This window comes from Chryseobacterium sp. ZHDP1, from assembly GCF_018603435.1.
Lineage (GTDB): Bacteria > Bacteroidota > Bacteroidia > Flavobacteriales > Weeksellaceae > Chryseobacterium > Chryseobacterium indicum.
In genome coordinates this window covers 3,460,292-3,517,962 of record NZ_CP075682.1, presented here as the reverse complement: position 1 = coordinate 3,517,962, position 57,671 = coordinate 3,460,292, and the positions used below count along the sequence as shown (strand labels likewise).

Here is a 57,671-nt window from a genome sequence, read left to right as displayed (position 1 = left end):
TTACATTAAGTCCTAAACTATAAACTCTTGCAGGAGTATATCTGTTAGTTGTTGTCCCATTAAATGACTGTACAGGCTCTAAACCTTTACGAGCCGTTTTGGACCAAATATTTTCACCGCTAATAAATAATTTTAAACCTCTGATCCCGTATTGAGAAATATCTTCGGTATTGAAAGTGTAGGCAAGAGAAGCGGAGCGTAATGAAATAAAATCTGATTTCACCAACCATCTTGAAGAAGCGGCATTGCTGCTTACATAAGTTGAAGCGTCCATTCGTGGAACATTAGTAACTTGTCCCGGTGTTGTCCATCTTTCTAAAATATCAGTACTTAAAGCTCCTCCCTGTGTATAAGCAGACATTAAAGCTGCATAATTAGAATCATATGTTTTACCACCTATCTGATATGTAAACATCGTATTAAGTGATAAATTTTTATACCTTAATGTTGTTCCAAAGCTTCCATATAATTTAGGAATCGCTGATCCTGAATAATCATATTTTGCCTTTGCATAGTTTGTAGTTACCAAAACTCCATTTACAGTTCTTATATCAGTAGCTGGCGTATTTGCGTAAGCATCGTCTACTAAAAACAATGGCGAACCATCACTCGAATCAACACCATACCATTGTCTTAACCAATAATCATAAATAGAATGCCCTACCATCAGTTTTTTAGTTCCACTTATAATTTGTGTCTGCCCGTCAGGCAATCTCGTCAATTCATTTTTTATTGTTGATGCATTTACTGTTAAATCCCATCCGAAATCAGTTTTCTTAACTACAGCTAAATTTAGGGTTGCTTCAATACCTTTATTGAACATATCACCAACATTTGTATATACAGAGCTACCTGGTATACCTGCCGATACAGCTGTAGGAACAGCAAAAATCAAATCTGTTGTTGATCTCTTATAATATTCCACACTTCCTGAAATACGATTATTTAAGAAGGCAAAATCAACTCCAATATCAAATTGTTTATTTGTCTCCCATGTGATATTTGGATCTGAGACTAATCCTAATAAAATACCCGCTTCTGTAGCGTTATTATATCCTAAATTATATAAACTTTGATAAGCATAAAATGACAATGCTGAATTAGTAAAATTCTGATCATTTCCAACTTCCCCATAAGATCCACGAATTTTAAAATCATTTACAAATTTTACATTCTCCAAAAATGACTCTTTATTCACTCTCCATCCTGCTCCTACTGACCAGAAAGTTCCCCATCTTTGATCTGGTGCAAAACGTGAAGAACCATCTCTTCTAATTGATCCGGAAAGTAAGTATTTTTCTGAGAAATCATAGTTTAATCTTGCAAAATAACTCTCTTTTCTATAATTATCTGTCTGAGATGTCAGAGATGTTGGGGTAATAAAATTCACTAACTCATCATTATCAGAAGCGACTTGTCCCTGCTTATATCCATATAAGTACTCATAGATATATTTAATTGATTCATGCCCACCTGTTAAGTCAAAATTATGATTACCTAAACTCTTTTTATAATTGACAATCTGATTAAAAGTGATAGTTTGGTTTGTGACAGAAGTTCTGGATGCTGCACCAGCAGGAGCTGCATCTCCGATAATTTTGTTGGTATAAGTAGTATTCTTAAAATTTCTTATATCATAAGCAACGTTCATTGTCGCTGTTAAACCTTTTGCTAATTTAAATTCAGCATAAGAACGGGAATTTGCTAAAAATGTTTTAGAAAAATCTCTGTTTAAAAGAGTTTCCTGAATAACATGCCTTCCTGAAGCCGCATCAGCTCCTCTTACAGCAGCAATATCATATACCTTCTGCCCATTTGAATCATATAAAGTATTACCGTTAGCATCATGAGCATATGGACTATAAATTGGACCCATAGTTCTGGTCCAGCTGAACGGATTGATATATGAAGAGTTATTACTAGCGCCGTCTACTGCATTATTACCAAAACTTGATGCCGCAGACAAGTTAATTCCAACTTTTAACCAATCTCTCATTTGAGAATCAATATTTAGTCGCGATGTAAGTCTCTCATAATCAGATTTAATAATATAACCCGTCTCATTGAGATAACCAATAGAGGCAAAATATGTTGTTTTATCGGTACCTCCGCTGTAATTTAGATCATAACTCTGTCTGAAACCTTTTTTAACTAAATCTTTTTGCCAATCTAAATCAGAATATTTTAGAGATGCATTCGGATTCAATACCCCATCAACAACCAACTGATTATCAGCCACATTATAAACATTGTTTTTTAATACTGTGATCAGATTATTCGTAGCATAAGCATTAGCTGTAGCAATAGTTGCTGTTGGATTTGACGTTCTATATCCGTTTCTTAATGATTCCCAAACCAAAGGATAGTACTGAGAAGCATTAACTCGATCATATTCGGGAATTGCTCTTTCAGTAATACCCGTCAAAGCCGTAAAGTTAATAACATCCCTTCCTCTCTTACCTTTTTTTGTAGTAATTAGAACTACACCATTAGCCGCACTTGAACCATATAGTGATGTTGAAGCCGCATCTTTAAGAATCGTCATAGATTCTATATCATTAGGATTTAGAAAACCTATACCTGTTGGATAAGGTGATCCGTCAACAACATATAAGGGCTCGTTAGAAAGATTTACTGAACTAAATCCTCTAATTCTTACTGCAGGAGCACTTCCTGGTTGACCTGTAGATGTACTTACTTGTATCCCAGGACCTGCCCCGTCTATTGCCTGAGCAATATTCGTAATGCTTCGCTGCTCTAATTTCTTTGCACTAATTAGCGTATTAGATCCAACAACAGTTTCCTTTTTTTGCTTTCCATAAGCAACTACTACTACTTCTTCTATCTCTTTTGTAGATATAGTATCTTTCCTCTTCTGTTGAGCCGACACTACTTCCCCCAAAAAGAAAATAGCTCCAATAGTAAGCACTTTTAATTTCACATTCATATTAACAGTTTTTAATATTTTAACAAAAGCAAATATGTTAATAAATTTTAACATTAACAAATTTTTAACTTTTTATATTTTACATCATCTAAAAAAATCTCAACAAAATAATATGCCCTACATAGATGATTAAAATATTTTACATTCTATTCACTTAGGTTTATATTAAGTTTATAAATAGAGAAACATTTAACAATTAAAAAAAATTAATACAGAAATTATTTAGAATAATTATAAATTAAAAAAAATAATCCGACTTGTTCAAGTCGGATTATTGCCTCATATAGATAAAATATTATGTTATTTTAACTTTTTCTTCACAGCAACCTCTTCATAAACTTCAAGAATGTCACCTTGTTCAATATCATTGTAGCCTTTCAGGTTCAATCCACATTCGTAACCTTTTGTTACTTCTTTTACATCGTCTTTGAAACGTTTTAGACTTTCAAGTTCACCATCGAATTTCACGATGCCATCTCTAAGTAGGCGCACTTTTGACTGTCTTGTAACTTTTCCGGTAAGAACCATACAACCTGCAATGGTTCCCACTTTAGAAATTTTGAAGACTTCACGAATCTCAACATTACCGATAACCTGCTCCTGAATTTCAGGAGAAAGCATCCCTTCCATTGCTTCTTTTACCTCATCAATCGCTTTATAGATTACAGAATAGGTTCTGATCTCAATTTCTTCACGGTCCGCAAGATCTTTAGCATTTGCTCCGGCTCTTACATTGAATCCGATAATAATTGCATCAGATGCTGCTGCTAAATTGATATCCGATTCTGTGATCTGTCCGACACCAGAGTGAAGGATTTTCACGCTGATCTCTTCAGTTGATAATCTCTGTAACTGATCAGACAATGCTTCTACTGAACCATCTACGTCACCTTTAAGGATAATATTCAATTCCTTGAATTCTCCTAATGCAATACGTCTACCCAATTCTTCAAGCGTTGTATGTTTTTTGGTTCTGATGGAAAGCTCTCTCTGAAGCTGCTCTCTCTTGTTGGCAATTGCTTTACCTTCACTTTCATCTGCATAAACACGGAATTTATCACCCGCTGTAGGCGCTCCGTCCAGACCTAAAATAGTTGCCGGGATTGAAGGACCTGCTTCTGAAAGATTTTTACCTCTTTCGTCAAGCAAAGCTTTTACTTTACCGTGGTTTTTACCAGCTACCACATAATCACCAACTCTTAACGTTCCGGTTTGCACCAACATGGTTGCTACATAACCTCTACCTTTATCCAAAGATGCTTCGATAACAACTCCGTTAGCGGAACGATCAGGATTTGCCTTTAATTCAAGTAATTCAGCCTGTAATAAAACTTTTTCAAGCAATACATCGACATTGTTACCAAATTTAGCTGAAATTTCCTGCGCCTGAACATTTCCACCCCACTCTTCTACCAAAATATTCATTCCGGAAAGCTGCTGACGGATGTTATCAGGATTCGCATTCGGTTTATCAACCTTATTGATTGCGATAATCATTGGAACTCCTGCTGCCTGTGCGTGAGAGATTGCTTCTTTTGTCTGAGGCATTACATCATCATCCGCAGCAATTACGATAATTGCAATATCGGTAACCTGTGCACCTCTAGCTCTCATCGCGGTAAAGGCTTCGTGACCCGGTGTATCTAAGAATGTAATTCTTTGTCCGTTTTCCAGTTTCACGTTATAAGCACCGATGTGCTGAGTAATTCCTCCTGATTCACCAGCGATTACATTGGTTTTTCTGATGTAATCCAGTAATGAAGTCTTACCGTGGTCTACGTGACCCATTACCGTTACAATCGGAGCTCTTGGAAGAAGATCTTCTTCGTTATCAATTTCATCTTCAGAATCTGAATCTTCAAGATCTGCATCAGAGAATTCTATTTTATAACCAAATTCATCAGCTACCAATAATAATGTATCTGCTTCAAGTCTCTGGTTCATGGTAACCATTACACCTAATGAGAAACAGGCAGAAATTACTTCTGTAGGAGACACATTCATTAAACTTGCCAATTCACCAACCGTGATGAATTCGGTTACTTTTAATGTTCTGTCTGCTGCATCAATTTCCTGTTGACGTTCGTCCTGCTCTCTACGGAAGTTTCTTTTATCTTTTCTGTGTTTGGCAGATTTAGATTTACCTCCTTTATTGGTTAATTTTTCAAGGGTTTCCTTGATCTGGTTTTTAACTTGTTCGTCTGTTAATTCAACAGGCATTGTTCTTTGACCCGGTCTGTTACCTCCTTGTCCGCCTCTGTTGAATCCACCTCTGTTTCCACCTTGTCCACCCTGACCTTGAGGACGGTTTCCTTGTCCGCCCTGGTTATTTCCAAAACGGTTTCCACCTTGACCTCCCTGTCCTTGAGGACGGTTTCCTTGTCCACCCTGACCTTGAGGACGGTTTCCTTGTCCGCCCTGGTTATTTCCAAAACGGTTTCCACCTTGACCTCCCTGTCCTTGTGGACGGTTTCCTTGTCCCTGATTGTTTCCTCCTTGTTGGTTATTGTTTCCACCCTGCTGATTTCCTCCGCCCGGTTTCTCAATTCTCTTTCTTTTCTTTTTAGCTCCAGCTCCAGGTTTAGGTGCAAACTGAGTTAAATCGATTTTTTCTCCAACAATTTTAGGACCGTCAAGTTTTTGATAAACGGTTTCAATTTTTTGTGGTTCCTGAGATTCCTCTTCTGCTTTTGCAGGTTCAGTCGTTTTTTCTTCAGCTGGTTTTGCAACCGGTTTTTCAGCAACAACAGGCTGCGGAGTTTCTTTTACAGGTTCCGCAGGTTTAACCACAGGTTTTTCTTCTTCTTTCTTCTCCTCCGCTTTTGGTTTATCTTTTTTCACAGGTCTGTTTCTGGATTCGATCTGGGAAAGATCTATTTTATCCAAAACTTTAAATTCCTGCTTTTCAGGAGTTGCCTTTACTTCAGGAGCAGGTGCAACTTCTTCTTTTTTCTCTTCCACCACAGGCTGCGGTTTTGGAGCCGGAACTTCTTCAACTTCAGGCTTTTTAGGCTCTAAATCTATTTTACCTAAAATTTTAGTTTCCGGTTTGTTAGCTTTAGCTCTTATTACTTCAGGGGTTTTCTTTTCTTCAATTTCCAGCTTTTCTTCCGGAACTTTCGTGATCACCACCTCATGGGAAGCTTTACGTTGCTCGCCGTCCTTGGCAAACTCAGCCTCCAATGCAGAATATGCCGCTTCTTCTAATTGAGCGTTAGGATTGCTTTCAACCTCAATGCCCTTTGACTGTAAAAATTCTACTAATCTGGACATCGAAATATTGAATTCCTTAACCGCTTTATTTAATCTAATTTTTGGCATCTATATTATTTACTATTTTTTTTAATTCTTAAAATTAAAGTATTTCTTTTTTACTGTTTATTAAAATTTATTTACAAATCTTAATCTTCGAATTCTTCTCTAAGAATACGCTTCACTTCTTCAATCGTTTCCTCTTCAAGGTCGACCATATTCAGCAAGCTTACAGTTTCTTTATCTAAAACTGATTTTGCAGTAGTAAGACCTACTTTTTTAAACTCATCCAAAATCCACTGCTCGATATCATCGTTAAACTCTGTAAGTTCAACATCATCATCTTCGCTGGACTCTCTGTGTACATCAATCTCATAACCTGTCAACCAAGAAGCAAGTCTGATATTCTGACCCTGTTTTCCGATTACTTTAGAAATCTCTTCAACCGGAGTGTATACTAAAGCGTATTCCTGCTCCTCGTTGATATCAATTTTATTAATGGTAACGTTTCCTAAAGCTCTCTTCACCAAAATCTCAGGGTTTTTAGACCACTGAATAACATCGATGTTCTCATTTCTCAACTCTCTTACCACGCCGTGAATTCTGGATCCTTTCACTCCCACACAAGCTCCCACCGGATCTATTCTGTCGTCGTAAGCATCTACTGCAATCTTCGCCTTTTCTCCAGGAATTCTCACTACTTTTTTAAGAATAATAGTTCCGTCCTGAATTTCAGGGATTTCCAGCTCTAATAGTTTTTCTAAGAATTTAGGTGCAGTTCTGGAAATAATAATCTGCGGTTTTGAACCTTTGAAATCTACTGTTTCAACAATAGCTCTGATATTCTCACCCTTTTTAAAGAAATCGGATGGAATCTGGTTTTCTTTAGGCAAAATGAATTCGTTCCCCTCATCATCCAGCAAGATCACGTGCTTATGACGGATATGGTGGATCTCTCCTACTACAATTTCCCCGATTCTGTCTTTAAACTGCTCGTACAACATCGCATTGTTGTGCTCCTGCAATTTTGTAGCCAAGATCTGCTTTAAGGTAAGAATATTTCTTCTTCCCAACTGTGCAACTGGAATTTCCATCGTAAAATCTTCTCCCACTTCAAAAGTAGGGTCGATTTTCTTAGCTTCAGAAATCTCAATTTCCAGATCATCATCTTCAGACATTTCGTCTTCCACGATGGTTTTATTTAAAAATATCTGAAAATCTCCTTTATCAGGGTTTACAATCACATCAAAATGATCATCCGAATCATATCTTTTTCTCAAAAGTGTCTTCAGAGAATCTTCAATAATTGCCATAAGATCAATCTTACTGATCCCTTTTTCGTCTTTAAAATCACCGAAGGATTCAATCAACGCTATATTGTCCATTTATTCTTTTTTCTTTTAAAATTTAATTGTTACTAATGCTTTTTTAATCTCAGAGTACGGAATTTCTTTTTCCTCCTCCACATCCACTTTTCCTTTACCGATGTCTTTCGGTTTGCGGTAACGCAGGATCAGTGTGATCTTTTCTTCATCTACTTTTGCCAGTTCGCCTTCCGTTTTGGTAGAGTCATTCAGTAAAACTTCAATTTCTCTTCCGATATTTTTTGCAAACTGTCTTGGAGTTGCCAAAGGCTCGCTCAATCCTGCAGACATTACCTGCAGGCTGAAATCATGTTCTTCGCGATCCATATTAAATTCTATCGCGCGACTTGCATCAAGGCAGTCCTGTAAAGAAACACCATTGTCACCATCCAAAATCACTGTGATGTCATCCCCCGCAGAAATTTTCAGATCAATAAGAAACAGATCTTTTCTAGTCTCGAGGAATTCATGTAATAATTCTTCAATTCTTTTTCTAAACTCCATAAAATATATAAAATCCTGATGTACGGTACGAAAAAAGGCTTTCTTGCGAAGGCCTTCCCATTTTTTCCGTAAATCCACTGCAAATATACGAATTTTTATTAAAAAAGCAAAACATCTTATTATCAACAGGATATGTATTGCTCATTTACTGGAAATTAAAGACGGGCGTGATGGTATTTTTAGTATTTTTGTGGTTGAATTTTTTAAAAACATACATTTTGAATATTACTATTGTAGGAACAGGTTATGTAGGACTGGTTACAGGAACCACTCTGGCAGAGCTTGGCAATTCAGTATACTGTGTAGATATTGATGAAAAAAAAGTAGAAGGTATGAAAAACGGCGTAGTTCCCATCTATGAGCCGAATCTTGAAGAAATGTTCCTGAGAAATATACAGGCTGAAAGATTATTTTTCACAACCAATTTAAAAGAAGCTCTGGATAAGAGTGAAGTTATTTATTTAGCCTTACCGACTCCTCCCGGAGAAGACGGTTCCGCCGATCTTTCCTATGTACTGAAAGTGGCGAACGATATTGGCGAAATGATGACGGAATACAAAGTTATTGTTAATAAAAGTACCGTTCCCGTAGGAACAGCCGATAAAGTCCGTGAAGTTATCGCTTCAAAAACCCAGATTACTTTTGATGTGGTTTCCAATCCTGAATTTTTAAGGGAAGGTTTCGCCGTGGAAGATTCCATGAATCCTGCAAGGGTTGTTGTAGGAGCAAGCTCCGAAAAAGCACAGGAAATTATGGCTAAAATTTACCAGCCATTTACCAACACCGGAGTTCCTATTATTTTTATGGATGAAAAATCTTCTGAACTTACAAAATATGCAGCCAATTCATTCTTGGCAGTAAAAATTACTTTCATGAATGAAATTGCCAATTACTGTGAAAAAGTAGGCGCTGATGTAGACAAAGTAAGACTTGGAATGGGAAGCGACGACAGAATCGGTCATCGATTTTTGTTTCCGGGAATCGGATACGGCGGAAGCTGTTTCCCAAAAGATGTGAAAGCATTAATAAAATCCGGAAAGCAGGAAGATTTTAATTTTCAGATTTTAGAAGCGACAGAAAATGTAAATATTGCCCAAAAAGTAATCCTTGTTTCGGAGATTGAAAAGTATTTCGGAGGAAATATCGAAGGAAAAACAATCGCAATGTGGGGATTAGCCTTCAAAGCGAATACCGATGATATTCGTGAGGCTTCTTCATTAGATAATATTGCTTTGCTTTTAGAAAAGGGGGCAAAAATTGTTGCTTATGATCTGGTTGCCGAAAATAATGTTCAGAAATTATTAGGAAATAAAATCCAATACGCAAAAAACATGTACGAAGCTCTTGACAATGCAGATGCTTTGTTTATTGCAACAGAATGGCCGGAATTCAAAAACCCGAATTTCGAACTGATGGCAAAGAGAATGAACAATAAGGCAATTTTCGACGGAAGAAATATGTATCCGCTGGAAATTCCTGAGCAGAATGGTTTTTATTATAAAAGTATAGGACGTAAAACAGTTTTAAATTAATCAAATGAAAAATATAATCATTACGGGAGGAGCTGGCTTTATCGGTTCGCACGTGGTAAGAGAGTTTGTAAAAAACAATCCTGAAACAACGATCATCAACCTTGATGCACTTACGTATGCAGGAAATCTTGAAAACCTGAAAGACATCGAAAACGAACCCAATTATGTTTTCGAAAAAGCCGATATTACAAAACCTGAAGAATTAAGAAAAGTTTTCGAAAAATACAATCCGGATGCAGTAGTGCATTTAGCTGCGGAAAGTCACGTAGACCGAAGCATTACAGATCCGATGGCATTCATTAATACCAACGTGAACGGAACTGCCAATCTTCTGAATCTTTGTAAGGAATTCTGGACGTTAAATCCGGACCATACGCATGGAAGATTCCCGGATGAGAAGAGAACGAATCTTTTCTACCATGTTTCTACAGACGAAGTATATGGAAGTTTAGGCGAAACAGGTTTTTTCTTAGAAACTACAGCATATGATCCACAGTCTCCGTATTCGGCTTCAAAAGCAGCTTCAGACCATTTGGTGAGAGCTTACGGAAATACATACGGAATGCCGTTTATTATTTCGAACTGTTCAAATAATTACGGCCCGAATCATTTTCCGGAAAAACTGATTCCTCTATGTATTTCAAATATCATCAATGAAAAACCTTTGCCTATTTACGGTGACGGGAAATATACAAGAGACTGGCTTTTTGTCATCGATCACGCTAAAGGAATCCACCAGATTTTCAATGAAGCCAAAACAGGAGAAACATACAACATCGGAGGTTTCAACGAATGGCAGAATATTGATTTGGTAAGAGAATTAATCAAGCAAATGGATGCTAAATTAGGCAGAGAAGAAGGCTACTCTGAAAAATTAATTACTTTTGTAAAAGACAGACCGGGACACGATAAAAGATATGCTATTGACGCAACAAAACTGAATAAAGATCTTGGCTGGAAGCCATCGGTAACATTTGAAGAAGGCTTGGCAAAAACCATTGACTGGTATCTTGAGAATAAAGAATGGCTGGAACACGTAACGAGTGGAGATTATCAGAAATATTACGAAAAACAGTATCATTAAAAATTAAACACAGATTAAAAGATGAAAGGTATCATTTTAGCCGGAGGTTCCGGAACCAGACTTTACCCTCTTACCATCGCTGTCAGCAAGCAGTTAATGCCTGTTTACGACAAACCGATGATTTATTATCCTCTTTCTACATTGCTATTAGCAGGAATTAAAGATATTTTAATTATTACAACGCCTCACGATCAGGAAGGATTTGTTAAATTATTGGGAGACGGATCTCAGATCGGATGCAATATAGAATATGTGGTTCAGCCAAGTCCGGATGGTCTTGCGCAGGCTTTTATTTTGGGAGATCGGTTTATAGGAAATGACGCCGCTGCGTTGGTTTTAGGGGACAATATTTTTTACGGCTCAGAAATGGGAACTTTGCTTAAAAACAAGACCAATCCGGATGGAGGTGTCGTTTTCGCGTATCACGTTTCAGACCCTGAAAGATATGGCGTTGTAGAATTTGACGATAACCTTAAAGCCGTTTCAATTGAAGAAAAACCTTTAAAACCAAAATCAAATTACGCCGTTCCCGGATTATACTTTTACGATAACGAAGTGGTTGAAATTGCTAAAAACATTCAGCCTTCCGCGAGAGGAGAACTGGAAATTACTGATGTAAACAATGTATATCTTCAAAAAGGAAAACTGGAAGTAGGTGTTCTCGACAGAGGTACAGCGTGGCTGGACACAGGAACATTTGATTCTTTAAACGATGCTTCTGAGTTTGTAAGAGTAATTGAAAAGAGACAGGGCTTTAAAATTGGCTGCATTGAAGAAATTGCTTTCAGAAATAAATTCATCGACGAAGAAAAATTACTGGAAACCGCAACCAAATACGGAAAAAGCGGTTATGGCGAATACCTAAAAAAATTAGTCAATAAATAATCGACTAAATTAATACATTTTAAAACTATTGGCTTTACGGCTGATAGTTTTTTGTTCATAATAGTAAATATTAATATATTAGTTATACTTTTTCATTTTATGCAAGTAATAATTTACAACGCATACAAATTGAAAATCAATTAATTGTTATAAATTTGAAAAAAATCTACTTTGAAAACCGTAGTATACACATCTGATAAAGAAACACATTTTTTTAAAGAGCTTGTCTCTATTTATAAAGACATTCGATCATCTAATTTTTTAGCCTTTCAAATGACCAAAAGAGACATACAGGCTCAATACAGACAGTCATTGCTAGGTTTCTTTTGGATATTGGCTCCCGTACTTATTAATTCCTTGGTTTGGTTATTTTTGAATGGTTCCGGCGTTGTAAATGTAAATACTCCGGCTGGAATACCCTACCCAGTTTTTGTGATTTTGGGAACCACTACCTGGAACATCTTTGCTGAAACCATTCAAAGTCCTATAAATTCTGTCAATGCAGGAAAATCAATTATTTCAAAAATCAATTTTCCTAAGGAGTCTCTTTTAATGAAGGGACTATATACTACCTTGTTCAATTTGGCAATAAAAATGATCCCGGTAATTCTTATTCTGATTATTTATCAGATAACACCATCCTGGAATTTACTACTTTTTCCTTTTTACATTTTTTCATTAATAATTTTCGCATTTACCATTGGTCTTCTAATAACTCCTTTAGGGTTAATTTACACCGACATAAGTAAAGTTTTAACAACAGGAATTCCTTTCCTGATGTATGTAACTCCTGTTGTATATGCTGCTCCTTCGGTAGGATTTTTTAAATTTTTATTTAAGCTAAATCCTTTAACTTATATTATTAATGATACCAGAAATACATTGACAGGAACAGAAACTCAGTCTTTAACATTTACAATTGGCTTAACGGTTTTAAGTATATTTTTTTTACTAATTGGACTGGTCATTTTCAGAAAATCAATGCCAATCGTTATTGAAAAAATCGCAGGATAATGGAAAAGGATAACGAAATATTGGTTTCCGTACAGAATGTATCGAAGAAATTCAGCAAAAATCTTAAAAGTTCTCTTAAATATGGAGCTTTAGATATCATTCGAAGTACTTTAGGGCTACGCGTGAACAAAGATTTGCGTCCTCAAGAGTTCTGGGCTGTACATGATGTAAGTTTTGAGCTGAAAAGAGGAGAATGCATTGGACTGATAGGACATAACGGAGCCGGAAAATCTACACTTCTGAAAGTTTTAAACGGGCTTTACAATCCTGATAAAGGCAAGATTGTAATGCGAGGAAAAATAGGCGCTTTAATAGAACTAGGTGCAGGCTTCAATCCTATACTTACAGGAAGAGAGAACATTTACAATAATGCTTCTATATTGGGGTTTACAAAAAAAGAGGTTGAAGAAAAAATGAATTCAATCATAAACTTTTCTGAAATTGGCGAATTTATAGATACCCCTGTACAAAACTACTCTTCGGGAATGAAGGTTCGCTTGGGCTTCTCGGTTGCCGCTCATCTTGAACCTGATATCCTGATCATTGATGAGGTATTAGCTGTAGGAGATCTGGGTTTTATTCTGAAATGTTTTAGCAAAATAGATGAGTTACTCCCTCGTACTGCTGTTATTTTTGTTTCTCATAGTATGCCAATGATATCAAGGATCTGCAATGAAGTAATCTTAATGGATCATGGAAAAGTTGAATACTGCGGAAAAGAAATCGGAAAAGGGATACAGCTTTATTACAATAAATTTTCAAATAACCATCAAAATAAAGTATACGATACCAAAACTTTCGAATTAATTTCGGTTCAAACAGACCTTTTGAATAATAAAATTCATCGTCATAAGGATTTCAATTTAACATTCGAATTTGAGGTTAATGCTGCTATTGAAAGATTACCTATATTATATCTTGAGTTTAAAGATAAAGAACAAAAACCAATTGCTGGTATATCTGTAAAAGAATATAGAGAAAACATAAAAGAAGGATCAAAGATAACTTATAAAATTACTGTGAAAAATCCTCTTTTTACATTAGGAAAATATATATTAGATTTAGGACTCTATGATCCCTCAACAGAATCCCCTTATATCCGTATTAACAATATCATTGAGTTTACTGTTGGTGGCGAAAAGGAACAATGGATTCCCTTTGAATTAGAAAGCGAAAATATCATAACTTTACATTAAAATTTATTATGATTCCCGTAACCCAACCTTTCTTACCTCCTCAGGAAGAATATCAGAAATATCTAGCTGGCATCTGGAAAAGAAACTGGCTCACCAATATGGGGCCATTGGCAAGTCAATTGGAATTGGAACTGAAAGACCATCTAAAAGTTAACCATCTGCTATTTGTAACAAATGGTACTGTTGCCATACAAATGGCTATAAAAGCTTTGGATCTAAAAGGTGAAATTATTACAACGCCTTTTTCTTTTGTAGCAACAACAAGTTCTATTGTCTGGGAAGGATGTACGCCTGTTTTTGTGGATATAGATTCTAAAAGTCTCTGCATAGATCCAACAAAAATAGAAACAGCAATTACAGAAAAAACTACAGCTATTCTTGCAACTCATGTTTACGGTAATCCATGTGACGTTGAAGCAATAGATCAAATTGCTAAAAAGCACAACCTGAAAGTTATCTATGATGCGGCACATGCATTTGGTGTTGAGGTAAACGGAAAATCTATTTTTGAATTTGGAGACATTTCTACCTGTTCATTACATGCTACTAAACTTTACCACTCTATAGAAGGTGGATTACTTATAGCAAAAAAACCTGATGTATTAAAGAAACTGGCAACCATAAGAAATTTTGGAATTGCAAGTTTCGACTCTTTCTCAGATGTAGGGATCAATGGTAAAAATTCGGAGTTTCACGCGGCGATGGGACTTGCAAATTTGAAATACATAAATAATATTCATGATAAGAGAAAAACTTTGTCAGAATTGTATGACAAAAAACTATCCACTTTCAAATATAAAAAACCAATTTGGCATTCTCAGTCTAAGGAAAATTATGCTTATTATCCTATTATTTTAGAAAGTGAAGAAGTTCTTTTACAGCTTAAGGCGGAATTGGAAAGGCAACAAATATATACAAGAAGATATTTTTATCCAAGCCTTGCTTCAGCATTGCCTTATTTGCCAAAATTAGAATTGCCTGTAACAGAAGATATTTCCAAAAGAGTATTATGTCTTCCTTTTTATTATGATCTAACTCCTGAGGAAATAGAATATATTGTAAGAATCATACTTCGATTCCAAAATAATTAATATGAAAATTGCTGTAATGCAACCCTACATTTTTCCTTATATAGGATATTTCCAAATGATTAATGCAGTTGATAAATTCATTTTTTATGATGATGTAAATTTTATCAAACAAGGCTGGATTAACAGAAATAATATTTTATTATCAGGGAAAAGTTTTTTATTTACAGTTCCTTTGTCTAAGGCAACGTCATTTACCTTAATAAAGGATACTGAAATAAATGTAAAGTTATATGAAAACTGGAAAACAAAATTTCTATTAACACTTTCTCAAAACTACAAAAACGCACCATTTTTTAGTGTTGTTTATGAATTGGTAGCAGAAGTCTTTAATAAAAAAAATAGATCTATAAGCGATCTGGCAATAGACAGTATCCTTTCAGTTTCCCGATATTTAGGATTTACAACTCAGTTTATCATTTCTTCTCAATCTTACCAAAATCAAAATTTAGAAAGACAGGAAAGATTGTTAGATATTTGCAAACAGGAAGACGCAACAGATTATATTAACGCCATTGGAGGGCAGGAACTCTATAAACAAGAAGACTTTTCCCAGAAAGGAGTAGCCTTACATTTTATTAAATCATTACCTTTGGAATATAAACAGTTTAAAAATATTTTTGTTCCCCACTTATCAATCATTGACGTACTAATGTTCAATAGTATTGATGATATAAAAAATATTTTGAATAAATATGAATTAAAATAACATTATGGAAAAAATTGTAATTTTTGGAACCAGTCAGTTAGCCAGTTTAGCACATTTTTATTTTACGCATGACTCCCCGCATGAAGTGGTAGCTTTCACTTTAGACAGCGATTATATTACTGAAAATGAGTTCAGAGGTCTTCCCGTTGTATCGTTTGAAGAGATTGAAAAGCATTATCCGCCTTCTGAATATAAAATGTTCTTACCTATTAGTTTTAAGCAAATGAGCTTTCTCAGAAAAAGAAAATTTGAAGAGGCAAAAGCAAAAGGGTATAAATGTGTAAGCTATGTTTCCAGCAAAGCAAGCACATGGCCGGATCTTACGGTAGGTGAAAACTGTTTTATTTTTGAAGATAATACCATTCAGCCTTTTGTAACAATTGGAGACAATTGTGTTTTATGGAGCGGAAACCATATCGGTCACCATACTAATATTCATGACCATGTATTTATCACTTCTCATGTAGTTATTTCAGGATGTTGTGAAATTGGTGAAAATTCATTTTTCGGAGTCAATGCCACAGTTCGTGACGAAACCAATATTGGTAAAGCATCTTTAATTGGTATGGGTGCTATCATTACAAAAGACACACCTGAATTCAGCATTTGGCTGGGTGCAAAATCTACCATGAGAGACGATAAGAGTATTGATATAGATAGTATTTCTCATAAAACAAAAGGGTAAATATGTGGCAAAAAAAAGGAAGAATACACCATATTGATCATTACAACGACTGGATGGTTTCCCATGCATGTGTACCTACAGCATTATTACTGAATGAAGATGTTGTAAGAATTTATTATGCTCCAAGAAACTCAGAAGGAAGAAGCATTCCTACCTATATTGATGTTTCCGCAAAAAACCCTGAAGAAGTATTATATATTCATGATAAACCTGTTTTAGAACCCGGAGAATTAGGAACATTTGATGATGGCGGAATTATGCCATGTTCTGTTGTGCGGTTATCAGAAACCTGTATTTATCTTTATTATGTAGGATGGAATGCAAGTGTTTTGGTTCCTTACAGAAATGCGATAGGATTAGCAATCAGTCATGATAATGGGGAAACATTTGAAAAAGCATTTCCCGGAGCAATTGTAGAACGTAACAGAGATGAGCCGTTTTTTACAGCTTCTCCATGTGTTATTAAGCATAATGACCAATGGATCATGTGGTATGCTTCCAGTACAGGTTTCGTAATAAGTGACGGAAAACCTGAGCCATTATATGAAATTAAATATGCTCATTCTACAGATGGTATCAATTGGGTTCGTCCCAATATTACCTGTATCCCTCCTGCCGAAAAATATCAGTGTACAGCAAGACCTGCCGTGATTATAGAAGACGGAAAATATAAAATGTGGTTTACTTACAGAGGTTCTTTTGATTATAGAGATGGTAAAGAAAGTTACAGAATTGGCTATGCAGAATCTGAAGATGGGATAAACTGGAATCGAAATGATGCTCAAAGCGGTATTGAATTTTCGGATTCAGGCTGGGATTCTACGATGCAGACATATCCTTCGGTAATTGTAGCCAATAATAAAAAAATTTTATTTTACAATGGTAACGGTTTTGGAAAGACCGGAATTGGCTTCGCTGTATGGGAATAACTAAAAGAAAAAAAGTTAGCTGTCATGTAATAACATACAATCACATCAATTATATTTCAAAATGTATTGATGGAATTCTCATGCAGAAAACTGACTTTGATTTTGAAATTGTAATTGGCGACGATGTATCAACAGACGGAACAAGGGAAATTGTAAAAGAATATGCTTCCAGATTTCCGGATATGATTCGTCTGAATTTGAGGGATAAAAGAGGCACCGGAATTCCGGGTAAAGAAAATTTCATGTCCACGTTGGAAATGTGTGATGGTGAATATATTACTTTATGTGATGGTGATGATTACTGGACAGATCCTCTTAAACTTCAGAAACAAGTTGATTTTTTAGAGCAAAACAAAGAATATAATATATGTTTTCATAATGTAAAATATATTGATATTTCAGGAGGGGAGACGAAGCACAAAAATTTTAATTCAGGTTCAATCGAAAAAACCTTTACAATTGAAGATTTATCTACAGGAAATTTTATTGACGCTCCTTCTGTTGTATTTAGAAATAATGATAAGATTTTACCTTCGTGGTTCAAATATTCTCCAATAGGAGACTATCCGCTTCACATGATTAATGCTTCTTTTGGATTGATTAAATATTTTCCTGAAGAAATGGCCGTGTACAGAGTGGGAAGCGGTGTTTGGAGCACAAAAAGCAATATAGAGCAGACTGTAAATGCCATGTTTTGCATGACGCTTTTAATGAGCCATTTTGAAAGCAACATACCTGTTTTTGAAAATTTAAAAAAACAATATGATAATTTTAAAGCCATCCTTTCAAAACCTTTTGAAGATCAAAAGAAATTGGAGCTTAATATAAAAGACCATACCTTTTTAGAAAAAAATATCAGCTTAAATTATTTATTAAAAATACTGAAAATTAAAATCTTAAAGAAACTAAAGATAAAGAATTAAAAAATTACTTCGATGTTTCGAAAAATAAAAAATTTTATTTACAAAAAAATCTTCAATTTCATAGCAGATCTTGAAGAATTTGAGGAGAAAAAAAAATGGTGGCAATTTACCTCGAATCCTAATATTAATATTCACGAATCTTTCAAAAAGAAAGAAACAAATATATTTAAGGGAAAAGGAGTCTTATATGGGGATATTTCCATCGGTGAAGGATTTTCTTTACGAGACTATTGTAATATTTTGGTTTATCCAAATGCAAAACTCACAATAGGTAAGAGAGTTTTTTTTAATAATTTCTGTTCGGTTAATTGTTTAGAAAATATAGAAATAGGTGATGATACCCTTTTTGGAGAAGGCGTGAAACTGTATGACCACAATCACTTAATCATTAAAAACACCAACATTAGTGTCTCTAAAGATCAATTTTCTACTGCGCCCATTATTATTGGCAAAAACTGCTGGCTAGGAAGCAATGTTATTGTGCTTAAAGGCGTTACGATTGGTGATAATTGTATTGTAGGTGCGAACTGTATTATTCACAAATCTATTCCTGATAATACTATTGTTAAAAATAATCAAAATCATATATTAGAGACTTTAGTATGAGAAAAAAAATACTCTTTGTACTGCATGAAGCCACAAGATCTGGCGCACCAATCCTACTTTTAGAATTGCTAAAAGAGATTCAGAATGCACAGAAGTATGAAGTAGATTTACTTATTCTGCTAAATGGAACAATGGCAAAAGATTTCACAGATCTTGTACCAGCTGCTGTAAATATAAAACATTTTCAGCCTCGCCCTAATATTGTGACAAGAATACTAAGACGTTTCATTGTTTTAAAAAATGACTTACTGAGTCAGGAAGATTTGTATAATACTGCCGTCGAGAAATTATCCGCAAAAAACTATCACTGCGTTTTTGGGATGACTGTCGCTACATTAAGTATTTTAGAAAAATTTAAAGCAAAAGGGCTAAAAACAATATTGTACACTCACGAACTTCAGTTTGCATTAGAAAGTTTCTACGACGCCCATGATCTGTCTCGCAAAATATCTTCGTTAGACTCTATATTAGCAGGCTCTCAATCTGTAAAGGATTTTCTTACTCAAAGGTATAAAATCTCTGCCGGCAAAATTTCAGTTGCATATTCTTTCATATCAAAAGACAATGAGATAAAGACAAAAGCATCTGAACTAAGACAGCAGTACAATATTTCAGATGATACATTTATCTTAGGAACCTTAAGCACTCAAGAATTAAGAAAAGGCAGCGAACTAGTACCTTTGTTAGCAAAAAAAATAAAACAAAAAACTCCAAATCTTAAATTTAAGATTTTTAATATCGGTGGAAATGATTCAAATCCTTTTGTGAGATTTGCAAAAATAGATACACAAAAATTAGATGTTGAGGAAGAAGTTATTTTTGTTGAAAACACTAAAAATCCGAATGATTACGTTAACATTTTCGACTGTTTTTTACTCCCTTCAAGAGAAGATCCTTTTCCATTAGTAATGCATTTAGCTGCAGAGTTTAACAAGCCAATTGTTGGTTTTAAAGACTCTGGTGGTGTAGAAGAATTTTTGAATGGCACTAACTTGCTTGCAGATTATTTAGATATTGATCAATTTGCAGATATAATAATAAAAACTCACAATGATAAAATATTTCGTGAAAAATCGTTATTAAAAATTAAAGACAATGTTCATCAATTTTCAAAGGAAAATTCTATGATAACTATCTATAACGTAATTGACAATATATAATGCTTTCCATCATCATCTCATCCTACCAGCCCCAATATTTCGCTGCACTCGAAAAAAACATTGCGGAAACCTGCGGTGTGGAATTTGAAGTAATCAAAATAGAAAACCCTGCTCTAATGGGTATTTGTGAAGCTTACAACAAAGGTGCCGAGAAAGCAAAATATGACAATCTGCTATTTATACATGAAGATATATTGATATCGACAATGAATTGGGGAACACCTCTTATATTAAGCTTATCTGAAGCAAAAACAGGGATAATAGGAATAGCAGGCGGTACATACGTCCCGGCAGCTCCTTATGGTTGGTTTACTACAATGAATAATGCAAAAATTTCTATAATTCAACATAAAAAAGGAGGAAGTAAAATAATAGAAAAGACCTTCGAAACTAAAAAAGAAAAAGTAATTGCAGTAGATGGTGTTTTTTTAGGTATAAAAAAATCTATTTTCAACAAATTTAAATTTGATGAAAATCTAAAAGGATACCACGGATATGATACAGAACTAAGCCTGCGTATTTCTTCACAGTATCAAAATTATGTTACTTCAGAGATCCTTATTGAACATTTTTCTCAAGGAAATCCTGATCATAAATGGTTGGAAAGCAATATCTATACAAGAAATAAACTTGGCAGTAATTTTAATATTACAATAAATAAAGATCTTGAATATCAGATGTATGAAAGATTTGTTCGTGATTATTTCAAATATCATCCTAAAAATCTTTTAACTCTTATTCAAATTTTAAAGTTTTTTCCCATATTTAAAATTGGTCGCAGAAAATATTTGCCACTTCTTAAATTTACTATTACACAATAATGAGTCGCCTTGCCATTGTTATCCCTTACTACAAAATAGATTTTTTTGAAGAAACCTTACAATCTGTTGCAGCACAAAGCAACAGAGATTTTGTATTGTATATTGGGAACGATGCAAGTCCAGATGACCCCTTACCACTCATTGAAAAATATTTGAGTGATTTCTCTTATTTTTATTTTGATTACAATGATAATTTAGGAGGGAAAAACCTGGCATTGCAATGGGAAAGAATTCTGGAAAATGTTAAAGAAGACTGGTTCCAGATATTAGGTGATGACGACATTATTTCAGAAAACTTTGTGGAAGAGTTTTATAAAAATCTGCCTCAGATACAATATGAAAATATCTCCGCTATTAAATTTTCCCATAATATTGTAGATGAAAACAAAGCTATTTTACATTCCATAACAACTGAAGAAAGAATAATAGCTTCACCAGAATTATTTAAAAGAAAATATAAAGGGCAAATGCCTAGCAGCTTATCTGAGAATATTTTTACACTCTCGGCTTATAAAAAGCACAGGTTTCTAAAAATCCCTTTTGCATGGGGAGCTGATGATTATGCCATTCTGACTTTTTCGGGATTGAATAAAGTTTTTTATATTGCAAATGCTAAAGTTACTGTAAGAATGTCCACTTCCAGCATATCTGGCGATTTATCCTTACAGGCAAAAAAAGATCTTGGTTATCACATGATGCGGGAAACAGTGCTGAATAAATATTCAGAAAACTTTGACAAGAGCTTCCTTATAAGAATGCTGAATGATCATCTTCGTTTCTGTGAGAAAAACTTCCTAAGACCTCATCTAAGACTTTTTAAAATTCTTATGAAAAGAGGCTATCCGAAAAGATATTTCGATATGACTAAAACTGTTTGGTCAATCAAAAACAAAATAAAACACTCAAAAGGATGATTACAAAACGTAGACTCATGTTGCATTTAGATACGCTTTATCTCAAATTTTTAATGAAATTTGATGGTACTGTTCGTCACCAGATGCAGGATCATAAAAGTATTCCGGTTATCATCATCAATTTTAATCAGCTTTTTTATCTGAAGCAACTTGTTGATTTCCTGATCAGAAGAGAATTTAAAAACATCATCATTATTGATAATGCGTCTACTTACCAACCGCTCTTAGATTATTATTCAGAAATTCAGAACGCCGTAACCGTTGAAAAACTGAATACTAATTTTGGACATGATGTATTCTTTAAAAACAGAGACCTTCAGAAGAAATACGGAAAAGGATTTTATTTTCTTACGGACTCCGATATCGTTCCAAATAAAAATCTCCCGAAAGATTTTGAGACTGTTATGCTCAACTGTCTATTTAAATATTATAAAAAAGTAAACAAAATAGGTTTTGCAATTGACACCAAAGATATTCCCGATTATTATCCTTTAAAAGAAAAAGTTCGAACTTGGGAAAAACGTTTCTGGCAGGACGAACTTGAAAAAAATATTTATTTTGCTTTTATAGATACTACTTTTGCATTATATAAACCTAAATATCCTAAAACGATTTTTAATTTATTTAAGTTTATGACGGCCATTAGAATGGCGGGAGATTTCACCTGTAAACATGGAGGATGGTATCTCAATCCCAATGATCTCACAGAAGAAAATATATTCTATATAAAAACTGCCAACCAGTCTTCTTCATGGAAACTAGATGAAAAAGGGAACCATGCTTCAGATGAATATGATCACTTGCTAAAATAATTCTATGCTCTCCATCATTATCTCATCATACCAAAAACACTACTTCGATCAACTGGTTGAAAATATCAGGGAGACGATCGGAGAAGATTTTCAGTATGAAATTATTCAGATGTGGAACCCGAATCTGATTAGCATTACAGAAGCGTACAATTCAGGAGCAGGAAAAGCCAGATATGAAAATCTTCTTTTTCTGCACGAAGACATCATCTTTTACACGAGAAATTGGGGTCAAAGATTACTGAATCATTTACAAAAAGAAAGTACAGGAATTGCAGGAGTTGCAGGTTCGTCATATGTTCCTTATGCCCCGTCAAGCTGGACGGTTGCTGAAAAATACAATTCTGTATATATTTTACAGGGAAATAAAGAAAATACAGAGTTTTTTCACATCAATTCAACAGAAAAAAACAGGACTAAAGTTTTTGCTGTAGATGGTGTGTTTATGGCAATCAGGAAAAAAAATTATAATGAATTCAGATTTGATGAAAATTTGAAAGGATTTCATGGTTATGATTTGGATTTCAGTTTAAGAGTTTCCCGAAAATTCCAGAATTATATCATAAATGATATTTTAATAAAGCATTTTTCCGCCGGAAATCTTGATAAAAAATGGCTGGATGCCAATATAAAAGTTAAAAAAAAATTAGGATCAGATTTTAAACACAGAATAGATCCTGATGTAGAAAAAGAAGTATTTCAGGGTTTTTTGTATAATTATTTCAGATTTTATCCGGTTATTCGAAAAAATATTTTATTTACATTACAATTTTATCCTAAAAAACTTAATTTTAGAGATCATTTGGAAATCTTAAAAAAATATTATCAATACATAAGATATTCCGGAAATATCAACAAACACACAAAGAATTAAAATTTATTAAAAAGGCTTATCTGCATGATTATAGGAAACGGACTCATTGCCAACTCACTAAAAAATATCGATTCCAAAGAACATATTTACTTTGCTTCCGGAGTTTCAAACTCTCTCGAAACAAGAAGTTCGGAATTTGAAAGAGAATTTTCTCTTCTAAAAAACAGCATTATACAACATGAGGAAAATAAACTTTTTTATTTTTCCACTTTAAGTGTGAATGATCTTTCCAAACAGCAAAGTCCATACGTTTTGCACAAACTGGAAATTGAAAATTTCATAAAAGAAAATTGCAAAAATTACATCATTTTAAGGATCGGTAATATTGTAGGCAACGGCGGAAATCCTAATACTTTATTTAATTTCCTTAAAACACAAATTATGCATGGAAATAATTTCTTGCTTCATCAAAAAGCCAGAAGATTATTACTGGATATTGATGATATTACGAAATTTTTAGAATCAAACTGTGCAAATGTTAATAATCAAACCATTAATTTTGCCTATCCGTATTATTATGATTTAAAGGAAATTGTAGAAGCCATCCGGAACAAGCTTCAAAAAGAAGCAAATTATCAGGAATCGGATGAAGGAGATTTTTATAAAGTTGATTTTGATGAATCGGTCAACGATTTCTTTAGAGAAATAGATGCTGAAAATTATTTAAAAAATTTAGCTGAAAAATATATTTAGAACAGAACACAAATGCCTGAAATTTATTTTATTATTGTTACCTACAATGCCATGAAATGGGCAGAAAAAAGCTTTACCAGCTTAAGGCAGTCTTCTGTACCTGTTCACTGTATTGTGGTAGACAATGGTTCCACAGACGGCACACAAAAATACATTACGTCCAATTTTCCCGAAGTTGAATTGATTCAGTCTGAAAAAAATTTAGGATTCGGAAAAGCCAATAACATAGGAATCGAAAAAGCCTATCAAAAAGGAGCAGATTTCTTTTATCTGATGAATCAGGATGCATGGATTTTTAACGACAGTGTAGAAAAGCTCCTGAATGTTTACAATCTTCATCCCGACAAAAAAGAAATAGGCATACTGAGCCCGATGCATATCGACGGAACAGGAAATAAACTGGATATTTTTCTTGATAAATATATTGCTCATAATTTTGAGACACGTCTGATTTCTGATCTTTATTTTCAGACTTTACAGCCCTTTTACGAAATAAGCTTCATCAATGCTGCTCATTGGTTCTTACCAAAGGAGACTATTGAAATTATAGGAGGATTCAACCCTTATTTTTTTCATTATGGTGAAGATCTCGAATATGTAAACCGTATTTTATTTCACAAAAAGAAAACTTTTCTGGTACCCGAAAGCAAAGTAATACATGATGGAAAACAATCTCTTTCAAAGGTAGACTATACAAAATACGAAGACCTCCGAATAGAAACCAACATCATGAATCCGTCTATTCCGGATTCTCTGAAGGCCGAAAAAAAAGCCCTAAAGCAAAGTATGCTTAAAAATATGTTGACAGGAAACCTGAAAGTATACAAAACACTTCACAAAAAGTACCATAAAATTTTGAAAGAAGAAAAAATACTGACTGAACTTCGCAATAAGGTAAAAGAAGTTGGATTAACTTTTCTAAATGTGTAAATTTGAAGACATAATTCCCTCAATATAAATACAAATATGAATTTTTTTGAAAAAATCCAGAGAAAAATAAAATTAAACACTCATGCCGGAACACTCTACCAATGTCCGTTTTGCGGTTATAAGTCGAAAGATTTAGAAACTGTAGGTCATGATCTTCCTATACTTAAAAAGAAACATGTTATTGGCGGAGGAAGAAGAGCAGCGGGATGCTATAAATGCCACTCGCGTGACAGAGAAAGATTGCTTTACACCTTTCTTATCGAAGAATTAAGACTTCCATCCGATAAAAACATCAGCATTCTTCATATTGCACCTGAGCCAAAACTGTCGCAGGTTTTACTGAAACAAAACTTCAAAGAATATATTTGTGGTGATCTCTTTACCGAAGGATATAGCTATCCGGCACATGTTAAAAACATGAATGTTTTAGATTTAAATTTCCGAGACAATCATTTCGATCTTTTTCTTTGCAACCATGTTCTTGAACACATCCCCGAAGATATTAGAGCGATGAAAGAAATTTTCAGAGTTTTAAAGCCTGGAGGTCATGCGCTTCTCCAAGTTCCGATTTCTAAAAATTCTGCTGAAACGGTTGAAGATTTTACGATAGAAGATCCTAAAAAGAGAGAAGAGCTCTTCGGACAGTTTGATCACTGCCGAATATATGGACAGGATTATGTAACCCGTCTTGAAAGTGTGGGTTTTAAAATTAACAGAATCAACATTTCCGATAAATATCCATCGTATGGCTTAAATCCTGAGGAAGATTTGTTTTTCTGTGAAAAACCTTTCTTTAAAAATTCTGAGTTGTGATAAGTATAGTAAGTCCTGTGTATCGTGCAGAAAAAATTCTCCCAAAACTAGTGCGTGAGATAAATAGCATGATGCAAAAACTAAACACGGATTATGAGATTATTTTGGTTGATGACCGAAGTCCAGATAATTCGTGGGAGGTTATGAAAAATTTAGCAGGATTTCACCCGGCTTTAAAAATTTACCGTCTGAGCAGAAATTTTGGACAGCACGCTGCGATAATGGCCGGGTTATCAAAAGCCACGGGTGAATGGATTGTAGTTATGGACTGTGATCTTCAGGATCAGCCCAAGGAGATCGAAAAACTTTATTTAAAGGCTCTTGAAGGATATGACATTGTTCAGGCAAGTAGAGTACAAAGAAAGGATGGACAATTAAAGAAATTAAGCTCAAGGGTATTTTATAAGATTTTTAATTACCTTGCCGGTATTAAAATCAACAATGAAGTAGCTAACTTTGGTATTTATCACAAAAAAGTAATCAGACAGGTTTTAAATGTTAACGATTACATCAAATTCTTTCCACTTTTTATCAATTGGGTAGGTTATAGAGCCACCACTGTTGATGTAGATCATCAGGAAAGAGATGAGGGAAAATCATCATACAGCCTTGGCAAGCTTATATCTCTTGCTTTTAATGTGATTGTCTCTTTTTCTGATAAACCTTTGAAATTGTTTGTGAATCTGGGAGCTACAATTTCTCTAATATCATTTTTAGGAGGAGCATGGGTATTTATAAAAACTCTTCGAGGAGAAATAAGTGAACCTGGCTACAGCTCACTGATTCTTTCAATCTGGTTTTTATTTGGAGTTACTTTTATGTGCCTTGGTATTTTAGGAGTATATCTCGGAAAAACTTTTAACCAAACAAAGAATAGACCTGTATATATTATCGATGAAGAATAATCTTACCAAGCTCGAATGGGACAGCAATTTTTTCGCTAAAAATATTGGAGAATTACACATCATAGATGATGATCTAAGAAATCTGGAACTTAATGATAATCAATATGAATTGATTATTATTAAACAAAAAAAGGATTCAGATATCAAAATTGAAGGTTTTACAGAAACATTTAAAGAAACAAAGATCGTGTTTTCAAAAAAATTATGTAAAGAAAATACAGAGTCTTCACATGAAATTTTTGACACAGATTTTTTGCCGCAAGAAGATGAATATTTTTTTCAGCTTGCATACGAAAGTGGAAAATACAGCAGATTTCTATTAGATTCTAAATTTGGTGAAGCAAAATTCAGAGATCTTTATCAGTTATGGGTAAGAAATAGTCTCAATAAAAAATTTGCTATCAAAACTTTTTTCACAAAAGACAAGAATTTGGGAGCAACAGGTTTTGTAACAGTTCAGCAAAGTAACGCAACTGCAAAAATAGGGCTCATAGCTATACACCCCGAATTACAAGGACAAGGCATAGGAAAACATCTGTTAAAGAAAGCGGAAATCTATTGCAAGGAAAATGCAATGACTGAAATGGATATTCCAACACAGGAACAAAATGCTGGTGCATGCAGATTTTATCAAAAAATGGGGTATGTAGTAAAGGAGCGTATCATTTTAAAACATTTTTGGAAAAAATAATATGAAAAGCAAAATGATTATTGGAAGTGGGATGATATTCATTATCGTCCTATATTTTCCTTTTTTTATTTTCGGCGAGAATTCCTATCTAGGATATCCTGCAGATTATTTAGATTCTAATTCGGTCTGGATGAAGATTCTTTCGGAAAGTGGATTGTCTTTTTCAGCAAATAGCACTCCACTTCCAAATATCGAAAACCAGTTTAGAGTCAGCTACGGAAATGAGCTCGATTTTATTTATCTGTTGTATAAAATACTCACTCCTTTTTATGCTCTCGTTGTTAACAGTTTACTAATTTCGCTTACCGGATACGTTTCGCTTTTAAGTTTAGGAAAATATTTATGTCCTAAAATTAACACCTTTCTTTTAGTAATTGTTTCCTTAACTTTTGCTTTACTAAATTTTTGGCAATTTGGGGGTATCAGCACCGCAGCTACTCCAATAATTATAATGATATTGCTAAAACTATTAAGATATCAGCGTATTCATTTTTTCTATTATTTATTTGCCGCTTTTTACATTTTATATTCAAGTTTTATTGTTTATGGAATGTTTCTCATTTTCCTTTTAGGTATTTTCACAATATACTACAGCGTAACAAATAAGAAAATAAACAAATCAGCATTTGCTTTTTTATGTTTATTGGTAATGGGCTACCTAATAACCAACTATCGTTTTATTATGGAAACTGTAAACCCCACTTTTGTTTCCAATAGAAATATTGGTATAGCCGGTGAACTCATTTGGAAAACAGGCTTAGAAACAGTTTTCACAAGATTCTGGACAGAAAATAGCGATCACGCTCCGGCAAGACACCAGTTTATTGTTGCCTCTTTCTTTATCTATTGTATCTCTTCATTTTTTATCCCTTTAAAGAATATAAAGAAAACGATTGCTATTTTTTGTTTAATTATATTCAACTGCTTTTTTTCATACTTTAATATTAACCTGTTCCCAGGTCTTATAAAAGCTTTAAAGCTTGATTTCATGTTTGGTCTTACGCTTTACAGATTCTATTTTTTTAATGGTCTACTTTGGTACATAATATTGATTTTTATTTTAGAGGATCTCAGTAGCATGGACAAAAAAGCAATTACTATTACAGCTGTACTTTTTCTTTTTGTTAATTTTTATACAGTACTAAGGATTAATATTCCCTATCAAAATATCAGACATTCTTTCAGAGAGTACTACTTTTCATTTAAAGATTACTACATGATTGAAGAATTTAAAGAAATCTCTAAATTACTGCCGGAAGACAAATCAAAATACCGGGTCATAAGTTACGGCTTTGATCCTGCAGCAGCTCAGTATCATGGATTTTATACCGCAGATGGGTATTTTCCTTATTACGAAAAATCCTATAAAAACAAATTCCGGAAGCTCATTACACCCATATTGAATAAAAATCCAGAATTACGAATAAAATATGATTCTTATATGGGACAAAATTTTGTTTTTACCGACAATTTTGTTATTGGTCAACAGGTATTACAGAAATATTCCAAAGAGCCTAAGGAACTTCTTATTGATAAAGATGCCATTACTGAATTACATATCAATTACATTTTTTCTACAATACCCTTAACAAATGTATACCTCACTCCGTATAAAGTAATACATTCAAAATACTGGCAATATGTTTATATATATAAAGTAACATCCGATGAGTAGTAAATTTATCGTCTTTGCAATATTATTGAGTATAATACAAAAAACATTATATATTTAACGTTAATTTGTAATTGTTATAAACTCATTCGCAAAACACAAAGTTAAAAACAAATCAATATTTGAATAACATGATCCCTTTTAACAAACCTCACCTTACTGGAAGAGAAACCCAATATATTGAAGAAGCTGTAAAATCAGGAAAAATTTCCGGCAACGGAATTTTCACGCAAAAGTGTCATCAATTTTTTGAAGATACATATAAATTCGGTAAAGTACTTCTTACAACTTCTTGTACCGACGCACTAGAAATGGCAGCTATTCTTGCCAATGTTGAAGCGGATGATGAAGTTATTATTCCTAGCTACACTTTCGTCTCTACCGCCTTGGCATTTGTGAGACAAGGGGCAAAAATAATATTCGCAGATTCATATAAAAACAATCCAAATATTGATGCTGATCAAATTGAGAGTTTGGTAACTTCAAAAACAAAAGCTATTGTTGTAGTGCATTACGCAGGAGTAGCTTGTGATATGGAAAAGATTATGGATATTGCAAATCGTCACCAATTAATTGTAATTGAAGATGCAGCACAAGCTATTGATAGTTATTATACGTTTTCTGATGGCACCAAAAAAGCGTTAGGCAGCATAGGACATTTCGGAGCATTTTCTTTTCACGAAACCAAGAATATAATTTCAGGTGAAGGAGGAATGTTAACGATTAATGATACACAATACATTAATCGTGCAGAAATAATCTGGGAAAAGGGAACAAACAGAAATCAGTTTTTCAGAGGAGAAATCAATAAATATGGCTGGGTAGATACAGGTTCCTCTTTTTTACCAAGTGAAATAATTTCAGCATTTCTTTGGGCTCAATTGGAAAATTTAGAAGTCATTCAGGAGAAAAGATTGAAAATATGGAATTATTACTTCGACAATCTTAAAGAGTCTGATTTTATAAGACTACCAGAAATCCCTGTATATGCTACCAATAATGCTCACATGTTTTATTTACTTTTTGAAAATATAGAAAGTAGAAGCAAAATGATTGAGCATTTAAAGCAAAATCAGATTTTATCTGTTTTCCATTACCTTTCACTTCATAAAAGCGAATATTACCAAAACAAACATGATGGAAGAGTACTCTCGAATTCAGATACTTTTGAGAACACACTATTGAGAATTCCACTGTTCTATGATTTATCGGATAATGAAATGAATAAAATAACAACCGTTATACAAAATTTTCCAAAATAAAATTAATATGTGCGGAATAGCGGGAATCATCACGAACAACGCCAGAAATTATCATGAGGAGCTGAAAAAAATGACCGATGCCATTGCGCATCGCGGTCCGGATTCTTCTCATGCTGAATTTTATGATAATGCAGCTTTAGGGCATCGCAGACTTTCTATTATAGATCTTTCCGAAAACGGAAAACAGCCCATGTTTTCCTCTACAAAAAACGAATGCATCGTATTGAACGGGGAAATATATGGTTATCTCGACATTAAATCCAACTACTCTGAATATCCTTACCGCGGAAGTTCAGATACAGAGGTAATGCTTGCCATGTATCAGAGAAAAAAAGAACACCTCATCCATGATCTTCCGGGAATGTTTGCTTTTGCCATCTGGGACAACGAAAAACAGCAACTGTTCTGCTCAAGAGACCGATTTGGAGAAAAACCATTCTATTATGCTATCGGGAACAATAATGAATTTATTTTTGCCTCAGAAATCAAAGCAATACTCGCTTCCGGGCTTATCCGTCCCAAAGTGAGCAATCTGGCTCTTTCCCATTATCTTCAGCATGGCTATGTAAGTACATATCAAAGTATTTATGAAAATATTCATGCTCTTCCTCCTGCCCATCAGCTCATCTGGAAAGATGGCAGTATTTCGGTTTCAAGATATTACAGTCTTCCTAAGAAAGACAGAGCCTTAAGCTTATCAGATGCTAAAGAAGAATTTACTTATCTGTTAAAGAATGCTGTAAAAAAACAGCTTGTAGCCGATGTTGAAGTGGGAAGTTTTCTCAGTGGAGGTTTAGATTCTTCTTCCATTGTAGGGCTTGTTGCTGAATTTTTACCTAAACAGACAACGATTAGTTTCGGGTACGATCACGAATCAAGCGAACTTAAATATGCCAAAGAAATAGCCGATAAATACAATACCAATCACATTGAAGTTCACGAAAAAAAAGAAGATCTGGTAACTGCTCTTTTAAAAACTTCACCGTTTTTCGATGAACCTTTTGCAGATTATTCTTCAATTCCGCATTTTGAAATCTGCAGAAATGCAAGGAAAAATCTTACGGTTGTGCTCTCCGGTGATGTTGGAGATGAATTATTCGGCGGCTACAACTTCTACACCATTGAAAATAAGCTGAGAAATCATTTCAGTTACAAAAATATTATTGCCCAGTTTGGATTAAAACTGTATCAGAAATTAAAGCCAATTTCTTTTATCAGTCAACAAAATATTGAAAACAAAAATATTCTCGATTTTCATCAAAACTTTGTAAGAAGAGCTTTCTCAAAGCAAGAAAGACAGGCTTTAGGACTGCATTCAGATTATGAACAGCCTTACAGTTTTATCCCAGATCCGGATTCATTAAATGATATCATGCGATTTGATATCGAGGATTTTGTGCCTTCGAATATGATGGTAAAATCCGACAGAATGGCAATGGCAAATTCCTTAGAAGTAAGAACTCCGTTTCTTGATCTGGATTTTGCAGAATTCTGTATTCAGCTTCCGGAACAGCTTAAACTTAATAACAATAACGATAAGATCATCCTTCGCGAAGCGATGGGCTCTTACTGGACAGAAACCATCAGAAAACGTCATAAACAGGGCTTTGGAATGAGTGTTTCAAATTGGTTTGAAGAACAGCAGCTAATTAATTTTTCAGATGAATTATTGAGAGATAAAGAACAAAAAATCTTTAATTACATTGATTTTAAGGCTACTCAGAATTTGCTGACAAAAGATTATAAACACTGGTGTCTTTTACAGCTTGCTCTCTGGGCACATAACAATAAATCGTTTATATAATGTTGGGTATTTCTGTTATAATTCCTGTTTATAATGCTTCCCGATTTTTGAGGAAATCGGTAGAGTCTGCTTTGAGGTTTGAAGAAGTAAAAGAAATTATTCTGGCTGAAGATTGTTCTACAGATAATTCTTTGGAAATTTGTAAGGAACTGGCATCAGAAAATTCAAAAATTAAATTATTTCAACACCCGGACAAAGGAAATCATGGCGCAGGAGCGACAAGAAATCTGGGCATTGAGAAAGCCTCACAAAATTTTATCGCATTTTTAGACGCTGATGATTATTATCTTCCCAATAGGTTTGATGCAGAAAAAGAGCTGTTTAAAAATTCTGAAATCCATGGAATATTCGGTGCAATTGGCGTTGAATATCTTACTGAAAAGGGAAAAGAAGAGTATCAGGCTAAATTTAAAGATTCGCCACTCACCACAGTAAATTATCCTGCAGACGGGAAAGAAGTTTTTAGAGGATTATTAAACTTAACAGATAAAACATTTGGTTCCTTTTTTCATCTGAATTCCTTAACGATAAGAAAATCTGCGCTGGAAAAAAGCAAGCTTAGATTTAATAAAGATCTAAGAGTTCATCAAGACTCTGACTTTATCATTAAATTGGCTTACCACTGTCATCTTAAATCCGGGATTATAGACGAAGCAATCGCCGTAAGAGGCGTTCATGATGATAATAGAATTACAAAAATTATTCGCTATTCTCCACAATACAACCAAAGACAGCTTTTGTACTGGAAATCTCTTTACAATTGGGCAATCGAAGAAAAGCTACCTTTAGAATACAAAACAAGAATTTATCTTAGCTATAAGTCTTTTGATTTATCTCAGTTAAAAGGAATGTCAAAATACATTACCATTTTAATTGAAGGGATTAAAAATCCCCAAATACTAAAGACACAATATCGTTTTACGTATTTAAATTAATGTAACTTCTATGAAGAAAAATGATAATTTAATTCGGCTTAAGGCTTTAAGGTATGTTGTAACTTTCTCTAATATTACTTCATCTTTCTGTTTCTAATCAGCAATTTTGGTAAAAATCCATTTCAGGTTAATTTAATTTTAAAACTTATGAAAATCTCCGTCATCACTCCCGTTTATAACGCTGAAAAATATATAACTCAGGCTGTGGAATCCGCACTTATGTTTGATGAAGTTCATGAAGTTATTTTAGTGGAAGATAAATCTCCTGATAATGCCCTCCAGATTTGTCTGCAACTGGCTGAAAAATATGAAAGAGTGAAGCTCTTTCAGCATCCTGATAAAGGAAATCACGGAGCAGGACCATCAAGAAACCTAGCTTTGGAAAAGGCAACAGGCGATTTCATAGCATTTTTGGATGCCGATGATTATTATCTTCCCAACCGCTTTGATGCCGAAAAAGAATTATTCAAAGATCCAAAAGTAGAAGGTGTTTATGGTGCTTTGGGTGTTCATTATTACTCTGAAAAAGCAAAAGAACAGTATTATAGTCTTTTTAAAGATAATTTAACAACAGTTTACAAAAGGCACGATCCAAAAGATGTCTTTCCAGGACAACTTCATATGAGAGGAAGTTTTGGACTTTTCAGTATCGACTGTTTAACAATTAGAAGAGATTCCATGATCAAAAAGCTGAAACCTTTTTTTAAAACACATTTACGACTTCATCAGGACACAGAATTTTTATTCCGTCTTTCATATTATCTTGATCTTTATCCCGGAATTTTAGATAAGGCTGTTGCGATGAGAGGAGTTCATGAAAGCAACAGAATTACTGCTGTAGATTCTAAAAAAGTAAATCCTGCAACATCAAGAGTTTTACTTTGGAAAGAAATAAGTGACTGGGCACAAAATGAACCTTCCATTTCTGAAGATGTAAAACTTCATATCAAAAGAATGCACAGGAGCTATCAAATTGCTCTGGCTTCTCCACTGGAAAAATGGGGAATGATTGTAAAATATCTTTTTACAGATTACAAAAGTATCCGCTCCGGGCTTTACAATATTAATTTCAGAAAATATCTATTCCGTTGAGAATTTCTTTCCCATTAAATATTTTTTTTCAAAAAAATTATTATAAGTATAAACAACAGAGAAACCATTCTTCCTGTAAAAATGGTTTGCATTATTATTACTCTCTACCTCTAGTTCATAGTAATCTGTATCTTTCAATTCTTTTTCGAAAGCCTGAAGTAGTTTTTTTCCGATACCTTTATTCTTCATATTCCTGTCGGTCGCTATATATACCAACTGTATCTTACAGGCAGATGAATACTGTTTTGTAAAAAACTTAGCTAAGATCAGCATTAGATATTTGGGATGGAAAGCCAATGTTAATAAGGTGTTCCATATAAAATAAATCTTTTTACTATTTATAAATTCATTATAAAGTTTTTCTACGTCATAAGTCCCGAACACGAATCCTAAAAGTTCAGAGTCTTCCCATTCACCCAATAAAATGTAGTCTTTCTGTCTGATCTGAAATTTATAGAAAGTTTCTATAAAAGGTAAAGAATACTCAGACAAAAGGCTTGGAAGGCTTGTCTTTTGTATCTTGGCAATCTGCGGTATATGGCTTTCGTCCAGCTTTATAATCATTACTTCAGTACTTTATAAATAAGTTTCGGTCCCATAAAGTTAGCAAGAGCAAGCGGTAGCTTTTTCCACATATTGATAAGAAAATGTATCAGTTTTCCGTCTTCATCATTTTTATGATGAGTTTTATTAAAATAATAATAGTAAAGCTGAACTGGTTCTGCACCCCATGAAATTTTATAAATTGCGGTTCCCTGATCTTCTCTGCTTCTTCCCAAATCAAAGAAAGGAATTTTTTTACCTATTGCAAATTTGATGATATTCCAATACAAAGCGTTATTCAAAGAATATTTATTATATTCTTTCAAAGTGGCTGCATAAGGATGATGTATAGCATGATCATCATATATAAGACAAGCTGCGGAAACCGGTTTATGATCCAGATACATAATTATAAATTCAGCTTTATATAGAGAGTCTTCTGTAAAACCCTCAACGATGTTTCTGTAAAAATCTTTACTATGCGTTGGAGTGCCCAGATCTCTCCATGCCGTGGAAATCACTTTATAAAAATCATCCAGTAATTCTGCTTTTCCTGTTTTAACAGTATAATTAAGCTTTTCCCCTTTTCTTACCTGATTTCTTGTTTTGGATTTTACTTTCTTATTCCATACAAAATCTTCCCCACCGCTCAGATCAAGAAGATAAGTGAAATAATCTTTTATTAGAATATGATTAAAGTTTTCGGAAATATTAATCTTATCTCTTGTCTTAATAAGAATAGGTTTGTTAATATCTTTAAAATCATCTTTAGACAAAGGCTTTTCAAATTTAAATACTCCTCCGTCTGTAATATATGGTGAATTTGAAAATAAAGATCCGTTTCCGTATAAATTAATTTCATTTCCCTGAATATTTAATGTTTTAATATCCAGAGAATAGGTTTTGGCAACAATATTTTTCCAGTGCTTTCCTTCAGCAAACTTATACCATTGCTTCATAATTTTCAAATTTATTATTAAAACATACATTATATTCCTGAGTTCTGAAATCTGATCTCAGAAAGTTTATAAATCTTTTATCCAATCCGTTATAGTTCTTGTCCATCTCTATAATACCGGGATGAAGCATGATCTCAATATGATCATCATTCCCTTTTTCCAGATAATTAAAGAGGTTTTCCTCATTAATTTCACATGTATTCAGAATACTGTAAAATTTAATCTCATTTTTATTATCATTAAAAAGGCTCAGAAATCTTAAAAGCAGAAGCTTAATAATATTTGCCAGACTTGCTGTCCTCAAATTGAATTTAGAACTCGTTATAATATTTTCATTGATTTCCCGAATTCTCTTAATGGAATGTTTTTTCGCAAGTTTTTTTACTATTTTATTGATGGACGGAATGATATGGATATGTTCATGCCCATCGATATGATTTAAGAAAATATTATTTTTTTTCGCTTCCAGCAACTGGCTTTCTATTTCATGTTCCAGAGCATCCAGAACTTTCTTTTTTTTTGGCATCAATAGAAGCTTTACAAAACTTGAATTCAGCTTTCCGTCTTTCGCCAATACATTTCCTTCGTATAAAGCCTTTCCACAAGTAAGATTTACATGAAGACCTATTTTAAGATCCGGACAGACAGGAATGATTTCTTTTAAAGCATGATTAAAAAAATCTGTATTGCACATTAAACTGGCATGAGACAGATATCCATCCAAATGGGCATTTTTTATTGCTTCATTAACCCCCAATGAAAATCCCAGATCATCAGCATTTATGATTATTTTTTTTTTCATCGGCTAATGCTTGTTCTTTACTGAAAGATTATTTAAATTATAGAAAGTCTTAAAATTCATTTCTTCACTTGTATCTTTATTAATATTGCTATCAATATATTCTTCTCCGTTTTCTAAAAAAATTCTTCTGTTAAAATTCCCGAAAGTATCTGTGTAAAAATTAAAAGATTCTGAAAGTATTACATTTTTGGAAGTTCGTCTGGCTTCTGCAATCTGTGACGTAATGTAAGAATAGTTTTTTCTTCCATTATAAGATAACAATACACTTATAATGAAAAACGAAACAGAGAAACATGAGGTGAATATGTAAACTAAAGTGCTTATTTTTTGTGCCTTATACACTTCAACACCTTTAAAGTATATGGAGAATATAACTACAAGAAACATTGCATTGGTAAAAAACAACAGTCTTGTTCCTAATAAAGGTGAATAAGCAACTATGGGTATGCAAAGCAGTCCTAGCAAAAAGAATATAAGCAGTCTTATGAAAAAGATCTTTTGTATCGATTTTTTACGGTAGAGAAATAATACCAAAATAACAGATGAAACCAAAAAAAGAACCAATTCCAAATTGTAATATCTGTATAAATTCAGAATACTTTTGAAATTCTTCAGGTAATCCCATATATTAAACCCGTAGGATTGCTTACCCACAACTTTAAATTTAACTCTGTTTGCAGGTGCAAAAAATAACAGCAAATAACCGGCAACAAGAGAAATATGTGAAATAGCAATCTTATAATCTATTTTCTTCTTTTTTATAAAAAAATTCCAGAACAATGCGAGAAATGAAGCACCTATAAGAACAGGCGGTACATGTTCATTACACATTCCTATAAAGATTCCTGAAAAAATAATCAAGAAAATATTAACATGATGATTTTCTAAAATGTTATTGTTGTTAAGATAATATTCTGAAACTATAAATATATAGAGCAAATAAATGATCGTTGTAAAAGTATAATTTGTAATAAAAGGTGTATAATAAAACATTTCTCCGAAATAATTGATCAGAAAAATGAAGAGCCCTGCAATGATTATTAATTTTAAGAGATCATTCACATTTCTCAAAACCGGCAGTCTTCTTAAAGTCAACAGAAAAAAAACTACTATTAAACTATTGAAAGTCAACAATTCAAAAATAATTTTTAAAAGAAGATGCCTAGAAATCAGATTACAAAAAAATTGCCCGATTCTGGGATTTCCGACAAAATAAGCATTGCCGTATTCCTGAAAAACATTAAGCTTCGTAGGATACAGATAATAAAGTTCATCCCGTAAAGGCGGATAATACATAGCCGAAAGAACAAAACAAAAGTTGATAAAAGCTATAACAAAATAGGGAATATATTTACTCTTCATTTTTTATAATTTCATTGAAATATAAAGGTCTGTTTTTTACCTCAATATGAATTCGTCCTATATATTCACCAATAATTCCTAAAAAAAGAATGGTAAGAGAACTAAAAAAAATCGTAACTGAAAGTAAGGTAAGGAAACCTGTTTTTGGCTCATGATTTATGTGGCTTCTGTAAATGGAAAATATCAGAAACAAAAATGAGAAAAAACATCCTAAAAAACCTATAAATGTAGCTATCCTAAGTGGTTTTATAGAAAACTGAATAACACTGTCTATAGCAAGTTTATATAATTTCAGAAAATTATATTTGGAAGTTCCGGCATTTCTTTTTGGTGCATCAAATTCTATGATATGTGCATTTCTCAGCCCAATTAACGAAAGCATACCACGAAACATTCTGTCTGTTTCATTTAAGCCATTCATCCACAGAACATACTTTTTATCCAAAAGCCTGAAATCAGGCATATTTCTTGGAATTTTAACGTCAGAAAGAAAATTCAGTATCCAGTAATAAAGATTTCCCATGATTTTATATCTTAATCCGGCGTCCTCATTATCAGTCCTTTTAGTAAGTATAAGTTTCTCTCCGCCTAACCATAACTTTATAATCTGTACGGCAATTTCTGGAGGGTGCTGCATATCTGCATCCATAAATAAAACACTGAAATCTTTAGATTTATTTTCAGAAACTGTATAATTAAGACCTGCCGTCATTGCCAATTCATGTCCAAAGTTTGTAGACTGATTTATAATGACGATTTTCTCATTAATTTTCTGGCGTTTCAGTAAAACGTCTAAAGTATTGTCTTTAGAACCATCATTTACAAATACAAATTCATAATCCTCAAATCTTATTTTAGCAAGTTCTGATTCCAAGGAGTCAATTAAGATATCGATATTATCTTCTTCATTATACGCAGAAATAATAAAATAAACTTTTTTCATACAAGAATGTTTAAAAATTTCATTTCTTTATAATATACTGAGTATCGTTAAATATGAATAAGATATATCGTAAGTGGAAAAAGTATGGGAAAACATCATTTCTGTCATAGTTTTATTCATTTATGTTTAGCAAAAGTAAGTAATTTATCTAAATTTTCTTTAAATAATCTCTGCAGGGTTTTTCTATAAATTGATAAAAAAATCCTGAAATAATTATTAAAACAGGAATATAAATCCAGAAGATCATACTTTTATCATATATCCTGAAATAATCATATAAAAACGATCTTAAAATAAACAAAACAGGAATATGAACAATGTAAATAGCATAGCTTATTTCACCTAAATATTCCAACGGCTTTAAAGACATTATTCTGGTTAAAAACCCATTATTCATAGAGATTAAAACAATCAGCGGTACGAAAAACACAGCCATTAATCCATCATGATAATAAAGTGGTACAAACAGCAGGGATAAAACTATAAAACTGAAAACCAGTATTATTGCCCAGTCATAGTTTTTTTGTTTACAATTTTTAACAAAAAATATTCCTGCAAGGTTTCCGATTAAAAATTCATTAATATGCAGTAGCGGAAAGTAAGAAATAAAATCGTGACTTTTTGAAAATCTCCCTTCATACAATCCTGAAAACATAAAATAGTTGCAAAAAACCTGAGTGGCAATCCAGATTACAATACCGGTAATCCAGATGAATTTGTATTTTTTTGAGTAAATATAATTGTATAAAAAAGGAAAAATAAGGTAAAAGAAAAATTCTACCGAAATCGACCATCCCGGAAAATTCAGAATTAAAACTTTGCCGGGAAACCAGCTCTGAACTCCTGTCAAATATGCAATTATCGGCGAAAAAGCGGTTTCCTGAGACCGCGTAAACAGATACAGAAGTAATCCTATTACATACAATGGATAAATTCTTGCGACCCGGTTACGGTAAAAATCAAAGTAATTGATTTTTTCTTTGGAATGATACGCAACAATCATGATAAATCCCGAAAGAATAAAAAAATAACTTACGCCGATATTCGCCTTGGCAAAAATCTCCGATATATATTTTATTTTATAGACAAAAGCACCTTCACCATAGTGAAAAATCACAATTGCGATTGCAGCAAGAAATCTTGTAAATGTAATCTGACTAATTTTCACGAATCAAAAATACACTTAAAAGTTTTTATTTAACAAAAACACCAATGTATTTTCCTTCGTATTCAACGACTGTGGTTTCAATACTATTCTTTTCACAGAAATCCTGATAGGCAGAATTGTCTCCAATATCATCACTAATGAAAACTCCTCCTTTTCTCAAATGGCTGTAAAGTTCATTATAAGCCCAGAATCTTCCATTGTAACTCTTATCAGAATCATAATGTATAACGTCAAAAGACGCACTGTCTGCAAAAATTTTGGGAAGAGATTCTCTATCTGCAAAACGATATAATTTCCAGTGAGATTTCAGATTTTCAGGAACAATACATCCCACATACTGATCGCCGTCCTGCGCAAGATACGGCATATCTGAACTGTACAAAGTCCCGTTTCTTTTAGTTAAGGAAAGCAATGCAGCCAAAGAGGACCAACCATACGCAACGCCTGTTTCTACGGCATTTTTAGCGTTGGTAAATTCACAAGAATAATAAATCAGTTCCAAAGCTCCTGCTCCACCCATTTTAATAGGGCAATCATCCTGTCTTTTCTGAGAATCTTTTAAAACTTCAGCAAATTCAGTCTGGAAAGGCTCAATATCAATTCCGAAAAGCTGGGAAACCGCCTGTTTTTGCGAAACCGCTCTGGATGCAGCCCAGGAATTTGTTTTTTCTTTTCCTTTAAAGGCATTTCCCCGGTTTACAGTATTTTTTACAATTTTACGTCCTAATTCAGGGTAAAGATCGGGTCTTTTAAGATAGGCTACAAATGTTTTGAGAACTCTGGATATTTCGCTCACTGTGTTAAATTTAAGCCACAAAAATAAAGATTTTTCCGTTATCTTTAGGATATAATTATCTTTGTAAAAATTTATTAACACAATAAGATGAAGTTTTCTGTTCTGATTGCCAATTACAACAATGGAAAATTCTTTAAAGAATGCTATGATTCTATCATAGCACAAGATTATAAAAACTGGGAGGCGATTATTCTGGATGACGCTTCTACAGACGATTCCTTGGAGGTTATAAAAAAAATAACAGGCAATGATGAACGTTTCAAAATTTACAGAAATGAAGAAAACAGCGGCGTAGGAATCACAAAAAGCAAACTGATTGAACTGGCGGAAGGTGACATCTGTGGCTTTGTAGATCCTGACGACACTATTACATCCAATGCGCTTTCTTCAAGCATAAAAATTTTTCAAAAGCAACGAGATGTTGTTCTTACATACAGCAAATTTGCAAAATGTGATGAAAACCTAAAAATTCTGGAGGTTCCTAAAATCGCTCAGCAGGTAATTAATAACAGTCCGTACTTTTTCAACTGTCCAGTAAATATTGTGCATTTCGTATGTTTTAGAAAAGGCGTTTATAATCAGACAGAAAAAATGAACACGGAAATGAAAATTGCTGAAGATCAGGATTTATACCTGAAAATGTATGAAAAGGGAAAAGTAAAGTTTATTAATGAAACAAATTACCTGTACAGACTTCATTCCGGAGGAATTTCACAGAATGACAATAAGCCAAAATCCCGCGAATATTTTGCAAAAGTAATTTTCAACACCATGAAACGCAGGGATTTAACTTCCATCAACGGTAAACCGGTTCCGAAAGAATACAACAGTTCTCAGGAAATCTACAGTCTTTTGGAGTATCAGAATTCTTTATCATTTAGGATAAAAAAGAAACTAATCATATTTGCTCAACAAATCTTTAGTTAATGACGAAAAATAATAAAATAAAAGTACTTTTCAGGCATCGTTCTATGGAAATGGGCGGTGTGGAAAAAGTAGTTTTAAGCATGTTGAATCATCTTAATAAAGATAAATTCGACATGACGATCTGTTTAAATATGAATCAGGGAGAACTGAGAAACGAAATTCCCGCTCATGTAAGAAAAGTTCACCTTACTGAAGGCAGGGAAGATCTTTCAAAAAATCCGCTTATTCAAAAACTACAGTTAGCAAAAAGAAAATTAAGGCTTCAGAATGCTTTGAGAAATCCTTCCATCGCTCAGAAAACCCTTAATGACAAATATGATGTAGAAATTGCTCCTACTTACGCTGCTTTTTCTGCGGTTCTAAACTCTGTTAATAAAAAATCAAAGAAAATAGGCTGGTTTCATTCCGATATTACTTTGCCGAAACTTCAGCCTTTGGTTCCTGAAATTTTAAAGCAGATTCCACAGTTTGATTATTTTATTTTCGGATCTCAGCAAACGAAGGATATTTTAATTGAAACCTATCCTGATCTTAAAATTCCCGAAAATCAGGTTATTTTAAATGCGATTCCTATTGATGAATTAAAACAGAAAGCTTTAGCTTTTAAACCTGAATTGCCAGACAAACCTGTTTTCGTTTCCGTTGCGAGGCTTCACAGCCGGAAAGGTTTTCATAAACTCATGGAAGCGCATGCAAGATTACTGAAAGATGGTTTTGATCATCATATTATCGTGATCGGTGACGGTGAAGAAATGAATAATTTAAAGAAGCAGACAGAAGATCTGGGTGTTACGGAAAGCTTCAAATTATTAGGCTCTTCCATGAATCCTTATCCTCATGTAAAAAATGCAGATTTTTTCATTCTTCCATCCGAATCTGAAAGCTGGCCTCTGATTATTGCCGACAGTCTGATCCTTCAAAAGCCAATTATTTCAACCAACGTAGGAGGAATTCCCGAAATGATTGAGCATGGAAAAACAGGTTATCTCATCAATTATGAAACGGATGAAATGTATGAATCGATGAAAAAGTTTCTTACAGAACCCGAATTAATTGCCGAAATCAAGAAAAATCTCATCAATATTGAAGAACAGTTTGATAATCAGAAGATTTTTAATGCTGTAGAAAATATCATTATTAATTTAGCAAAAAAAGAACAATGATTTTCCTTTACCGTCTTATCCTGAAAATCCATACCACCTATCAAAAGATCATTCAGAAGATTTACATTAAAATTTCCATTTCACGAGGTTTGAAAGTTGGGAAAGATGTGATTTTTGTGGAAGCTCCGGATTTTGGCTCCGAACCTTTTTTAATTGAAATCGGCGACAGGACAAAAATTACGGCAGGCTGCAAATTCATCAATCATGATGGTGCAATGTACGTCATCCGAAGCATGGAAAAGTATGAAGATGCCCGAAATTTCGGAAGGATAAAACTAGGAAAGAACTGTTTTGTAGGAAATAACTGTATCTTTCTTCCAGGTTCGCAAATGGGCGACAATTGTATTTTGGGAGCGGGATCTGTGCTAAATTCCAGTATGCCGAACAATTCCGTGTATGCAGGAACTCCGGCAAAATTTATTTGTACTGTTGAAGAATATGGTGATAAAGCTCTTGAAAATAACGTAATGTATCCCCGAGAATTGGAACCTGAAAGAGCAAAATTGGAAGCATACATCAAAGAACACATTCCACATGTTTACAAACCTGTAAAAAAATAAATGGCTGAAAAAAAGAAACTCCTCATTCGCATAGGTTCGCTGCGTCACGGTGGCGCGGAAAAAGTTCTGGTAACATTCCTCAAAAATCTTCCGAAGGATAAATATGAGATCGATTTGTTATTGAATCTTAATTCCGGAAAATATTTAGCGGAAGTTCCGAGTTGGATCAATATTCTGCATCTTCATCAAGGCGAAATGATTACCACCAACCGTCCTCATGAAATCCCCAGAAAAGCAGCGCGTGTAATCCATGAAAAGATTCTTAAAAAATTTCCGAATCTTCTTTATAAGGGTAAATTAAAGAATAAGCAGTACGACATAGAGTTTGCTGCCATTCATGGGATGCGGGATGAAATTTTAGGATCTCCTTTAAAAAGTTCAAAAAAAATAGTCTGGATTCATAACGATCTTTCACAGGTAAAAGGTTATACCAATGATGAAATCCGTAAGTTTTTCGGTTTTGACAAAATCATGGTGATTTCTGAAAAAATTGAGCAGCTTTTTCATGATCTAGCTAAAAATGAAACGGAGAAACAGAAAATTGTAAAGATTTATAATCCTTTAGACACAGAAGAATTTATTTCAAAAGCAAATCAGCCAGTTTTGAATTATCAATTTGATGAAAATATTCCCACTTTTATTTCAGTCGGAACTGTTTTTCCACAAAAAGGATTCGACAGGCTATTGAAAGTTCATCAAAAACTTTTAGAAGAAGGTTTTCAGCACAAAGTTTTAATTGTTGGTGACGGTTATGATTTCGAAAATATTAAACAACTAAAATCAGAGCTTGGCGTTGATAAAACAGCGACGATGCTTGGTTTTACAGATAATCCTTATCCTTATTTTAAAAAAGCAGATTTTTATATTTTAAGTTCGAGATATGAGGGTTTTCCAACTGTTCTTTTTGAAGCGATTACCCTGAAAAAGAAAATTATTTCTACTGAAGTTTCCGGAGCAAACGAAATGCTAAACAATGGAGAATTGGGTCTTCTCATTGAAAATTCCGAAGAAGGAATTTATGATGGAATGAAAAAAGCCTTAACCCAGCCCGAATTTTTCGAACAATATTCAGAAAAACTTAAAAACTATGAAATGCCTTTTAATCTTGAGAATTCAGTAAGCAAAATTGTTTCTATTCTGGATGAATTGTAACTGATTAAAAATTTAAACCTTTAGAATTATTACATTTGTGGTATGACAGAAAACTATTCCATTCTTCAGAAAGATTTTTATAGAGAAAGCGGAAAATGGCTTTCTCCATTTCAGATCTGGGCAAAATGCATCAATCCGAACCTTCATTTTATTTATGTTTTAAGAAAGTCTCAGCAATATCTAAAAACACCGTTGCTGAATATTTTCTGGAAATTGGCTTTAAGGCATTATCAGATTAAGTACGGCTTTCAGATCTATCCCGAAACAGAAATCGGAGAAGGATTCTATCTGGGACACTGGGGAAGTCTGGTCATCAATCCGAAAGTAAAAATCGGAAAAAACTGCAATATTGCACAGGGAGTTACTCTTGGGCAGCAGAATCGCGGAAAAAATCAGGGATTCCCTGTCATCGGAGACGAAGTATGGATCGGAACCAATGCCGTTATTGTAGGAGGAATCTCCATCGGAAACAATGTCCTTATTGCGCCAAATGCCTATGTAAATTTTGATATCCCTGAAAATTCTGTTGTGATGGGCAATCCGGGAAAAATATATGAGTCTGAAAACGCGACAGAAGGTTACATTAATAATAAGGTCTAAAAATTAAAATATTTTATATTATTCCATCAAATTGTTTGTAATTTTATCCGGATTTTTCAAATTAATGTAAGAAAACAAAATTATATCTATATTTTATATGATTTTAAACAGATCTGAATATTAAACTTTGTTAAAAATAGTCTGTATTTAGCCAAAAATTATATTTTTGTACCATTATCGATTTAGTCTATTAATTTTAGAAATAATTTAAACTAAATAAATAATTAACCCTTTAAAGAGCTCCTCATGTCACAGTCGTATAAAGCTATTTTTGAAAATAACAGAAAATGGGTAGAGTCTAAAGTTGCGGAAAACCCTGAATTTTTCCATGATCTTGCCAAAACCCAGCATCCTGATTATCTTTACATCGGATGTTCAGACAGCCGTGCGACTGCAGAAGAACTTATGGGAGCCAAACCGGGGGAAGTTTTTGTTCACAGAAACATTGCCAATGTGGTGAATACTTTAGACATGAGTTCTACAGCGGTTATTCAGTATGCCGTGGAACACCTTAAAGTAAAAGACATTATTGTTTGCGGACATTACAACTGCGGAGGTGTAAAAGCAGCGATGACTTCTCAGGATTTAGGATTGCTGAATCCGTGGTTAAGAACAATCCGTGATGTATACAGATTACATCAGGCTGAATTGGATTCTATCACAGACGAAGACAAACGCTATGACAGACTTGTTGAACTGAATGTACAGGAACAGTGCATTAACGTTATCAAAATGGCTTGTGTACAGGAAAGATATATTTTAGAAGAATATCCCGTAGTTCACGGCTGGGTTTTCGACCTTCGAACAGGAAAGATCATCGATCTGGAAATAGACTTTGAAAAAATATTAAAGGACATTCAGAAAATTTATAACCTTACCAGTTCAGACTGGGTGATGAGCAGAAAGACCAAATAATTTTTATATAAAGAATGTAAAATGAAACTCTGGAGTATTATTACATTATTGTTTTTTCTCAACTTTACGGCTCTACCCGGTATTGCCGCAGTTTTTGGTTGGGATCTTACAAGAACCAATGTAATAATCAATGAAGAAGAGCCGCATTCCCATTTCTCAGCTTTTACTGTTTACGAAAAAACACTTCCTAAAACTTTGGATGTATTTGATTATCTTAAGTTTTATGAACCTTCACTGGAAGACAGATCGTTTGTACTCATAGACGATTCTTTTCATCTGTCTCCATTGCTTACCATATTTTCTCCGCCTCCGGAAGCGTAATTTTTACCGTTAGATTTTTTTGATAGCTATTCTTTGTCATGACATTGATATTGAATAAACACGTGCATTAAAAATTACATTTTCCAACTTTATAATGGGTCTGTTTACAAAAAAACAGATCACTATTCACAGCATTTTTACATGAAAAAAACATCATTAATCGGAGGAATTAAGGAGAATTTCCCTTCAGGACTCGTGGTATTTTTAGTAGCGCTTCCTTTATGTTTAGGAATCGCATTGGCATCGGGAGCACCGCCTCTATCCGGAATTATTGCCGGAATTGTCGGAGGACTGGTTGTAGGATCCATTAGTAATTCGAATATATCTGTTTCCGGTCCTGCAGCGGGATTAACAGCCATTGTTTTAACCGCTATTACAGATTTGGGCGCATTTGAGCTTTTTCTCTGTGCCGGAATTATTGCAGGAGTACTGCAGTTGATTTTAGGATTTATAAGAGCCGGAAGTATTTCCAATTACTTTCCTAATAACGTGATTGAAGGAATGCTTGCCGCAATCGGGATCATCATTATTCTGAAACAGATTCCTCACGCTTTGGGATTTGATAAGGATTATGAAGGACATGAATCTATATTCGATAATGGCCTCAATTTCGGATATTTTACAGAATTATTCGGAGCGGTTCAGCCGGGCGCCATTATCATTACTTTAATTTCGGTAGCAATCCTGATTATCTGGGATAAAGTTCCGGCTCTTAAAAGGATTAAAATGCTTCCGGGAGCTTTGGTTGCCGTTGTAACAGGAATTATTCTGAATCAGGTCTTTAAAATGACGGGAAGTTCACTGGAAATACAGACTCAGCATTTGGTTTCCTTACCCGTTCCGCAGTCTTTTGATGATTTTAAAAATCTTGTGACCATGCCGGATTTTAACGGATTCACCAATCCGAAAGTATGGATTGCAGGAGCAACGATTGCTATTGTAGCTTCTATTGAAACACTACTTTGCATCGAGGCTTCCGACAGGCTGGATCTACAGAGAAGAATTACCGATACCAATCTGGAATTAAAAGCTCAGGGAATCGGAAATCTAATAAGTTCGTTCATTGGAGGACTTCCTATGACTTCCGTAGTGGTGAGAAGTTCCGCCAATGCCAATTCGGGGGCGACTTCAAAAGCATCAACCATTATTCACGGAGTACTGTTGCTGATCTGCGTTTTATCGATTCCTTTGGTATTGAATTTAATTCCATTGGCGACTTTGGCAGCAGTATTAATTATGGTAGGTTACAAACTGGCAAAACCCGCAACATTTAAACATTTCTGGCATTTAGGGAAATTCCAGTTCATTCCTTTCATTGCAACCGTGGTAGCTGTTGTCGCAACCGACTTATTGAAAGGCGTTGGAATAGGTCTTGCTATTTCCGTTTTTTATATTCTTCAGGGAAATATGAAAAGAGCTTATTATTTAAGCCGTGAAAAACTGGATGATGCTGATGAAATAAAAATGAAGCTTGCGGAAGAAGTTTCTTTCCTGAACAAAGCAGCTATCAAAAAAACATTAAAAAACATTAAACCGAATTCTAAAGTCATCATTGATGCAAGGGAAACATCCTATATTGCCACTGATGTTCTGGAAATGATTCAGGATTTTGCCAATATCCGCGCAAAGGAAGAAGACATTACGGTTGAATTATTAGGATTTAAAACTTCATATAGGGACTACGAAAGAGATGAAGAGTCTCACATTTTAATTACACATAAAAGAGCGATGTAAGCTCAAAAACAATAAATTTTATACCTTTAAAAAATTCAATTTAATAAAAATTATATGAAAGCACATACATACGAAACACAGTCGACTATTACTCCTGAAAAAGCATTAAACTTTTTAAAGGAAGGAAACCAGAGATTTGTAAATAACTTAAAGGCTAACAGAGATCTTTTGGAGCAGGTGAACGCAACCCGTGAAGGACAATGGCCATTTGCAGTGGTGTTAAGCTGTATCGACAGCCGTACTTCTGCAGAGCTTATCTTCGATCAGGGATTAGGAGATATTTTCAGCATCAGAATTGCGGGAAATTTTGTTAATCAGGATATTTTAGGATCTATGGAATTCGGTTGTAATGTCGCAGGTTCTAAGCTTGTCGTGGTTTTGGGACACACGAAATGCGGCGCTTTAAAAGGCGGTCTTGATGCAGCAAAAATCGAAGGATTGGGAATGGATAATCTTAACCACCTGATCAATCATTTCAACCCGATTATCAACGATATTATCGAGGAAGGAGAAGAGCGTTCTTCTGCCAATGCAGATCTTCTGGAAAGACTGAACCAGCATAACGTAATTAATGCGATTGATGATATCCGTAAGCAGAGTTCCACCCTTAGAAAACTTGAGGAAGAAGGAAAAATTAAGATCGTGGGAGCCAATTACGATGTGGAAACAGGTGTTGTAACCTGGTTAGCATAAGAAATGTTATAGTTAGATAAACTGATTGGAAATTCTTGTAAAGTACAATCGCAAAGACCATCGGATTTCGGTGGTCTTTTGTTTTCTATTTAAACAGATAATTTTTAAAAATATTCAAAGAAAATAGTCTGTAAAATCTTACTTTTGATTTTTAATTTCCTCTTCATGAAAATACTGTTGAATATATTTGGGGTAACATTCTTTTTGTTTCTTAATACGGCTTTAAATGCTCAAAAAACGGTTTCCGATACTTTATCTTACGCAAAAAAGTTTGAAACCAATAAACAAAAATATATTGGAAAGCCTTTTTCTTTATTGCTGAAAGACATGACGCAGCTTCAGTTTAAAAAAGCAAAATCCGACATTAAAGAAGATAATGAAAATACTCTTCCGAGTACGATTTTCAGGTTTTCGGATAAAGAGGTAAATTCCCCGAATGAAGTCAGCTTTATCATTAAATGGAAAACAGACAATCTTCCTGTAACACCAATAGAATTTTTCGAACAGGAACACAATTACTGCTTTACAATTAATGAAAGAAATTTCTTTGAAAAGAAAATTATAAAAGATATTGTCGTTTACAAATAGTAAAAACCTCCGGAAATGGAGGTTTTGTTTTATCGTATAGAGAAATTTATTTTCCGTTAAATGCAGACATTGTATTATTGATTCCTGCAAATACAAATGACAGACAGGCTTTAGAAAACTTCTCAATTCTTTCCTGAAGCTTTTCGTTTTCTTCTTCATTCCACGTTCCCAAAACATAATCCACCTGTCTTCCTTCCGAAAAATCTGCCGAAATGCCGAAACGCAGACGCGCATAATTTTGGGTCTGTAGTACTTCGTTGATGTTTTTCAGTCCGTTGTGTCCTGCATCCGAACCTTTACCTTTCATTCTCAAGGTTCCAAAAGGCAAAGCTAAATCGTCTGTTACAATGAGGACATTTTCCAAAGGAATGTTTTCTTTCTGCATCCAGTAGCGGACTGCATTTCCGGAAAGATTCATATAAGTATCCGGTTTTAAGACCAAAACTCTTCTTCCTTTGTACTTTCCGTCTGCCATCCATCCGAAATTGGTGGTATTGAAAGAAACCTCCATGGTTTCCGCTAGTTTGTCTGCAACTTTAAATCCTATATTGTGACGTGTATTTTCGTATTCCGCACCTTTATTTCCAAGGCCGACTATTAAATATTTCATGAAGAAATTTTTTGCAAAATTAAGGGATTTCAAATAAAAAAACCCAACCTTCATGAAGATTGAGTTTTTATTATTTTTAAAAACAAATTTTTACAATGGCTTGTAGATGTAATTTACACCATATCCTTTTTGCATATAGGTTTGTGCATCGTAATTGTAATTTGTTGAGAATACTTTCGGAGTAGGAACCGGTGTCATTAAATCCGTAACAGAATATCTCTGTGGGCTGTTTGGTGACAAAATCCAGCTTCTTACATCATTAGCGTCTGTTGAGAGTAATCTTGAAATTTTGTAAGCTGCAGGAATTAAAGTAAACGGATTGATTTTAGTATCGTAGTTTGTAAACTCATACCCCAACTTTGTGGTTGCTGCTCCCATCGTTCCTGTAGAACCCATTGGACCATAGTTTCTTGTTACTTTAGAAACGTTATCCCCTGTATATTCATACTTAGTTTTTGAATAAGAAGTGTACACAAATGGAGTTCCTGAAGCTTCAGGTCCGTTTCTCATAATGATAGAATCCAGCTTAGCCGTTGCAGCTGCATATTTTAAAGTGTAAAGAGACTTTGTCTTTTTGTACAGAGTCTGTGGTCCCGGTGCTGTAGGAGTATATGGAGATGTGGTACTTCTTTTGAAGAAAGATCTGTTTTCTGAGATGGTTTCTATTCTTCCTGTATTTCCATAAGTAAACTGCTGTGTAAAGGTTACACTGTCTTTATCTAATTTTCCGTTTCCGTTAAGGTCTAAAAATCCTTTGAAATCGATTCGGCTTACTTTATCTCCGCTCCATGCTATGTCCGCAGTAGAATTCATACTGTCCGTAACTACTTTCGACAATTGCAGACCGTTATAATAATAAGTCGCTAAAGTGTCTGAGTCTGTGATTTCTCTGTATAAAGCTCTCGGACCGTTCAGTCCTGTATTGTTATTAATATCCACCAGAGGATTTCCGTCTTCATCCAATAAATCTTTACAAGAATGAATTGTAGAAATACCTACCAATAGTAAAACAAAATAAAAAAGTCGTTTCATTCCAATAGGGGATTATTTATTTTTTCACAAATATAATTTTTTTTTGAATAAAAATCACGTTTTTATTCATATTATCACAAAACTATTAAAAGATAATTATAACTTATAACGGTTTATAGATATATTTAATTGTCTGGCTCTGATCTGAAACCGGATAATTCTGTGAATCATACAGATATCCTTTAGGATAGGAAATGGCAGCTCCTGCAGGATTTTGTATGGTAACTTTCCCTACATTATTGGAAGACAGCAGATAAGAGTTCATCTGCGTCATGGTGGAAGACACCATTAAATATTCTTTTGGCAGGGTGGTATATGGATTTATTTTAGCATCATAATTCTCATACAGATAAGAAGTTGTAGAGGCTGTTGAGGCAGTAGGAGTTCCGCCGCTCATCAGCATAGTAGTATAATCTGCTTTTACGATATTGTTTGTCGAAAAAGTAAATTTAAGCTCTGTATAATGGGTGTAGGATGTACTTCCTGCCATTTTTTTCTTCTCAACAATTCTGTAAAGTGCTCCATTAGCATCATAATATACTGTAAAATCACTGTGATTAGCAAGTCCCATAATAGTCTGATCCATTGTAAATGCCGATAATTTTCCGCTTGTATACGTAAGTGCGTAGGTATTATCTGTAACGTGCGGAGTTACATTATCCTGAATTTTTATCTGAGAAATTGTAGTTCCCGAATACGTTACTGTAGAAGTAAGCGTATTGCTGGACGCAGCATCTCTTACGAAAACCTGAGAAAGCGCTCCTCCGTTAGTAACATACTCTTCCAGATCTTTTGTTCCGTTGTTTACTTTAGATAAAATTCGGGGACCTGTAATAGTACTTCCGGAAGTAGTATTTTTATTCTGGTTGGGCGGATCTTCCGTTGTATTATCACAAGAAACCACAAAAACAAGGGCAATTGCGGCAAAAGTTGAAAGGATGTAATTTTTGGTCATATTATTAATTTTTAATGCCGTCAAATATAATTTATTTTCTCCTATCAAAGCCTTAAAATCATCAAAAAAATATGTCTTAAAATAAAAAAAATCTAAAAACTTTCGCTTTTAGATTTTAATTTATGAATAATAAACAGTTTTTAATAAGGCTGTAAAACAGATGTTGTTAAAACTGACTGAGACATATCGGAATTCAGAAAGTTTGTATTTACGGCTGTACCTATTCCCAGAGTTCCGCTGTTTAAGTTCCTTTTTGTACAGGCAACCTTTACCGCATAGTTGTTTTTTGGAGTAACGTTGGTAAGAGTTGCATTCATATTATAAATTTTATAAGAACCATCTGTCCCGATTAAAACATCGGTTCTTACTGCTTTTAAAAGATCATCAACAAAAATTCCGCAGGCGAATCCCGAAGAAGAATTCGAATTATTGGTTTTCTGCGCTGTCGTCTGAAAAGTGAAAACTACTTTATTGGTTGGATTGGTTACCGAATAAGTGTCCTGAGTTCCCGTAAGCACCACCCAGTTAGAATTAATTGCTGAATTTTCTGTGTACGGAGAAGTAGAACCATTAGCGCCGCTAAAAGTAGCTCCTGTCTGATCTGAAACGGTATTCATGGAAAATAAAGCCATACTCCCCTGTCCGTCTGCAATTTTTATGCTCTTCCAGTCATTTACGCCAAGCTCAGAATTATTATGGAAAATACTTCCTGCTGTTCCTGCTGAGCCTTTAATTATGTTTGTACCTCCCATTCTCAACTCCCTGTTAACATTGAGGTCACCGTTTATATCAAGCGTACCTACAGGAGTTGTGGTCTTTATACCGACTTGAGCATAATATCCTATTGAGAATGCAGAAAATATTACTAAAGCTATTTTTTTCATGATTTAGTTTAAAATTGAATTAAATACTTGCGGTACTTCATAAACATCTACCTTAAGCGAAGACTGGGTAATAAAGCTGTCAATATTGGTAGCGACATTAATTCCAATACCTAAATTTGCCGAAGTGTTATAAGATTTTAATCTGGAGCACGCCACACTTACCGTATGCTGTCCTTTTGAAAGATTTTGTACCATCCCGATCTGGTTATGCGTAATAAATGTATTGGTAGCGCTACTTGCTTTCAGATTTCTCTGTCTGAGGTTAACCAGTTTATCGTCTACAAAAATTCCGCACGCATAATCTATGGAAATATCCGGAGAAGTATTTGCCGGAAAATCTGCCTGCACTACCGTTTCAAACTGAAAATACGTCTTGCTTTCTGTACTGTATACAAGAAATGGCTGCGATAAAGACGTTATTTTCTTAAACTGATTCAGACTGCTGTAATTTGTATCTTTCACAAGGGTGGTAGATCTGTTGGCACCATTGGTAGATTCTTCCGTACTGGAAAATGTAATCCCAGTTTTATCTGAAAATGAATTATTAAAAATCAAATAAAATTTATTAGGTTCGTATTCCGGAATACGAAGTGATTTCCAGATAGGAGGATTTCCTGCTCCCTGAGAAACAAGTATCTGATCGTTATTTCCCTGAGAAATACTGTTATCTGTAGGATTGAAAACAGACAATTTATCTCTGAAATTAACATCACCGTTTACATCAAGTGTAGATTTGGGAGTGGGAGTTTTAATACCAATTTGTGCAGAAGAAAGGATTCCTGCAGAAATACAGAAAGTTAAAAATATTTTTTTCATTGGTGGGTTTAGTTACTTTTATAGGTTACATATTCAATAATATCCACTTTGAGATCAGACTCAAGAGTGAATGCATTGGAAATTGTATTGGTATTGGATATATTCCTTCCGATGGTGAACTGGGAATCTGTATTGGAAGATTCAATCTTTCTACACGCAACCTCAATTTTCTGAGTACCTACAGGAACGTTCTGCTCCGTATAGTTCAGTGTAAAGATATAATCCTGAAAACCTCCTTTCTCAGTATTGTTGTTGGAAGTAACTTTATCAGGACGTACTGCAACCAGCTTATTGTTTCGGAATATACCACAGGCAAAAGTAACACTTTGGGAAGTCGTAGCAACAGGCGCTTTCAGTTCAATTCCTGTCTGGAACTGATAGGTAAGCCTGTTTCTTCCGTTTTTAATGGTAAAATTATTTTCCAGACCCGCAATTTTCACCCAGATACCGTTGGTAACATCAGCAATGTCGTTTCCTACAGAATTCTTATAAATTCCGTCTGCAGCGACTCCGTTAGATAACGTACTGATACCCACCTGATCGGAAGATAAATACGAGTTAATGAGCTTATACTGACCTTCTTCCATAAAGGAAACATTGATCGATCTCCAGCTTGGTGTAAGACCTTCGCCCTGAGAAACAAGGACCTGTCCGTTCAAACCGGGATTACCCAGCGTTGTTGTAGTACCTCCAACTCTCAATTCTTTTCTTAAGGTGGTTTTCCCGTTTACATCGAGAACAGAATTGGGAGTACTGGTACCAATTCCCACCTGAGCGTAAGCCTGAACAGAAAATAATAATCCGGCTACACAGCTATTTATAGTCTTTTTCATAATAAGGGACTGCAAAGATAAATAAAAAAACACACAAAAAGTAGAGTAGAAATACGTAAAACGATAGAAATTAACTAATTACAGCATAGCTGAAAACAGACTGAAATTAGAATTATTACTACTAACAACTGTTAGGATTAAAGCGAAAATTCAAAAACCCTCACTTTAATGTCTCTAAATAAGGAATTAGATTTGAAATTGTATTAAAATAAATGACTCACAAACAAACATTTATTTTATTGATATACAAACATTTATAAATAACAGACAATTTTACACAAGCTTGTAAATTTATCCATAAATAGTGAAGAATTATAGTATTTAAACGTTTTAAAACCTAAAATAAATTCGATTTTATGATCCAAATTTTTCGATAATAGTTCAGAATAAAAACACGATAAAAATCATGTTTCTGAAAGATTTTTATTCTAATTTGTCTCAATATTAAGAATTATTAATATTAGTGATGTAAAAATCTGTATTACAGATACCTTTCCGGAATATTAAAATAAAATGCCGCGTCGCAAATAACAACACGGCAGTATAAAATAGTATTCTGTTCAATTAAACTTCACTCTTCAGAATTGTTTTTAAAAGATCATTCACCTCATCCACATTCCCTACTCTGTCTTTCCTCATCATCAGCTGATTTCCTTCCTTTCCTGTCTTCTCTTTCAACTGTGCTTCTTTAGGATTCTTCGTTAAATAATTAATGATAGTCCTGAATTTATTCGTCTGGTAGAATTTATCCTGAGGATTTCCCGGAAAATATCCTAAAAAAACACCGTTTTTCATAACAATCTTTTCGAAACCTATATCTGAAGCAAGCCACTTCAGGCTTACACTTTTCAATAGATTTACAGCTTCTTTCGGCAATTCTCCAAAACGGTCGATCAGTTCAGATTCAAATTTATTCAGATTTGCCTCATTATCTATTTCCGCAAGTTTCTGATAAAGCAGTAATCTTTCTTCCGTATTTGAAATATACCAGTCCGGAAGCATCAGTTCAAGATCCGTATCAATATTAACGTCTTTTGTGGTTTTAAATAATTTGTTCCTTTCTTCTTCGTTTTCGAAAAGATTTTCAAATTCCTGATCGTCTTTCAGCTCTTCTAAAGCTTCCTGCATCAGCTTTTGGTAAGTTTCAAACCCCATTTCGTTAATAAACCCACTCTGTTCCGCTCCCAGTAAATCTCCGGCTCCACGAATTTCAAGATCCTTCATCGCAATCTGGAATCCGCTTCCGAGATCCGAAAACTGTTCAATAGCTTCCAGACGTTTTCTGGCATCGGAAGTCATCATATCATAAGGCGGCGTAATAAGATAACAGAACGCTTTTCTGTTGCTTCGCCCGACACGACCTCTCATCTGGTGAAGATCTGCCATCCCGAAACGCTGTGCATCATTAATAAATATGGTATTCGCATTCGGAACATCTACTCCACTTTCCACAATGGTTGTAGAAACCAGTACATCATATTTTCCTTCCATGAAATCCAGAACGTTTTTCTCCAGTTGTTTTCCTTCCATCTGTCCGTGTCCCGTAATTACTCTTGCATCCGGAACCAGTCTCTGGATCAGCCCTGCAATATCTTTCAGGTTTTCAATCCTATTGTTGATGAAATAAACCTGTCCGTCGCGCTGAAGTTCGTAGGAAACCGCATCTCTCAGAATTTCTTCGTTAAAGCCAATTAATTGTGTTTCCACAGGCTGTCTGTTTGGTGGCGGCGTTTTAATTACGGATAAATCTCTCGCTGCCATCAAAGAGAACTGTAACGTTCTCGGAATTGGCGTTGCCGTTAATGTTAAAGTATCAACATCTGCTTTTAAAGTTTTCAGCTTATCTTTTACTGAAACTCCGAACTTATGCTCTTCATCAATAATCAGCAATCCCAAATCTTTAAACTTTACAGAGCTGCTTGCCAACTGATGTGTTCCTATAATAATATCTACTTTTCCTTCTTTTAAAGCTGCAAGGGTTTCAGATTTCTGTTTTGCTGTTCTGAAACGGTTCACATACGCCACATTCACCGGAAAATCTTTTAGTCTTTCTTTAAAACTTCTGTAATGCTGAAAAGCCAGAATCGTGGTGGGAACCAAAACAGCAACCTGCTTTCCGTCTGTCGCCGCTTTGAATGCGGCACGAATCGCAACTTCCGTTTTACCGAAACCTACGTCTCCACAAACAAGACGATCCATCACCGTATCGGCTTCCATGTCTTTCTTCACATCGATGGTTGCTTTTTCCTGATCCGGAGTATCTTCGTAAAGAAAACTTGCTTCCAGCTCATTCTGAAGATAAGAATCCGGAGTGTAGGCAAAACCTTTCGCAGATTTTCGTTGAGCGTATAATTTTATTAAATCAAAAGCCAGTTGTTTTACCCTTGCTTTTGTTTTCTGTTTTAAAGATTTCCATGTTGGAGATCCGAGTTTACTCAGTACAATCTCTCTTCCTTCCGGACCGTTGTATTTTGAAATTTTATGAAGAGAATGAATGCTTACATATAATAAGTCTCCGTTTTTATACGTCAGTTTAAAACATTCCTGAATTTTCCCGTCATTATTCACCTTTACCAGTCCCATGAATTTCCCGATTCCGTGATCGATATGGGCAATGTAATCTCCGATTTTCAAAGACATTAAATCCTTCAGTGTCAACTGCTCAGATTTGGCAAAGGTATTCTTAGCCTTGTATCTTTGGTAACGGTCGAAAATCTGGTGATCGGTGTAGACCAGAATTTTATGGTCATTATCTACAAACCCTTCATGAAGTTCAGATTTAAAACTTTTAAAAGGAAGTTTGTGTTCCAGCTCTTCAAAAATCAATTCCAATCTTTCTTTCTGTTTTTCTGTGGAAAAAGAAATCCATGTATCGAAGCCTTCATTCTGTTTGCCTTCAAGATCTTCAATTAACAGTTCGAAATTTTTATTGAAAGCAGGCTGTGAAGTCTGGTCTATCTTCATTTCTGATAATTCAATAAGTCCTTCAATAGAAACACTTCCGAAATCAACCGTTTTAAATTTTTTATAGTCAAACAGAAATTCCTGATCGGAAATAAACAATTCCTGCGGCGATCTGTGTGCAATGTCCTTGCTTAATGTTTCATATTTTTCCAGAGATTTTTCATAAAATGCTTTTAAACGCTGCATTCCCACAATTCCGTTTTTAGAAATTACAAAACTCTCTTTGGGCAACAATTGTAATAAAGAAACCCGGCTTCC

Annotated in this window: 54 protein-coding genes (2 of these 54 running past the window's edge); 36 read left to right on the top strand and 18 right to left on the bottom strand. The window is 34.2% G+C overall.

Translation table 11 applies throughout. From position 1 onward, the window contains the following. The 4 genes from KKI44_RS16045 to rimP all read right to left on the bottom strand — a co-directional run. Positions 1-3,001: the 5' portion of a SusC/RagA family TonB-linked outer membrane protein gene (locus tag KKI44_RS16045; RefSeq protein WP_250902080.1), read on the bottom strand. The gene continues 8 nt to the left of window position 1, outside the view; only the first 3,001 of its 3,009 coding nucleotides appear in the window; the start codon lies at positions 2,999-3,001; the stop codon falls past the left edge of the window. Positions 3,002-3,247: 246 nt separating this feature from the next. Beyond that, positions 3,248-6,268, bottom strand: coding sequence for a translation initiation factor IF-2 (infB, locus tag KKI44_RS16040; protein WP_214588293.1), 3,021 nt, complete (start codon positions 6,266-6,268; stop codon positions 3,248-3,250). 80 nt (positions 6,269-6,348) lie between these two features. Beyond that, positions 6,349-7,584, bottom strand: coding sequence for a transcription termination factor NusA (gene nusA / locus KKI44_RS16035; protein WP_116097380.1), 1,236 nt, complete (start codon positions 7,582-7,584; stop codon positions 6,349-6,351). A gap of 15 nt (positions 7,585-7,599) precedes the next feature. Continuing rightward, entirely contained in the window at positions 7,600-8,067 is a 468-nt protein-coding gene (gene rimP, locus KKI44_RS16030) for a ribosome assembly cofactor RimP (RefSeq protein ID WP_076391758.1), read from the bottom strand. Between the two features lie 218 nt (positions 8,068-8,285). Here rimP and KKI44_RS16025 point away from each other — a divergent pair, with 218 nt between their 5' ends. From KKI44_RS16025 to KKI44_RS15900, 26 genes are all read left to right on the top strand, one after another. Next, on the top strand, positions 8,286-9,599 hold the full coding sequence (locus KKI44_RS16025; protein ID WP_214588292.1) for a UDP-glucose dehydrogenase family protein: 1,314 nt from the start codon (positions 8,286-8,288) through the stop codon (positions 9,597-9,599). 4 nt (positions 9,600-9,603) lie between these two features. Next, positions 9,604-10,683: a dTDP-glucose 4,6-dehydratase gene (gene rfbB / locus KKI44_RS16020; protein WP_214588291.1), complete on the top strand. Its 1,080-nt coding sequence runs from the start codon at positions 9,604-9,606 to the stop codon at positions 10,681-10,683. A 21-nt stretch (positions 10,684-10,704) separates the two neighbouring features. Then, a complete protein-coding gene (rfbA, locus tag KKI44_RS16015; RefSeq protein WP_214588290.1) occupies positions 10,705-11,568 on the top strand; it encodes a glucose-1-phosphate thymidylyltransferase RfbA in 864 nt (287 codons plus the stop codon). Between the two features lie 273 nt (positions 11,569-11,841). Continuing rightward, positions 11,842-12,582: an ABC transporter permease gene (locus KKI44_RS16010; RefSeq protein ID WP_214588289.1), complete on the top strand. Its 741-nt coding sequence runs from the start codon at positions 11,842-11,844 to the stop codon at positions 12,580-12,582. Further along, complete coding sequence (locus KKI44_RS16005) at positions 12,582-13,778, top strand: polysaccharide ABC transporter ATP-binding protein (RefSeq protein WP_214588288.1); 1,197 nt, start codon at positions 12,582-12,584, stop codon at positions 13,776-13,778. Before KKI44_RS16010 ends, KKI44_RS16005 begins: the two co-directional genes overlap by 1 nt. 8 nt (positions 13,779-13,786) lie before the next feature. Continuing rightward, positions 13,787-14,869: a DegT/DnrJ/EryC1/StrS family aminotransferase gene (locus tag KKI44_RS16000; RefSeq protein WP_214588287.1), complete on the top strand. Its 1,083-nt coding sequence runs from the start codon at positions 13,787-13,789 to the stop codon at positions 14,867-14,869. 1 nt (position 14,870) lies between these two features. After that, positions 14,871-15,575, top strand: coding sequence for a WbqC family protein (locus tag KKI44_RS15995; RefSeq protein ID WP_214588286.1), 705 nt, complete (start codon positions 14,871-14,873; stop codon positions 15,573-15,575). A gap of 4 nt (positions 15,576-15,579) precedes the next feature. Beyond that, positions 15,580-16,260, top strand: a complete 681-nt coding sequence (locus tag KKI44_RS15990; RefSeq protein ID WP_214588285.1) for an acetyltransferase — start codon at positions 15,580-15,582, stop codon at positions 16,258-16,260. Positions 16,261-16,262: 2 nt separating this feature from the next. After that, the gene (locus KKI44_RS15985; RefSeq protein WP_214588284.1) at positions 16,263-17,189 is read left to right on the top strand and encodes a hypothetical protein; all 927 of its coding nucleotides are present in this window, start codon (positions 16,263-16,265) and stop codon (positions 17,187-17,189) included. Beyond that, positions 17,180-18,112, top strand: coding sequence for a glycosyltransferase (locus tag KKI44_RS15980; RefSeq protein WP_214588283.1), 933 nt, complete (start codon positions 17,180-17,182; stop codon positions 18,110-18,112). Before KKI44_RS15985 ends, KKI44_RS15980 begins: the two co-directional genes overlap by 10 nt. A 12-nt stretch (positions 18,113-18,124) precedes the next feature. Beyond that, entirely contained in the window at positions 18,125-18,718 is a 594-nt protein-coding gene (locus KKI44_RS15975; protein ID WP_214588282.1) for an acyltransferase, read from the top strand. After that, positions 18,715-19,878 (top strand): glycosyltransferase, encoded by a 1,164-nt coding sequence (locus KKI44_RS15970; protein ID WP_214588281.1) that lies wholly within the window; start codon positions 18,715-18,717, stop codon positions 19,876-19,878. Before KKI44_RS15975 ends, KKI44_RS15970 begins: the two co-directional genes overlap by 4 nt. Then, positions 19,878-20,699, top strand: coding sequence for a glycosyltransferase (locus KKI44_RS15965; RefSeq protein WP_214588280.1), 822 nt, complete (start codon positions 19,878-19,880; stop codon positions 20,697-20,699). Before KKI44_RS15970 ends, KKI44_RS15965 begins: the two co-directional genes overlap by 1 nt. Continuing rightward, positions 20,699-21,613: a glycosyltransferase family A protein gene (locus tag KKI44_RS15960; RefSeq protein ID WP_214588279.1), complete on the top strand. Its 915-nt coding sequence runs from the start codon at positions 20,699-20,701 to the stop codon at positions 21,611-21,613. The genes KKI44_RS15965 and KKI44_RS15960 overlap by 1 nt, the downstream gene beginning before the upstream one ends. Further along, positions 21,610-22,425 (top strand): hypothetical protein, encoded by an 816-nt coding sequence (locus KKI44_RS15955; RefSeq protein WP_214588278.1) that lies wholly within the window; start codon positions 21,610-21,612, stop codon positions 22,423-22,425. Before KKI44_RS15960 ends, KKI44_RS15955 begins: the two co-directional genes overlap by 4 nt. 4 nt (positions 22,426-22,429) lie before the next feature. Then, positions 22,430-23,296, top strand: coding sequence for a glycosyltransferase (locus KKI44_RS15950; RefSeq protein ID WP_214588277.1), 867 nt, complete (start codon positions 22,430-22,432; stop codon positions 23,294-23,296). A gap of 24 nt (positions 23,297-23,320) precedes the next feature. After that, a complete protein-coding gene (locus KKI44_RS15945; protein WP_214588276.1) occupies positions 23,321-23,989 on the top strand; it encodes a hypothetical protein in 669 nt (222 codons plus the stop codon). 12 nt (positions 23,990-24,001) lie between these two features. Beyond that, positions 24,002-24,919, top strand: coding sequence for a glycosyltransferase family 2 protein (locus KKI44_RS15940; RefSeq protein WP_214588275.1), 918 nt, complete (start codon positions 24,002-24,004; stop codon positions 24,917-24,919). A 36-nt stretch (positions 24,920-24,955) separates the two neighbouring features. Then, positions 24,956-25,732, top strand: a complete 777-nt coding sequence (locus tag KKI44_RS15935; protein ID WP_214588274.1) for a class I SAM-dependent methyltransferase — start codon at positions 24,956-24,958, stop codon at positions 25,730-25,732. Beyond that, positions 25,729-26,637 (top strand): glycosyltransferase family 2 protein, encoded by a 909-nt coding sequence (locus KKI44_RS15930; RefSeq protein ID WP_214588273.1) that lies wholly within the window; start codon positions 25,729-25,731, stop codon positions 26,635-26,637. The genes KKI44_RS15935 and KKI44_RS15930 overlap by 4 nt, the downstream gene beginning before the upstream one ends. Beyond that, complete coding sequence (locus KKI44_RS15925; protein WP_214588272.1) at positions 26,627-27,328, top strand: GNAT family N-acetyltransferase; 702 nt, start codon at positions 26,627-26,629, stop codon at positions 27,326-27,328. The genes KKI44_RS15930 and KKI44_RS15925 overlap by 11 nt, the downstream gene beginning before the upstream one ends. Position 27,329: 1 nt before the next feature. Next, a complete protein-coding gene (locus KKI44_RS15920; RefSeq protein ID WP_317195183.1) occupies positions 27,330-29,003 on the top strand; it encodes a DUF6044 family protein in 1,674 nt (557 codons plus the stop codon). 128 nt (positions 29,004-29,131) lie between these two features. Beyond that, the gene (gene rffA / locus KKI44_RS15915) at positions 29,132-30,262 is read left to right on the top strand and encodes a dTDP-4-amino-4,6-dideoxygalactose transaminase (protein ID WP_214591170.1); all 1,131 of its coding nucleotides are present in this window, start codon (positions 29,132-29,134) and stop codon (positions 30,260-30,262) included. Between the two features lie 7 nt (positions 30,263-30,269). Beyond that, complete coding sequence (asnB, locus tag KKI44_RS15910) at positions 30,270-32,066, top strand: asparagine synthase (glutamine-hydrolyzing) (RefSeq protein WP_214588270.1); 1,797 nt, start codon at positions 30,270-30,272, stop codon at positions 32,064-32,066. Then, positions 32,066-33,001, top strand: coding sequence for a glycosyltransferase family 2 protein (locus KKI44_RS15905; protein WP_214588269.1), 936 nt, complete (start codon positions 32,066-32,068; stop codon positions 32,999-33,001). Before asnB ends, KKI44_RS15905 begins: the two co-directional genes overlap by 1 nt. A 147-nt stretch (positions 33,002-33,148) precedes the next feature. Beyond that, the gene (locus KKI44_RS15900) at positions 33,149-34,093 is read left to right on the top strand and encodes a glycosyltransferase family 2 protein (protein ID WP_214588268.1); all 945 of its coding nucleotides are present in this window, start codon (positions 33,149-33,151) and stop codon (positions 34,091-34,093) included. Here KKI44_RS15900 and KKI44_RS15895 read toward each other — a convergent pair. The 7 genes from KKI44_RS15895 to KKI44_RS15865 form a co-directional block, all read right to left on the bottom strand. Continuing rightward, entirely contained in the window at positions 34,082-34,657 is a 576-nt protein-coding gene (locus KKI44_RS15895) for a GNAT family N-acetyltransferase (RefSeq protein WP_214588267.1), read from the bottom strand. The genes KKI44_RS15900 and KKI44_RS15895 overlap by 12 nt on opposite strands. Next, complete coding sequence (locus tag KKI44_RS15890; protein WP_214588266.1) at positions 34,657-35,595, bottom strand: GNAT family N-acetyltransferase; 939 nt, start codon at positions 35,593-35,595, stop codon at positions 34,657-34,659. The genes KKI44_RS15895 and KKI44_RS15890 overlap by 1 nt, the downstream gene beginning before the upstream one ends. Beyond that, positions 35,579-36,397 (bottom strand): ChbG/HpnK family deacetylase, encoded by an 819-nt coding sequence (locus tag KKI44_RS15885; RefSeq protein ID WP_214588265.1) that lies wholly within the window; start codon positions 36,395-36,397, stop codon positions 35,579-35,581. The genes KKI44_RS15890 and KKI44_RS15885 overlap by 17 nt, the downstream gene beginning before the upstream one ends. 3 nt (positions 36,398-36,400) lie before the next feature. Beyond that, positions 36,401-37,759, bottom strand: coding sequence for a DUF6056 family protein (locus KKI44_RS15880; protein ID WP_214588264.1), 1,359 nt, complete (start codon positions 37,757-37,759; stop codon positions 36,401-36,403). Continuing rightward, positions 37,749-38,702: a glycosyltransferase family 2 protein gene (locus KKI44_RS15875; protein WP_214588263.1), complete on the bottom strand. Its 954-nt coding sequence runs from the start codon at positions 38,700-38,702 to the stop codon at positions 37,749-37,751. The genes KKI44_RS15880 and KKI44_RS15875 overlap by 11 nt, the downstream gene beginning before the upstream one ends. Positions 38,703-38,850: 148 nt before the next feature. Further along, entirely contained in the window at positions 38,851-39,870 is a 1,020-nt protein-coding gene (locus KKI44_RS15870) for an acyltransferase family protein (RefSeq protein WP_214588262.1), read from the bottom strand. A gap of 25 nt (positions 39,871-39,895) precedes the next feature. Continuing rightward, positions 39,896-40,666, bottom strand: coding sequence for a class I SAM-dependent methyltransferase (locus tag KKI44_RS15865; protein ID WP_214588261.1), 771 nt, complete (start codon positions 40,664-40,666; stop codon positions 39,896-39,898). Positions 40,667-40,753: 87 nt separating this feature from the next. Between KKI44_RS15865 and KKI44_RS15860 the strand changes: the two genes are divergently transcribed. From KKI44_RS15860 to KKI44_RS15815, 10 genes are all read left to right on the top strand, one after another. Further along, positions 40,754-41,593, top strand: a complete 840-nt coding sequence (locus tag KKI44_RS15860; RefSeq protein WP_214588260.1) for a glycosyltransferase family 2 protein — start codon at positions 40,754-40,756, stop codon at positions 41,591-41,593. Then, positions 41,593-42,756, top strand: a complete 1,164-nt coding sequence (locus KKI44_RS15855) for a glycosyltransferase (RefSeq protein ID WP_214588259.1) — start codon at positions 41,593-41,595, stop codon at positions 42,754-42,756. Before KKI44_RS15860 ends, KKI44_RS15855 begins: the two co-directional genes overlap by 1 nt. Then, entirely contained in the window at positions 42,753-43,316 is a 564-nt protein-coding gene (locus KKI44_RS15850) for an acyltransferase (protein ID WP_214588258.1), read from the top strand. Before KKI44_RS15855 ends, KKI44_RS15850 begins: the two co-directional genes overlap by 4 nt. Then, entirely contained in the window at positions 43,317-44,468 is a 1,152-nt protein-coding gene (locus KKI44_RS15845; RefSeq protein ID WP_214588257.1) for a glycosyltransferase, read from the top strand. It abuts the gene before it with no gap. 42 nt (positions 44,469-44,510) lie between these two features. Beyond that, a complete protein-coding gene (locus tag KKI44_RS15840; RefSeq protein WP_214588256.1) occupies positions 44,511-45,068 on the top strand; it encodes a serine acetyltransferase in 558 nt (185 codons plus the stop codon). A 246-nt stretch (positions 45,069-45,314) separates the two neighbouring features. Beyond that, positions 45,315-45,983, top strand: coding sequence for a carbonic anhydrase (locus KKI44_RS15835; RefSeq protein WP_214588255.1), 669 nt, complete (start codon positions 45,315-45,317; stop codon positions 45,981-45,983). A gap of 21 nt (positions 45,984-46,004) precedes the next feature. Beyond that, a complete protein-coding gene (locus KKI44_RS15830) occupies positions 46,005-46,304 on the top strand; it encodes a hypothetical protein (RefSeq protein ID WP_214588254.1) in 300 nt (99 codons plus the stop codon). Positions 46,305-46,445: 141 nt separating this feature from the next. Beyond that, on the top strand, positions 46,446-48,038 hold the full coding sequence (locus KKI44_RS15825; RefSeq protein WP_214588253.1) for a SulP family inorganic anion transporter: 1,593 nt from the start codon (positions 46,446-46,448) through the stop codon (positions 48,036-48,038). A 54-nt stretch (positions 48,039-48,092) separates the two neighbouring features. Next, positions 48,093-48,731, top strand: a complete 639-nt coding sequence (locus tag KKI44_RS15820; RefSeq protein WP_214588252.1) for a carbonic anhydrase family protein — start codon at positions 48,093-48,095, stop codon at positions 48,729-48,731. A 165-nt stretch (positions 48,732-48,896) separates the two neighbouring features. Next, positions 48,897-49,319 carry a hypothetical protein gene (locus tag KKI44_RS15815; protein ID WP_214588251.1) on the top strand — a complete coding sequence of 141 codons (423 nt, stop codon included), beginning with the start codon at positions 48,897-48,899 and terminating at the stop codon, positions 49,317-49,319. Positions 49,320-49,365: 46 nt separating this feature from the next. Here KKI44_RS15815 and pth read toward each other — a convergent pair whose 3' ends face one another. From pth to mfd, 7 genes are all read right to left on the bottom strand, one after another. Next, a complete protein-coding gene (gene pth, locus KKI44_RS15810; RefSeq protein WP_214588250.1) occupies positions 49,366-49,929 on the bottom strand; it encodes an aminoacyl-tRNA hydrolase in 564 nt (187 codons plus the stop codon). Between the two features lie 90 nt (positions 49,930-50,019). After that, positions 50,020-50,961, bottom strand: coding sequence for a hypothetical protein (locus KKI44_RS15805; RefSeq protein ID WP_214588249.1), 942 nt, complete (start codon positions 50,959-50,961; stop codon positions 50,020-50,022). Positions 50,962-51,064: 103 nt separating this feature from the next. Then, positions 51,065-51,916: a hypothetical protein gene (locus KKI44_RS15800; RefSeq protein ID WP_214588248.1), complete on the bottom strand. Its 852-nt coding sequence runs from the start codon at positions 51,914-51,916 to the stop codon at positions 51,065-51,067. Positions 51,917-52,056: 140 nt separating this feature from the next. Further along, positions 52,057-52,800, bottom strand: a complete 744-nt coding sequence (locus KKI44_RS15795) for a hypothetical protein (RefSeq protein WP_214588247.1) — start codon at positions 52,798-52,800, stop codon at positions 52,057-52,059. 3 nt (positions 52,801-52,803) lie between these two features. After that, on the bottom strand, positions 52,804-53,616 hold the full coding sequence (locus tag KKI44_RS15790) for a hypothetical protein (protein ID WP_214588246.1): 813 nt from the start codon (positions 53,614-53,616) through the stop codon (positions 52,804-52,806). Between the two features lie 8 nt (positions 53,617-53,624). After that, positions 53,625-54,449 carry a hypothetical protein gene (locus KKI44_RS15785; RefSeq protein ID WP_214588245.1) on the bottom strand — a complete coding sequence of 275 codons (825 nt, stop codon included), beginning with the start codon at positions 54,447-54,449 and terminating at the stop codon, positions 53,625-53,627. 564 nt (positions 54,450-55,013) lie between these two features. Beyond that, positions 55,014-57,671, bottom strand: partial view of a transcription-repair coupling factor gene (gene mfd / locus KKI44_RS15780; protein WP_214588244.1) — the 3' portion only. 714 nt of this gene lie beyond the right edge of the window; the window shows 2,658 of its 3,372 coding nt (coding positions 715-3,372); the start codon falls outside the window, past its right edge; its stop codon occupies positions 55,014-55,016.

Bases quoted from the DNA above. Each gene is read 5' to 3' on its own strand.
- KKI44_RS15925 (WP_214588272.1), top strand. From the start codon at position 26,627: ATGAAGAATAATCTTACCAAGCTCGAATGGGACAGCAATTTTTTCGCT.
- KKI44_RS15805 (WP_214588249.1), bottom strand. From the start codon at position 50,961: ATGAAACGACTTTTTTATTTTGTTTTACTATTGGTAGGTATTTCTACA.
- KKI44_RS15825 (WP_214588253.1), top strand. From the start codon at position 46,446: ATGAAAAAAACATCATTAATCGGAGGAATTAAGGAGAATTTCCCTTCA.
- asnB (WP_214588270.1), top strand. From the start codon at position 30,270: ATGTGCGGAATAGCGGGAATCATCACGAACAACGCCAGAAATTATCAT.
- KKI44_RS15975 (WP_214588282.1), top strand. From the start codon at position 18,125: ATGTTTCGAAAAATAAAAAATTTTATTTACAAAAAAATCTTCAATTTC.
- KKI44_RS15890 (WP_214588266.1), bottom strand. From the start codon at position 35,595: ATGAAGCAATGGTATAAGTTTGCTGAAGGAAAGCACTGGAAAAATATT.
- KKI44_RS15880 (WP_214588264.1), bottom strand. From the start codon at position 37,759: ATGAAGAGTAAATATATTCCCTATTTTGTTATAGCTTTTATCAACTTT.
- KKI44_RS15860 (WP_214588260.1), top strand. From the start codon at position 40,754: ATGAAGTTTTCTGTTCTGATTGCCAATTACAACAATGGAAAATTCTTT.
- KKI44_RS15885 (WP_214588265.1), bottom strand. From the start codon at position 36,397: ATGAAAAAAAAAATAATCATAAATGCTGATGATCTGGGATTTTCATTG.
- KKI44_RS15845 (WP_214588257.1), top strand. From the start codon at position 43,317: ATGGCTGAAAAAAAGAAACTCCTCATTCGCATAGGTTCGCTGCGTCAC.
- KKI44_RS16005 (WP_214588288.1), top strand. From the start codon at position 12,582: ATGGAAAAGGATAACGAAATATTGGTTTCCGTACAGAATGTATCGAAG.
- KKI44_RS15795 (WP_214588247.1), bottom strand. From the start codon at position 52,800: ATGAAAAAAATAGCTTTAGTAATATTTTCTGCATTCTCAATAGGATAT.
- KKI44_RS15850 (WP_214588258.1), top strand. From the start codon at position 42,753: ATGATTTTCCTTTACCGTCTTATCCTGAAAATCCATACCACCTATCAA.
- rfbB (WP_214588291.1), top strand. From the start codon at position 9,604: ATGAAAAATATAATCATTACGGGAGGAGCTGGCTTTATCGGTTCGCAC.
- KKI44_RS16010 (WP_214588289.1), top strand. From the start codon at position 11,842: ATGACCAAAAGAGACATACAGGCTCAATACAGACAGTCATTGCTAGGT.
- KKI44_RS15855 (WP_214588259.1), top strand. From the start codon at position 41,593: ATGACGAAAAATAATAAAATAAAAGTACTTTTCAGGCATCGTTCTATG.
- KKI44_RS15970 (WP_214588281.1), top strand. From the start codon at position 18,715: ATGAGAAAAAAAATACTCTTTGTACTGCATGAAGCCACAAGATCTGGC.
- KKI44_RS15995 (WP_214588286.1), top strand. From the start codon at position 14,871: ATGAAAATTGCTGTAATGCAACCCTACATTTTTCCTTATATAGGATAT.
- rffA (WP_214591170.1), top strand. From the start codon at position 29,132: ATGATCCCTTTTAACAAACCTCACCTTACTGGAAGAGAAACCCAATAT.
- KKI44_RS15980 (WP_214588283.1), top strand. From the start codon at position 17,180: ATGGGAATAACTAAAAGAAAAAAAGTTAGCTGTCATGTAATAACATAC.
- KKI44_RS15965 (WP_214588280.1), top strand. From the start codon at position 19,878: ATGCTTTCCATCATCATCTCATCCTACCAGCCCCAATATTTCGCTGCA.
- KKI44_RS16000 (WP_214588287.1), top strand. From the start codon at position 13,787: ATGATTCCCGTAACCCAACCTTTCTTACCTCCTCAGGAAGAATATCAG.
- KKI44_RS15840 (WP_214588256.1), top strand. From the start codon at position 44,511: ATGACAGAAAACTATTCCATTCTTCAGAAAGATTTTTATAGAGAAAGC.
- rfbA (WP_214588290.1), top strand. From the start codon at position 10,705: ATGAAAGGTATCATTTTAGCCGGAGGTTCCGGAACCAGACTTTACCCT.
- KKI44_RS15875 (WP_214588263.1), bottom strand. From the start codon at position 38,702: ATGAAAAAAGTTTATTTTATTATTTCTGCGTATAATGAAGAAGATAAT.
- KKI44_RS15940 (WP_214588275.1), top strand. From the start codon at position 24,002: ATGCCTGAAATTTATTTTATTATTGTTACCTACAATGCCATGAAATGG.
- KKI44_RS15920 (WP_317195183.1), top strand. From the start codon at position 27,330: ATGAAAAGCAAAATGATTATTGGAAGTGGGATGATATTCATTATCGTC.
- KKI44_RS15800 (WP_214588248.1), bottom strand. From the start codon at position 51,916: ATGACCAAAAATTACATCCTTTCAACTTTTGCCGCAATTGCCCTTGTT.
- KKI44_RS15820 (WP_214588252.1), top strand. From the start codon at position 48,093: ATGAAAGCACATACATACGAAACACAGTCGACTATTACTCCTGAAAAA.
- KKI44_RS15835 (WP_214588255.1), top strand. From the start codon at position 45,315: ATGTCACAGTCGTATAAAGCTATTTTTGAAAATAACAGAAAATGGGTA.
- infB (WP_214588293.1), bottom strand. From the start codon at position 6,268: ATGCCAAAAATTAGATTAAATAAAGCGGTTAAGGAATTCAATATTTCG.
- KKI44_RS15955 (WP_214588278.1), top strand. From the start codon at position 21,610: ATGATTACAAAACGTAGACTCATGTTGCATTTAGATACGCTTTATCTC.
- KKI44_RS15815 (WP_214588251.1), top strand. From the start codon at position 48,897: ATGAAAATACTGTTGAATATATTTGGGGTAACATTCTTTTTGTTTCTT.
- KKI44_RS15945 (WP_214588276.1), top strand. From the start codon at position 23,321: ATGATTATAGGAAACGGACTCATTGCCAACTCACTAAAAAATATCGAT.
- KKI44_RS15935 (WP_214588274.1), top strand. From the start codon at position 24,956: ATGAATTTTTTTGAAAAAATCCAGAGAAAAATAAAATTAAACACTCAT.
- rimP (WP_076391758.1), bottom strand. From the start codon at position 8,067: ATGGAGTTTAGAAAAAGAATTGAAGAATTATTACATGAATTCCTCGAG.
- KKI44_RS15990 (WP_214588285.1), top strand. From the start codon at position 15,580: ATGGAAAAAATTGTAATTTTTGGAACCAGTCAGTTAGCCAGTTTAGCA.
- KKI44_RS15895 (WP_214588267.1), bottom strand. From the start codon at position 34,657: ATGATTATAAAGCTGGACGAAAGCCATATACCGCAGATTGCCAAGATA.
- KKI44_RS15785 (WP_214588245.1), bottom strand. From the start codon at position 54,449: ATGAAAAAGACTATAAATAGCTGTGTAGCCGGATTATTATTTTCTGTT.
- KKI44_RS15985 (WP_214588284.1), top strand. From the start codon at position 16,263: ATGTGGCAAAAAAAAGGAAGAATACACCATATTGATCATTACAACGAC.
- nusA (WP_116097380.1), bottom strand. From the start codon at position 7,584: ATGGACAATATAGCGTTGATTGAATCCTTCGGTGATTTTAAAGACGAA.
- KKI44_RS15960 (WP_214588279.1), top strand. From the start codon at position 20,699: ATGAGTCGCCTTGCCATTGTTATCCCTTACTACAAAATAGATTTTTTT.
- pth (WP_214588250.1), bottom strand. From the start codon at position 49,929: ATGAAATATTTAATAGTCGGCCTTGGAAATAAAGGTGCGGAATACGAA.
- KKI44_RS15950 (WP_214588277.1), top strand. From the start codon at position 22,430: ATGCTCTCCATCATTATCTCATCATACCAAAAACACTACTTCGATCAA.
- KKI44_RS15830 (WP_214588254.1), top strand. From the start codon at position 46,005: ATGAAACTCTGGAGTATTATTACATTATTGTTTTTTCTCAACTTTACG.
- KKI44_RS15900 (WP_214588268.1), top strand. From the start codon at position 33,149: ATGAAAATCTCCGTCATCACTCCCGTTTATAACGCTGAAAAATATATA.
- KKI44_RS15790 (WP_214588246.1), bottom strand. From the start codon at position 53,616: ATGAAAAAAATATTTTTAACTTTCTGTATTTCTGCAGGAATCCTTTCT.
- KKI44_RS15905 (WP_214588269.1), top strand. From the start codon at position 32,066: ATGTTGGGTATTTCTGTTATAATTCCTGTTTATAATGCTTCCCGATTT.